At 64.1% G+C, this 40,520-nt stretch carries 42 protein-coding genes, 4 pseudogenes and 1 riboswitch; of the genes and pseudogenes, 16 read left to right on the top strand and 30 right to left on the bottom strand.

Translation table 11 applies throughout. The annotated features are described in order from the left end of the window. Positions 1–1,233: FimV/HubP family polar landmark protein (locus tag F790_RS14955; RefSeq protein ID WP_051081923.1), on the bottom strand; the 1,233-nt coding region annotated here is incomplete at its 3' end. 172 nt (positions 1,234–1,405) lie between these two features. On the opposite strand from F790_RS14955, the gene F790_RS0112835 reads away from it, so the two are divergent. Beyond that, positions 1,406–2,059: a rhodanese-like domain-containing protein gene (locus F790_RS0112835; protein ID WP_196799389.1), complete on the top strand. Its 654-nt coding sequence runs from the start codon at positions 1,406–1,408 to the stop codon at positions 2,057–2,059. A gap of 24 nt (positions 2,060–2,083) precedes the next feature. Then, positions 2,084–3,112 (top strand): annotated as a pseudogene (locus F790_RS13920) (esterase/lipase family protein); the annotation flags it as partial. Between the two features lie 433 nt (positions 3,113–3,545). On the opposite strand, the gene F790_RS0112825 reads toward F790_RS13920, so the two are convergent. Next, positions 3,546–5,711 (bottom strand): hypothetical protein, encoded by a 2,166-nt coding sequence (locus tag F790_RS0112825; protein WP_019591923.1) that lies wholly within the window; start codon positions 5,709–5,711, stop codon positions 3,546–3,548. Positions 5,712–5,840: 129 nt separating this feature from the next. Here F790_RS0112825 and F790_RS0112820 point away from each other — a divergent pair, with 129 nt between their 5' ends. Both F790_RS0112820 and F790_RS0112815 read left to right on the top strand, forming a co-directional pair. Further along, the gene (locus F790_RS0112820) at positions 5,841–6,260 is read left to right on the top strand and encodes a universal stress protein (protein WP_018871011.1); all 420 of its coding nucleotides are present in this window, start codon (positions 5,841–5,843) and stop codon (positions 6,258–6,260) included. Continuing rightward, positions 6,260–6,598 carry a DUF3634 family protein gene (locus tag F790_RS0112815; RefSeq protein ID WP_019591922.1) on the top strand — a complete coding sequence of 113 codons (339 nt, stop codon included), beginning with the start codon at positions 6,260–6,262 and terminating at the stop codon, positions 6,596–6,598. Before F790_RS0112820 ends, F790_RS0112815 begins: the two co-directional genes overlap by 1 nt. A 42-nt stretch (positions 6,599–6,640) precedes the next feature. Here F790_RS0112815 and F790_RS0112810 read toward each other — a convergent pair whose 3' ends face one another. Further along, entirely contained in the window at positions 6,641–7,144 is a 504-nt protein-coding gene (locus tag F790_RS0112810; RefSeq protein WP_026279593.1) for a heme-binding protein, read from the bottom strand. 135 nt (positions 7,145–7,279) lie between these two features. After that, positions 7,280–7,771: a hypothetical protein gene (locus tag F790_RS0112805; RefSeq protein WP_018871014.1), complete on the bottom strand. Its 492-nt coding sequence runs from the start codon at positions 7,769–7,771 to the stop codon at positions 7,280–7,282. Between the two features lie 500 nt (positions 7,772–8,271). Beyond that, positions 8,272–8,526: riboswitch (cobalamin riboswitch) on the top strand. Between the two features lie 137 nt (positions 8,527–8,663). Here F790_RS0112805 and F790_RS0112800 point away from each other — a divergent pair. Further along, on the top strand, positions 8,664–10,802 hold the full coding sequence (locus tag F790_RS0112800; RefSeq protein WP_019591919.1) for a TonB-dependent siderophore receptor: 2,139 nt from the start codon (positions 8,664–8,666) through the stop codon (positions 10,800–10,802). Positions 10,803–10,897: 95 nt separating this feature from the next. On the opposite strand, the gene F790_RS0112795 is transcribed toward F790_RS0112800, so the two are convergent. Then, positions 10,898–11,269, bottom strand: coding sequence for a rhodanese-like domain-containing protein (locus F790_RS0112795; protein ID WP_019591918.1), 372 nt, complete (start codon positions 11,267–11,269; stop codon positions 10,898–10,900). A 105-nt stretch (positions 11,270–11,374) separates the two neighbouring features. Between F790_RS0112795 and F790_RS0112790 the strand changes: the two genes are divergently transcribed. Both F790_RS0112790 and F790_RS0112785 read left to right on the top strand, forming a co-directional pair. Next, positions 11,375–12,613 (top strand): MFS transporter, encoded by a 1,239-nt coding sequence (locus tag F790_RS0112790; RefSeq protein ID WP_026332967.1) that lies wholly within the window; start codon positions 11,375–11,377, stop codon positions 12,611–12,613. A 100-nt stretch (positions 12,614–12,713) separates the two neighbouring features. Continuing rightward, on the top strand, positions 12,714–12,947 hold the full coding sequence (locus F790_RS0112785) for a hypothetical protein (protein WP_019591916.1): 234 nt from the start codon (positions 12,714–12,716) through the stop codon (positions 12,945–12,947). Positions 12,948–12,977: 30 nt separating this feature from the next. Here the strand turns inward: F790_RS0112785 and F790_RS0112780 are convergent, their stop codons facing one another. Then, on the bottom strand, positions 12,978–13,544 hold the full coding sequence (locus tag F790_RS0112780) for a DUF99 family protein (protein ID WP_019591915.1): 567 nt from the start codon (positions 13,542–13,544) through the stop codon (positions 12,978–12,980). Between the two features lie 77 nt (positions 13,545–13,621). Between F790_RS0112780 and F790_RS0112775 the strand changes: the two genes are divergently transcribed. Continuing rightward, positions 13,622–14,533: a complex I NDUFA9 subunit family protein gene (locus F790_RS0112775; protein WP_019589634.1), complete on the top strand. Its 912-nt coding sequence runs from the start codon at positions 13,622–13,624 to the stop codon at positions 14,531–14,533. Positions 14,534–14,539: 6 nt separating this feature from the next. Here F790_RS0112775 and F790_RS0112770 read toward each other — a convergent pair whose 3' ends face one another. Further along, on the bottom strand, positions 14,540–15,739 hold the full coding sequence (locus F790_RS0112770; RefSeq protein WP_019591914.1) for a methionine adenosyltransferase: 1,200 nt from the start codon (positions 15,737–15,739) through the stop codon (positions 14,540–14,542). 103 nt (positions 15,740–15,842) lie between these two features. Next, positions 15,843–16,796 carry a DMT family transporter gene (locus tag F790_RS0112765; RefSeq protein ID WP_018871023.1) on the bottom strand — a complete coding sequence of 318 codons (954 nt, stop codon included), beginning with the start codon at positions 16,794–16,796 and terminating at the stop codon, positions 15,843–15,845. Between the two features lie 485 nt (positions 16,797–17,281). Between F790_RS0112765 and F790_RS0112755 the strand changes: the two genes are divergently transcribed. The 3 genes from F790_RS0112755 to F790_RS0112745 all read left to right on the top strand — a co-directional run bounded on the left by F790_RS0112755 (position 17,282) and on the right by F790_RS0112745 (position 19,117). Further along, entirely contained in the window at positions 17,282–17,638 is a 357-nt protein-coding gene (locus F790_RS0112755) for a hypothetical protein (protein WP_018871025.1), read from the top strand. Positions 17,639–17,758: 120 nt separating this feature from the next. Beyond that, the gene (locus tag F790_RS0112750) at positions 17,759–18,157 is read left to right on the top strand and encodes a globin (RefSeq protein WP_026289069.1); all 399 of its coding nucleotides are present in this window, start codon (positions 17,759–17,761) and stop codon (positions 18,155–18,157) included. Positions 18,158–18,187: 30 nt separating this feature from the next. After that, positions 18,188–19,117: a patatin-like phospholipase family protein gene (locus tag F790_RS0112745; protein WP_019591913.1), complete on the top strand. Its 930-nt coding sequence runs from the start codon at positions 18,188–18,190 to the stop codon at positions 19,115–19,117. Between the two features lie 30 nt (positions 19,118–19,147). On the opposite strand, the gene F790_RS0112740 is transcribed toward F790_RS0112745, so the two are convergent. Further along, entirely contained in the window at positions 19,148–19,618 is a 471-nt protein-coding gene (locus F790_RS0112740; protein WP_026332966.1) for an aminoacyl-tRNA deacylase, read from the bottom strand. A 193-nt stretch (positions 19,619–19,811) separates the two neighbouring features. Between F790_RS0112740 and F790_RS0112735 the strand changes: the two genes are divergently transcribed. From F790_RS0112735 to F790_RS0112725, 3 genes are all read left to right on the top strand, one after another. Continuing rightward, the gene (locus F790_RS0112735) at positions 19,812–20,981 is read left to right on the top strand and encodes a S9 family peptidase (protein WP_019591911.1); all 1,170 of its coding nucleotides are present in this window, start codon (positions 19,812–19,814) and stop codon (positions 20,979–20,981) included. Then, positions 20,978–21,529, top strand: coding sequence for a hypothetical protein (locus F790_RS0112730; RefSeq protein WP_026332965.1), 552 nt, complete (start codon positions 20,978–20,980; stop codon positions 21,527–21,529). Before F790_RS0112735 ends, F790_RS0112730 begins: the two co-directional genes overlap by 4 nt. Before the next feature lie 95 nt (positions 21,530–21,624). Next, positions 21,625–23,130: a hypothetical protein gene (locus F790_RS0112725; RefSeq protein WP_019591909.1), complete on the top strand. Its 1,506-nt coding sequence runs from the start codon at positions 21,625–21,627 to the stop codon at positions 23,128–23,130. Between the two features lie 91 nt (positions 23,131–23,221). Here the strand turns inward: F790_RS0112725 and F790_RS0112720 are convergent, their stop codons facing one another. Then, positions 23,222–23,938 (bottom strand): nuclease-related domain-containing protein, encoded by a 717-nt coding sequence (locus F790_RS0112720; RefSeq protein ID WP_019591908.1) that lies wholly within the window; start codon positions 23,936–23,938, stop codon positions 23,222–23,224. A 121-nt stretch (positions 23,939–24,059) separates the two neighbouring features. Next, complete coding sequence (locus F790_RS0112715; protein WP_019591907.1) at positions 24,060–25,184, bottom strand: site-2 protease family protein; 1,125 nt, start codon at positions 25,182–25,184, stop codon at positions 24,060–24,062. 623 nt (positions 25,185–25,807) lie between these two features. Between F790_RS0112715 and F790_RS0112710 the strand changes: the two genes are divergently transcribed. Further along, positions 25,808–26,845, top strand: coding sequence for an HDOD domain-containing protein (locus F790_RS0112710; RefSeq protein WP_232199277.1), 1,038 nt, complete (start codon positions 25,808–25,810; stop codon positions 26,843–26,845). Here the strand turns inward: F790_RS0112710 and F790_RS0112705 are convergent. The 19 genes and pseudogenes from F790_RS0112705 to F790_RS14570 all read right to left on the bottom strand — a co-directional run bounded on the left by F790_RS0112705 (position 26,842) and on the right by F790_RS14570 (position 39,395). After that, positions 26,842–27,444, bottom strand: coding sequence for a GNAT family N-acetyltransferase (locus F790_RS0112705; protein WP_019589648.1), 603 nt, complete (start codon positions 27,442–27,444; stop codon positions 26,842–26,844). The genes F790_RS0112710 and F790_RS0112705 overlap by 4 nt on opposite strands. Before the next feature lie 50 nt (positions 27,445–27,494). Then, positions 27,495–27,692, bottom strand: a pseudogene (locus F790_RS14395) (topoisomerase DNA-binding C4 zinc finger domain-containing protein); the annotation flags it as partial. A 285-nt stretch (positions 27,693–27,977) separates the two neighbouring features. Continuing rightward, positions 27,978–29,036, bottom strand: coding sequence for a hypothetical protein (locus F790_RS0112695; RefSeq protein ID WP_019591904.1), 1,059 nt, complete (start codon positions 29,034–29,036; stop codon positions 27,978–27,980). Between the two features lie 449 nt (positions 29,037–29,485). Then, positions 29,486–30,436, bottom strand: coding sequence for a hypothetical protein (locus F790_RS14880; protein WP_232199276.1), 951 nt, complete (start codon positions 30,434–30,436; stop codon positions 29,486–29,488). A gap of 89 nt (positions 30,437–30,525) precedes the next feature. Then, positions 30,526–30,789, bottom strand: a complete 264-nt coding sequence (locus F790_RS0112685; RefSeq protein WP_026332963.1) for a type II toxin-antitoxin system RelE/ParE family toxin — start codon at positions 30,787–30,789, stop codon at positions 30,526–30,528. After that, on the bottom strand, positions 30,776–31,009 hold the full coding sequence (locus F790_RS0112680) for a glucose-6-phosphate isomerase (RefSeq protein ID WP_018871046.1): 234 nt from the start codon (positions 31,007–31,009) through the stop codon (positions 30,776–30,778). The genes F790_RS0112685 and F790_RS0112680 overlap by 14 nt, the downstream gene beginning before the upstream one ends. 68 nt (positions 31,010–31,077) lie before the next feature. Beyond that, positions 31,078–31,324, bottom strand: a pseudogene (locus F790_RS14390) (nuclease-related domain-containing protein); the annotation flags it as partial. A gap of 143 nt (positions 31,325–31,467) precedes the next feature. Further along, a pseudogene (gene rhuM / locus F790_RS14950) lies at positions 31,468–31,668 on the bottom strand (RhuM family protein); the annotation flags it as partial. Positions 31,669–31,787: 119 nt separating this feature from the next. After that, on the bottom strand, positions 31,788–32,090 hold the full coding sequence (locus tag F790_RS14380; protein ID WP_081622841.1) for a type II toxin-antitoxin system RelE/ParE family toxin: 303 nt from the start codon (positions 32,088–32,090) through the stop codon (positions 31,788–31,790). Continuing rightward, positions 32,087–32,368 carry a type II toxin-antitoxin system Phd/YefM family antitoxin gene (locus tag F790_RS14375; protein ID WP_081622842.1) on the bottom strand — a complete coding sequence of 94 codons (282 nt, stop codon included), beginning with the start codon at positions 32,366–32,368 and terminating at the stop codon, positions 32,087–32,089. The genes F790_RS14380 and F790_RS14375 overlap by 4 nt, the downstream gene beginning before the upstream one ends. 109 nt (positions 32,369–32,477) lie before the next feature. Continuing rightward, positions 32,478–33,374, bottom strand: coding sequence for a lipase family protein (locus F790_RS0112675; protein ID WP_019589653.1), 897 nt, complete (start codon positions 33,372–33,374; stop codon positions 32,478–32,480). A gap of 112 nt (positions 33,375–33,486) precedes the next feature. Next, positions 33,487–34,344, bottom strand: a complete 858-nt coding sequence (locus tag F790_RS14715) for a hypothetical protein (protein ID WP_198004668.1) — start codon at positions 34,342–34,344, stop codon at positions 33,487–33,489. A gap of 2 nt (positions 34,345–34,346) precedes the next feature. Then, positions 34,347–35,036, bottom strand: a complete 690-nt coding sequence (locus tag F790_RS14580) for a hypothetical protein (protein ID WP_156824340.1) — start codon at positions 35,034–35,036, stop codon at positions 34,347–34,349. Between the two features lie 105 nt (positions 35,037–35,141). Then, positions 35,142–35,627: a hypothetical protein gene (locus F790_RS14575; protein WP_156824339.1), complete on the bottom strand. Its 486-nt coding sequence runs from the start codon at positions 35,625–35,627 to the stop codon at positions 35,142–35,144. Positions 35,628–35,705: 78 nt separating this feature from the next. After that, entirely contained in the window at positions 35,706–36,416 is a 711-nt protein-coding gene (locus F790_RS14370) for an endonuclease NucS domain-containing protein (RefSeq protein WP_198004667.1), read from the bottom strand. A gap of 120 nt (positions 36,417–36,536) precedes the next feature. After that, positions 36,537–37,250 (bottom strand): hypothetical protein, encoded by a 714-nt coding sequence (locus tag F790_RS14365; RefSeq protein WP_083938885.1) that lies wholly within the window; start codon positions 37,248–37,250, stop codon positions 36,537–36,539. Between the two features lie 105 nt (positions 37,251–37,355). Continuing rightward, on the bottom strand, positions 37,356–37,877 hold the full coding sequence (locus tag F790_RS14360; protein ID WP_083938884.1) for an HNH endonuclease: 522 nt from the start codon (positions 37,875–37,877) through the stop codon (positions 37,356–37,358). A 113-nt stretch (positions 37,878–37,990) separates the two neighbouring features. Next, a complete protein-coding gene (locus tag F790_RS0112660) occupies positions 37,991–38,698 on the bottom strand; it encodes a DUF3800 domain-containing protein (protein ID WP_019591899.1) in 708 nt (235 codons plus the stop codon). Positions 38,699–38,816: 118 nt separating this feature from the next. Next, entirely contained in the window at positions 38,817–39,395 is a 579-nt protein-coding gene (locus F790_RS14570; RefSeq protein ID WP_156824338.1) for a hypothetical protein, read from the bottom strand. A gap of 137 nt (positions 39,396–39,532) precedes the next feature. Between F790_RS14570 and F790_RS0112655 the strand changes: the two genes are divergently transcribed. Further along, a partial coding sequence (locus F790_RS0112655) for an IS481 family transposase (RefSeq protein WP_026332961.1) occupies positions 39,533–40,520 on the top strand: 988 nt, incomplete at its 3' end.

The raw sequence follows: 40,520 nt of genomic DNA, 5'->3' as shown, positions 1-40,520 counted from the left end.
CGGCTCGGGTTCCGGCTCGGGTTCGGGTTCGGGCTCGGGCTCAGGCTCAGGCTCAGGCTCGGGCTCGGGTTCAGGCTCGGGTTCGGGTTCAGGCTCGGGTTCGGGTTCGGGTTCGGGTTCGGGTTCGGGTTCGGGTTCGGGTTCGGGTTCGGGTTCGGGTTCGGGCTCGGGTTCGGGCTCGGGTTCGGGCTCGGGTTCGGGCTCGGGTTCGGGCTCGGGTTCGGGCTCGGGCTCGGGCTCGGGCTCGGGTTCGGGTTCCGGCTCGGCGCCCGCCGACGAGCCCGCTGCAGCTGCGGCGGCTCCGGCGGCCGCGGCGCTGGCACCTTCTTCAGCCGGGGTTTGCGGTTCGGCGTCGTCCCCGCGGGCCGAACGGCCCTCGCCCGACTTCGCCTGCGCGCTTCCCTTTTTGCCGCCGGAAGCGGGCTTGCCCCCGCCCCCGGTCTGACGGCGCCCCAGCATGATGCCGGCCACCAGGAACAGGCCGAGGCCCAGCGCCATGGACCCCAGTGCAACCAGCACCGGCGGACGGGTCAGCTGTTCGGTCAGCGGCACCTCGTCCGGGCCCGGCCGGCTTTCCACCTCGACCAGGCGTTCCTCGACTTCGACCAGGCGGTCGCGCAGCTGATCACGCTCGGTGCGCAGGGTGTCCAGGTCCTGTTCCATCTGCTGGCGCAGTTCTTCGGCCGCGGCGTCGGTCCCCGCATCCAGACGCTCCGACTCCAGCAGGAACCGCAGCTCTTCCACGGCCTCGCGCAGTTCGTCGATCTCGGCATCGCGCGACGCCAGACGTTCTTCGATCGCGGCACGCGACATGCCTTCGCGGCCCTCGTCCACCGCTTCGAAGCGGTCCTCCACACGCACGGCGCCCGGGTCCCAGTTCTCAATGTGACGCAGGACCTCGGCGCGGGCACTGTCCCGGTCACGCCGGGCGAACGCCGACTCCGGCGGCCGCTCCAGTACCGTCCCGGCCCGGAGCGTATTCACGTTCTGTTCGGCGAAGGCCTCGGGATTGGCCTCGAGGAAGGCGAGCATGGCTTCGTTGACCGACACGCCCGGGGGCAGATCAAAGGTCTGCACGATGCTGTACAGGGTGTCGCCGCGCTGCACCTCGTGGGTCGGTCGGTCGGGCGATTCGGCCAGCACGGGCGTCACGCCTGCGGCGACCAGACCGAGCGCCAGGGTCAGGCCGCGCACGGTGCCCGCCAGTCCGGAGCCATCGCGGCTGTGTTCCACCCGTCGATCCAAACCTGAACCCTCTGTTGAAATCCGCTGGCCACGAAGCGTGGCCTTGAGGAGGGTAACGGCCCGTGCAAGCCGTGCTGAAGCCCCCCGGCCGGCAGGATGCAAGCCGACACCGTTTGACTCACAATCCCGGCTTGCGAACAAAAACATGCTGGAGGAGAAGATGCAGAAACGTTTTGCCCCCGGACTGGCCCTGGCCGGCCTGTTCACCCTGGGCCTGGCCGGGCCTGCTTCGGCGCTGGAAGTCGGCATCACCCCGGATCTGCAGTCGCTGGAGGTCCCGCACGGTGACGAGACCGTCACCATCCAGCGCATCCAGGACACCGAGAACCGGCTGGACAACGAATTCGCGAAGACCTCGCGCCCCTGCCCGCCGTTCTGCGTCCAGCCCATGGACCTGGGCCGTGGCGTGGAAACCCTCGGCGAGGCGGAGTTCCTCGAGTATCTCGGCCAGCTCGGCGAGCGCGACGACCTGCTGATCATCGATTCGCGCGGCCCCGACTCCTACGCCCGCGGCACCATCCCCGGGGCCATCAACATCCCGTGGCAGGAGCTGAACATCGACGGCGACGCCGAGCCCGCGGACGTACGCGACATCATGCTCGACAAGTTCAGCGTGATGGATCACTGGGATCTGCTGGACTTCTCCAACGCGAAGACCCTGGTGCTGTTCTGCAACGGCCCGTGGTGCGGCCAGTCGCCCACCAACATCCGCACGCTGACCAACCTCGGGTACCCGGGCCACAAGATCAAGTGGTACCGCGGCGGCATGCAGATGTGGCACACCCTGGGCCTGACCACCGTCGAAGGGCAGTAAGCGTCCCGTCCGGAGGAGGCACCCATGCAACGCCGTCTCCGGCGAACCCTTCTGATCCTCATCGCCCTGCCCCTGTTCGCTCTGGGGGTCTGGGCGCTCTGGGGCGAATTTCAGCCCGAGCAGGAGCGGGAACTGCGCGTGGAGGTTCACGACCGCCTGGAGCAGTGGTTCCCCGAGGCCATGGAACTGCCCGACGAACTGCTCGGTTGGGTCCCGCGCTCGCAACGCTACCCGGACTCCGCGGCTCCGGATGCCATCCTGCTGCACGGACTGGACGAGCCCGGCAACATCTGGGACGAACTGGCGGTGGCGCTGGACGGGGCAGCCTTCAACCCCTGGGAGTTCCGCTACCCCAACGACCAGGCGATCGACCGCAGCACCGACCTGCTGGCCGAACACTGGGAAGACCTGGACGCCGATCGTCCGGTGACCCTGATCGGCCATTCCATGGGTGGTCTGGTGATCCGCGATTTCATTACCCGCTGGCGGCACCCGGACGACGGCGAGCCGCGCATCGGGGGCCCGCCGGTGGACGGCGTGATCCTGATCGCCACGCCCAATCACGGCTCGGAATGGGCGCGGCTGCGCATGTGGCTGGAGCTGCGTGAATGGTTCGCCGATATCCGCGAGGAGCGGTTCTCGCTGTTCGCCGGGCTGCGCGACGGCACCGGCGCGGCCAAGATCGACCTGCGCCCGGACAGCCGGTTCCTGACCGAGCTCAACGCCCGCCCGTGGCCCGACGACATTCCGGTACGCATCATCGGCGGCGTGCTGGCCGAACCCACGCCCGAAATGGAACGCGGCCTGCAGCAGATGGGGGAACAGCTGGACGCCCCCGAGCTGCCCCGGCGCATCGCCGACTGGCTGGACCAGACCGGCGAAGGCCTGGGCGACGGCGTGGTCCCGGCCGACTCCCTGGCCCTGGAGGGGCACCCGGAACCGCTGGTCGTGGAAGGCTCGCACCGCGGCCTGCTGGTACCCACCCCGCTGACGGACACCCCGCCGGCGATCGACCCCGTGCTGGAGATCCTGGAGCAGTGGCGCGGAGAACCGGATGATGCCCGCGCGCTGGCGGGCCTGGACGAGGCCCGCATGGTCTGGGACATCACCAACGAGCGCCCGGAGCACCTGATCGCGCGCATCAGCATTATCGAGAAAACCCTGGAGTCCGTGCGTGCGCAGGACGTGCGCGCGGACATGATCCTGAGCTTTCGCGATGCGGCCACCGCCCTGCTGGTCACGCGCGACGACCACCTCCCGCTGGAAGACGCCACCGCGGCCGGCCACGTGCGCGACCGCCTGGCGCGGCTGGCCGCGCAGGACGGCGTACGGCTGAAGGCCGATGCCGCGAGCCTGCGCCGCCTGGACCTGGCCCCGGAGGACCTGCCGGACTTCATACGGCCGGTGGAACAGGCCCCGATCGCCATGCTGCGCTGGCGCGCCGAGGGCTACACCATCCTCGACGCCACCTATTGAGAGATCGCATCTAGCCCGGCAGGTCCGCCTGGTTGTGGCGCAGGAGGGAACGCCAGTAGCGGTTGGCGTCGGACAGGATGTGCGTCGCCGCGCCCACCAGCTCGCGCAGTTCCTCGGTGCGCATCCAGCGGGTCTGCTCCACGGCGTAGTCCTCCTGCACCTGCTTGTGCAGGGCGAAGGCCTCCTCGAGGGTACGGAGCTGGCGCCAGACCTGGCCGGACATCGCCGACATGCGCACGACCTCGTTCTGCGCGAGGATGCCGTGGATCGCCGCACCCCAGGCGGGGAAGAACGCGGTAAAGAACAGGCTCCACGGAAAGTGGAAAAAGAAGTGCAGCGTGACCACCAGGAAGGTCGCGAAGAACAGCGTGAACGCAAGCCGGTGCAGGTACTTGTGGTTCATCTCCAGGTTGTGGGCCGAACGGCGGTAATACTCGCGGTGCTCGTCCAGCACGTCGTGGATGTAATCCAGTGCCGCCTCGTTGTGCTCGCTCATCCGGTAGGGCACGCGGCCACGGCGGTCCTGCGGCATGCCCTCGGCCACCAGCAGGCGCTGCAGCACCCACAGTTCGGCGCTCTCCAGCTCCGAATGCAGTTCCATGGGGCGACCTTCGGGGCGGCGGTTCTCCGGCCGCCAGTACGGTGCGGAAAACGTCCTCGGGAGCACCAGTAACGGATACCCCAGACGCAGATAACGCAGCTGCTCGGCGAGGAAGCGAAAGCGGATCCAGTGTCCGTGGTGATCGCGGTAGCGGGCCTTCAGCACGCGCCGCACGATGAAATGCAGCAGCACGAACTCCACCGCGATCCAGAAATAAGACACCTCGCCGGGCGTCGCCGGCCACACCTGCAGAGCCCCGGCCACCGCGGCGAACACCGCCATCGCCGCCGCGTAGTAGATCATCCAGGTGTCGTCCTGGTGGCGCGTGGCAAAGATGCCCGCCTGCTCGTCGGACCAGTTGAAGAAGTGCTCGAACGCCGGTTCGCGGATCGGGTGCTCGGCCTCGCGCTCGGGACTCGGACGCACCGCGTTGTAGCGGTTGCCGCGGGACGGCGCCGGGCGCAGGGCGCGCAGTGCCCCGCGCAGGTCGAGCATGGCCAGCGCGGAGGATGCCGCATGCAGACGGTTCACCACCCAGTGGCGGCGCACTTCGTCACGGGCATCGGTCTGCAGCAGTTCCACCACACGCGAGGGCTGGCTGCGCGCCGGGGGCTCCAGCATCGCGTGCAGCCACATCCAGCTGCCGGTCACCCAGTTCCATAACCCCGGCGGACGCCGGCGACGTCGGGCCAGCCCCACCAGGCCCAGCAGCCACAGCCCCCACCAGACCACGTAGTGCCCCACCCCCACCTGGTCATCGATCCGCCGGATCAGGCGATTCTCGGTGGTGGTCTCGTCGAGGGCCGGGGTGAACGGACACAGGATGCGTTCCAGCCACTCGTCGATCCGGCGGGAGTCGAGCTCCACCGGGTCGAACAGCGACAGCAGCGCCGCCGGGGTCACTTCCATCACGTCCAGGCGGGTCAGCGCCGCGTCGGTCACCCGCGCCGCCGTCAGCATCATCAGCTGCGGGGTGTCCTGCTCCGGGTCCAGATACAGCAGCAGGACGCCCTGTCGGCGCATCACCGCGTCACGGATCATCTGCCCCGCGCCGCTGGTGACCTCGTGGGGTTCCTGCCCGTCCCACACGGCCACCAGCATGTCCGAAAACGTCAGCGCCAGGTCATCCCGCAGGCGGTGCACCGACTCGGGCGGGTCCTCCGCACCATGAACGGGCTCGGCCCCCAGCACCACGCCACGGCGGGCATGCGCTCCCGGCTCGCCGGCCGTCTCGGGGCTGGTGGACATCAGATGCAGGTCCACATCCAGACGCGCGGCCGCGGATCGCGCCAGCTCGTTGGTCCCGGTGGCACGCCCGGTGATCAGCCGCATCACCGGCGATACGTCCGCGTACACCGCATCGGTACTGGCGAAACGTTCCGCGGCCGCGCCGTACAGCCGCCGCAGCACCCGCTCCAGGGTGGCCTGCAGACTGGCCCGGCGGGCTTCGGTATCTCCGTGCGACAGCCAGTTGCGCTCCAGCCGCTGCCCGCGGTGCCCCCCCACCAGTACGGAGAACGCCGGGGTCAGCCGGACCTTGTACGGGTCTTCCCCGCCCCCTGTTTCCGCTGCCAACGCATATCCTCCGGGACGAAAACTGTGAAACCATATCACCGTGGCCGTCAGCCGACTGCCCCGCCCCGCCGGAATCTGCTATACGGCTGAAAGGTCGGGCGGGCCGACCGAACCGTTAAGGGAGCAACCATGTTTGAACGAATCATGATCCCGGTGGATCTCGAACACACCGACAAGCTGCAGAACAGCCTCGAAATCGCGGCCAGGATGGCACGGGAGTACGACGCCACGGTGTACTACGTGACGGTTTCGGGGAGCCTGGCCAACCGAGCCGCCCGGACCCCGGAGGAAATGGAAAGGCATCTGGCGGACTTCGCCCGCGAACAGGGCGAGAAATACGGCATTCGCACCGATTCGAAGCTGATGCACAGCAACGACGTGGCGGTGGAGCTGGATGACAAGCTGGCTCAGGCGCAGAAGGAACTGGATGCCAACCTGGTGGTGATGGCCTCGCACATCCCGGGCGTGGCCGACCGATTGCATCTGATCAGTTCGAATGCGGGTGAGCTCGCCCGGCGCCTCCCGGTTTCGGTCTTCGTGCTGCGCTGATGATGTTCATCGCCTTTGTGCTGATGATCGGCTTTCTGATCATCGCCGCCATTCTGCTGGTATGGCAGGTGAGCATCCTGTTCAGCGTGGTGATCGAAGAAGACGGCAGCGTGCACACCACCCGCGGGGATCCGCCGCGCAATTTCCTGCACGCGGTGCGCGAGGTGGTCAGCCGCCACGGGCTGCAGGGCGGCAGGATCACCGCGGTGCGTGGCCGCGACGGCGTTCGCGTGCGCTGTTCGCACCGGGTGCCGGAAGAGGCCCGTGCGCATCTGCAGGCGGCGGCGGAGCGGGTCAAGGTCGGCCGCCGCCGGCGCGGGCGCAAGAAGCGCCGCTGAAACCGGCCCTCCCCGGTACGGGCAGGGCCGGATAATGCACCGTCAGAGCAGATCGTCCTGGATGGCGTCGATCGCATCCATGGCGCACTGGTGGTCGACCTCGCCGCTGGGACTGCCCGACACCCCGATGCCCGCGACGATGCGCCCGTCGGAGGTGACCTGAGCGCCGCCGCCGAGGATGGTGACGTTGGGCAGGTGCTGGATGCCGTAGCTGACCTCGCCCGGGAAGGCATCATCGCGCAGCTCCAGCGTATCGGTACGGAAGCTGACCGCCGTCCAGGCCTTGCTCTGTGCAGTGCCGACGGTGTGCGGACCGGCGAACCGATCCCGCTTGAGAGCCTGAGTGGTCCCGAAGCGGTCGACCACCGCTGCGGTTACCTGTGCGTTGCGATCACGACAGGCATCCACCGCGGCCTCGACGGCCTTGGTCGCGATTTCGGGTGTCAGGCTGGGGGTGTTGAACGTGGCCGAATCGGCATGAACGGGCGCGGCGGCCAGAGTCATCAGGCCGCCGGCCAACAGTGCTGAACGCATGGATGGGGACATATCAACCTCCAGGGTTGTGTGGACTCCACCCATTCTTGTAGGCCCCGTACGGGGATTTGGCAAGCTCCGTTTCGGGACGCCCGCCACGTTCCGGTCCGGCTCAACGGTTTCCGCAACCGGCGCGGCCGACCGCCATCAGGCCACCCGGCCGACCCGCTCGGACACCGCATCATCGGCCATCACCGGCGGGTACTGGCGAGCGAGCTCGCGCGCCGCCAGCACGAAGGTGTTCACCTGCGTGGCGTGCTCGCGCAGCTTGTGCGCCAGACCCGGGTCCTCGCTGACCTCGTCCACCACCACGCCGTCCGGGCGCTCTTCCACGTGCACTTCGATGCGCCCGCGCTGCTCGAAAAGGGTGCGATACAGCGGATCACGGTCACGCAAGTGTGCGCTCTCGCGCAGCCGCCGATGCAGTTCCGGCACGTGCACCCGCAGCAGCGCGGCGAGTTCCGGATCCGTTGCCGTCGTCACCGTCCGGGTACCACCCTCGATGAACTCCAGCTCCCTCCGGATTGCGTCGTGGGACTCCAGCAGGCGCTGAAAGACCACCTGCTCACGCTCGTGCTGCTTGCGGGCTTCGGCGTCCAGGTGACCGCCGCAATCGATCATTCTCAGGTGCATCGTCATGGTCTGTCGGCCTCTTGCTGATGATCCTGCCCGGAAGAAGCAATCTCCCTGCCAACTCGTATTTCCCGCCATGACGCGGCCACATGCCGATACCGCCGATCAGCTGACCACTCAAACTGCGAATATTGGCAGTCACTAATAAATGAAAATGCCACCTGTGACACCCGAACGCTCGCAAGTCACTGTCAAAAGGGGAAAATTATCTCCAAAAAATTTTCGAATATGGATTGATTCCAATTTGCGGCCGTGTATAATTCCCATTGTCGAGTCGACGGCAGCTCAGCGTCGGTTCGCCATGCAGGGGCCCCCTGGCCCCTTCTCTCCTCCATCTCTTCTGGATTTTGCCGTCGGCTCTCGGTGCCCCCCCGCACCGACCCGGCGGCCCTTTTTTAATCCACCCGAATGGATCCCTTTGCAAACCACATGCCAGGCACTGACCGCGGCCACGACCGTGGGTCACCCGGACACTGTTGGTTTGACACCACACATTAGCCATCACTAATATTCCGTCTCCCCCGGGTGCTTCGTCGCCATCCCGACGACGAGTGAAACGGGAAGTCCGGTGCGTGCCCGGCCTCGACCTGCGCACAAGTCCGGCGCTGCCCCCGCAACGGTAGGCGGGTCACGGCAGACCCTCGCGAACCACTGCGAAGAACGCGTCCGTTCAGGGCGTACTTCGCGGGAAGGTGGTCTGCCCCGGAGCCAACGGCTCCAGCCCGCAAGCCCGGAGACCGGCCCGGAGGACAACGGAGAACCGCGGGGAGCGGTATCACCGGGCGAATCGGCATCGCTGCGCATCGGTTCACGACGCGCCGACGATGGCGCACGCCCGCACCCCCGCGGTCGACACCCACGACCACGGCGCACGGGCGGTGCGCAAAGAGAGTTCGCAATGTTCCCGAAGAAGATGTTTCCCGCGGCCCTGCTAGGCGGTGCCGCGGCCGTGCCCTTGTTGCTGGCGGCACCGCCGGCCACCGGCGAAGAAGACCCCGACGATTCCGCACAGGTGCTGCCCGAGATCAGCGTAACGGCGGCGACCCGCACCGAGCGCCTGGTGGAGAACACGCCCGCCTCCACCGAAGTGATCACCGGCAAGAACATCCGTCGCAGCGGGGCGACCATGCTGGACGAGGCCCTGCAGGCCGAGTCCAGCCTCTTTACCGGTGCCGACGGCAACCGGTTCTCGATCCGCGGCGGCGGCCGCGCGGACATCATCTACATGCTGGATGGCCGTCGGGTCAGCGGCACGTCCGGCCGCGGCTTCGAGCTCAACCGCATCCCGGTCAGCCACGTGGAGCGCATCGAGATCGTGAAGGGCCCCGGGAGCGTGGTGTACGGCTCGGATGCGGTGGCCGGCGTGATCAACGTGATCACCCGCCGGCCGGATGCGGGTTTCGAAGGCAGCGTGGAGCTGCAGGGCGGCATGCCCGCCAGCGCCGATGGCGGGGAGCGCATCAACGGTTCACTGTTTCTGGGCGGCGGCACCCGCGACACCCGGTTCCGGCTGCTGGCGGATGTGCTGGACCGCGAAGCGTATTCCGAAGGCGCCATTGCCGACGTGCGCATCGCCGAGCAGAGCGAGCAGGTCCGGCCGTCGGAGTCCGGCGCGCTGGATGATGACCACGCGATCCAGGACCGCTACGCCTTCGACGAGGACCGCCGCGAGAGCGCGCGGGTCTACAACCTGCGCGCCGGCGTCAGCCACTGGTTCACCGACGACTTCAACGTGGAGCTGGAGGCCGGCCTGCTGCGCGAAGAGCGCGAGCGGCGCTTCCTGCACGAGCGTCCGCCGGTGGCCACCGGCTACACGAACAACAATGGCGATCCGGTGCGCGCCCTGCAGTTCCCGGCACAGCGCAGCGAGGACAGCGAGCGGCGCGATCTGGCCGTGGCCGCCGAATGGTTCGTGACCGACACCCTGGAGCTGAATTACCAGGCCTACGAAAGCAAGTTCGAGATGGACCGCTCCAACACCTTCCTCGAGGCCGCGGACTTCGGCTTCGATGCCACCGGGGACAGCGAATTCGGCCCGCGCGAGGTCACCTTCACCGACCGCGTCCACGACTTCGCCGCCACCTGGCGGCCCGACGCCCGCCACACGGTACTGACCGGCTTCGAACACAAGCATCAGACCTACCGCGACCGCGAACCGGCGCACGAGCCGGAAGACGACCAGTGGGTCGGCGGGGTGTTCCTGCAGCACGAATGGGCGATCAGCGAGCGCCTGGATCTGGTCTACGGCGCCCGCCACGACGAGACCTCCACCGAGGTCGACAACACCTCGCTGCAGGCCGGCGCGGTCTATCGCCTGGCCCCCGAGGCCCGGCTGCGCGTGCAGTATGCCGAGGGCTTCAAGCTGCCAGAACTGCGTTCGTTCCACGTGGACACCCTGAACCCGCGCGGACAGCGGGTGCTGGGCGCCCATGTCGTCGATCCGGCTGTCGGCAAGACGCGCCATGAACTCGACCCCGAGACCAGCCGCAATGCCGAGCTCGGCATCGCCGGCGACCTGCGCCTGAGCGACACCACCACGGGGCATTACGACGTGGGCCTGTTCTATACCGAGTTCGATGACCGGATCGCGCAGACTCAGGGCGATGGCGACTACCGCACGTTCCGCAACGTGAGCAACGCCCGCGCCCGCGGCGTGGAGACCCGCCTGGGCGCGGACTTCAACTCGCAGGTGGAGCTGCGCCTGGGGGGCACCTGGATGGATGCGATCGATCGGGACAGCGGCGAGACCCTGACCGACACGCCGGAACTCACCATGGTGGCGAGCGCGCTGTGGACGCCCACGGAAGAATTGCGCCTGCAGCTGCGCAGCCGCTACGTGGATGAGGTACGCGTGGCCGGGGACGAATGGGATCGCTCGTTCACCCTGACCAGTCTGAACGTGGAGTACGCGCCGGCGGCCTGGGAGGACGTCACCCTGCGCGGCGGGATCGACAACCTGTTCGATGCCGACAATGAAAGTTCGCTGGCAGCGGATCCCGGCCGCTTCCTCCACGCCGGGGTCCGGTACGACTTCTAGAACATCTGGTCCGGGGACCGGGAGGGCTGCCTTGATGGGCAGTTCTTCCCCCGGTTTTCATGTCGTTTCTGTCACCACATTGCTCATACGGAGGACTACCCCGGGTGCGGACTGGAACCGGACTCCGCGCAGTATTCCTGCCAGGCTGCCGATCCGCCGCGCAGCACGCGGGCGTCGATGTCCATCGCGCGCAGGCTCTCGGCCACCAGATGGGAGCGCCCGCGCCCGCCACAGAACACCACCACGGGCTGCGCCGGATCCTCCAGATGGGACTCGATGCTGGCCTCCAGCCTGGGCCGGGGGATGTTCACGGCCCCCTCGATGGACCCGGCCTCCACCTCCTCCGGCTGGCGCACGTCCACCAGCAGCAGCGGTTCACCGGACTCCCGCCAGCGCGCCAGCTCCGCCGGCTCCACGTGCGGCAGGGTCTGTTCCAGACGGGTGATGCGTTCTTCGAAACGGCTCATGACGATTCCTCGGGTATGGTGGAGAGGTAATTCGAGCTTGCCGGCAGGCCGCCGGAGACCGCAACCTGAGCGGTACTCGTGCGCGATACCTCCGGTGGTGCCAACATGACCGACACTTCCGACGTCCGCCGGCCGGGCTTCGTCGCCCACATGGCGACGGTCTTCATCAACGCCCTCAACGACAACTTCTTCCGCCTGGTCGTCATCTTCATCGCCCTGCGCGAGTTCGTTGCCGAGGGCGAAGGCACGTTCTATTACAGCCTGGTCGGGTTCGTGTTCCTGCTGCCGTTCGTGCTGTTCTCGCCGTGGGCCGGCTACATCGCCGACCGCTACAGCAAGAAGGCGGTGATCGTCGCCACCCGCGCGGCCGAGGTCGTGGTGCTGCTGACCGCCGCGGCCATGCTGATCATCGATTACTTCCCCGGTCTGCTGGTGACGGTGTTCCTGATGGGTCTGCAGAGCACGTTCTTCAGCCCGGTGAAGTTCGGCATCCTGCCGGAGATCGTGCGCTACGCGCAGCTGTCGCGCGCGAACGGGCATATCCAGCTGTGGACCTTCCTGGCGATCATCCTCGGCACCGCGCTGGCCGGCTTCGTGATGGAGTTCGCCGGCGAGGCGCTGTGGATCCCGGCGGCGGTGATCGTGGCGCTGTCGCTCACCGGCCTGGTCACCAGCTTCTTCGTCACCCCCACCCGTGCGATCAACAACCCGGCGCCGTTCCGGCTGAACCCGTTCGCCACCGTCGTGCAGTCGATCGCCGAGATCCGGCCGCAGCGGGTGCTGTTCCTGGTGGTCCTCGGCATCGCGTGGTTCTGGGCCCTGGGCACGTTGTACCAGCTCAACGTCCCGCTGTTCGCCGAGCTGCACCTGGGCCTGGGCGAGCTGGCCACCGGCATCATCCTGACGACCCTGGCCCTGGGCATTGGCACCGGCAGCATCCTCGCCGGCTATCTGTCGCGCGGCGGCATCGCCATGCACCATGCCCCGGCCGGCATGATCGCGGCCGCCCTGATCAGCGCGTTGCTGTATTTCACCGTCGACAGCTACCCGGCCACCCTGGTGCTGATGGCCCTGCTCGGCGTTGCCTCCGGGTTCTTCATCGTGCCGATCACCGCCTACCTGCAGGGCCACAGCCCGGAGGAACGGCGCGGGCGTTTCATCGCCGCGAGCAACTTCCTGTCGTTCGGGGCGATGCTGCTGGCACCGGTGCTGTTCTGGGGGCTCACCGGCCCGGCCGGGGTCAGTCCCGCGCACGTATTCATCATCGGCGGAGCCGCCTCGCTGCTGGTCGGGCTCGCGGCCCTGCGCCTGTACCGCCGCCACCGCGCGGAGGCGGATGCCTGACCCCCGAAGGCCCCGGCCGCGCGACCGAACCCCAGCATCCGGTGCGAACGTCTATCTTCGAAGGAAGAACTTGCCAGAGGGGCGAACCCGGGAGGCCATCATGAGCAACAACATGGCCGATGTAACCATTCACATCGACGAGACCATCAACGCCGAGGCCCGCGAACGCATCCAGGACGAGCTGCGCGGGATGAGCGGCGTGATGGCGGCATCCAGCCACGAGGAGAAGCCGCACCTGGTCGTGGTCGAATACGACCCGGAGCGGATCAACAGCCATCGCCTGCTCGACACGGTCACCGCCAGCGGCGTGCACGCCCAGCTGATCGGCCTGTAGTCGGCGGCAAGCCTTTAAGGCTCAAGAGGCTCACGGACGGTGGCGGCTCGCCCCGTCGGTCACCCCGCCGGCGATCATGTGCGCGACGCGCAGCGCCTCCGGCAGGTGGCTGTGGACGCGCTGGTCCTCCAGCAGCTGCCGCGCCGCTTCGGGTTCGATCCCGCAGCGCTGGACATGGACCCCCGCCAGCGGTTCCATCGCGCCGGCGGCCTCGATCAGCCGCCACTTGCGGGCCCCTCCGGGGACATGGTCGAGCAACGCCCGTCGAACGGCCTCCATGTCGGGTTGCCGGCGTGCCACGACCATCACGGGCAGGCCGGTCCGTTCGTGCAGGGCCTGCAGGTCCACCACGTTGAAGCCGGCAAAGGCGACCCCCTGCAGCAGGATCGCGTGCAGCTGCGGGGCGAACGGGCTGTCCAGCACGCATGCGGCCAGACGTTTGGTTGCATTGGCGCCGTCGCGCCGCACCCGGGTCGACACTACGCCGTCCAGCCGCGTGCCGGCGAACACCGCGCCCACCACCAGCACGTCGCCACGATACGTCCGCGCGAACGGCGCATCATCAAAACCCGCCACGTGCGATAGATGTCCCGGCATGCGTATCCCCGTTTGCCCGCGCCGTCGTACAGCTCCACGTTCTCACACAGACGAAGCCCAGCAGAAGGAGGCTCCCCATGGACCCGGATCAGGTCACGGTATTCGGCGGCACCGGCTTTCTCGGCCGCATGATCGTGTACCAGCTGCTCGACGCCGGACACGCCGTGCGCATTGCCTCCCGCCGCCCGGCGTTACCGGCCGACCTGCAACGGCACGAGCGGGTGGAACACTGCAGCGCCGACATCCGCAACGATGACGACGTGGCCAGGGCCGTGGCGGGTTCGCGTGGTGCGGTGAATGCCGTCAGCCTGTACGTGGAGCAGCGCGACCTGCGCTTCACCACCATCCACGTGGAGGGGGCCGCCCGGCTCGCCCGGGCGGCGAGCGAGGCCGGCCTGGAACACCTGGTGCACATCTCCGGCATCGGCGCCGATCCCGCCTCGCGTTCGGCATACATCCGAGCGCGGGGCGAAGGCGAGGCCGCGGTGACCACCGAGTTCCGCGACGCCCTGATGGTGCGGCCCAGCGTGCTGTTCGGCCCGGGCGATGCGTTCCTGCGCAACCTCGCGACCCTCGCGCGGCTGCCGATGGTGCCGCTGTTCGGCCGCGGCGACACCCGCCTGCAACCGGTGCACGTGGCGGATGTCGCGCAGGCCGTGGCCACCCTGTTCAACGAACCGCCGGCCGGACACCGGGTGTTCGAGCTCGGCGGTCCGGACATCCTGACTTACCGCCAGATCGTGAACCAGGTGCTGGAGCACCTGGGACAGCCGCGGGTGTTCGTGCCGGTACCGTTTTTCCTCTGGCACCTCGCCGCCGGGCTGACCTCATGGCTGCCCCGCGCACCCCTGACCCGGGACCAGATCTACCTCATGCAGCAGGACACGGTTACCGACAGCACCTGCGCGACCTTCGCCGACCTCGGCATCACGCCGCGTTCACTGGAGGCCTCCCTGCCCGAGTGCCTGCCGACGAACCAGACGAACTAGCCGCAGCTACAGGCTGTGGGTGGCGAGGTTCTGCGAGAGCAGGCGTTCCCACAGGGAACCGACCCGTGCGAGATGGTGGCGCGCGATGGCCTCGGCGCGGGGCGCCAGGGCCGCGGCCTGTTCCGCGGATTCCGCGCGCAGGCGGATATCGGCGATCTGCGGCTGGTCCACCGGCATGCCGATCTGGCTGACCAGCACCACCTGCGCGTCCGACACTTCGTCGATCTCCGCCACGATCGCCTCGGCGATATGGGTGGCCGTCACGTTGTACAGCTTGCCGACGTGGGTAATCGGGTTCTTGCCGGCGAAGGATTCGATGGTCATCGGACGCGACGGGGTGATCAGCCCGTTGGCCCGATTGCCGCGCCCGGTCTGGCCGTCGTCACCGGCCTCGGCCGAGGTGCCGGTGACCGTCAGATACACGCTGTCCGCGTCGGGATCGTCGGCGGTATTCACCGACACGTCCGGCTCGCGGCCCAGGGCCTCGGTGGCCACGCGCCGCACCTGCCGGCTCGCATCGGAACGCGCGGCCAGATAGGCGTCCGCGTCCGCCAGGGGCGCCCCGATGAAGGCGCAGGCCACCGTCAGGGACACGTCCTCGCCGCTGCGCACCCCCATCACCTTGACGTCCTGACCACGCGCCGGCGACGCCTCCGACCACAGGCTCATGTCCGCCGCGAACACCGCCCGCTCCAGCGGGCTCAGGGGCGCATAACCTACCCCCAGCGAGGTATCGTTCGCCAGCTGCGGCACGCCATCCCGACGCTGGCGCTCGAACAGCTCCACCAGATCCTGCGATCCGGGACGGATCAGCGAGTGCACCCGCACGTGGCGCTCGACATCCAGCGCCGGCATGTGGACGGCCAGCCATGCACGGCAGGCCTCCACCGCCAGCTCGTCCACCGCCACGGTCACGCCGCGATACTCGCGGGTGGCCCGCCCGGCGATGTACAGCTCGATCGGCTCGTCCACCTCGCCCCCGCCGAAGGCCGGGCGGGCGGCGCCGCCGCGCAGCAGCACCTTGTCCACGTTGTGGTGCAGCACGAAGCCGAAGCGCTCGCGGTATTCGCGCGACAGCGCCAGACTCACCTCCTCCGCCAGCGCATCACACAGCGTGTCCGGATGCCCCAGTCCCTTGCGCTCCACCACCTCGACAGGCTGCAGGCCCACGGGCCGGCCCTCGAGTTCACTGACCATGATCTTCACGCTTGCCCCCTCCGGCGACGGTCGTGACGGCGATCTTCTCACTGATGGCCGGCCGTCACCACATGCGGGCCGCAGCCAAGCTGCCCCGCGGTCCTGCGCGGTTTCAGTCGCTGCGCGGCTGTGGCGGAACGGCTTTTGCCTGCAGACTCGAATGGAGGCTCAGCCCCGTCACGGTCAGCAGGATCAGCGCCATCCCGAAGAGCTGGACCGCCGCCAGGGATTCATCCAGGAACACCACACCGAACAGCGACGCGGTCACCGGCTCGACCATGGCCACGATGGAGGCCACCGCCGGCGCCGTGTAGTTCAGACCGACGATGTAGAAGATGAACGACAGGCCGGCGCCCAGCACGCCGAGGATCAGGAACAACGGCCAGCTCGAGGTGCTCAGCACGTCCACCATCTGCCCCGGATCACCCAGCGAGAAAAGGATGAGGACCAGGACCGCGAACGCGATCACCAGGATCGCCTGCGGGCTGCCATGGGGCGCGGCAAACTTGAAACCGAAGATGAACACCGCATAGGAAAGACCGGAGGCCAGACCGGCACCCGCGGCGATCAGGGTCACGTCCCCGGCGCCGATGTCGTAGATCCCGGTCAGCAGCACCACGCCCAGCAGGACCATGACGATCGCCACCCACTTGAACAGCGTGGGCCGCTCAAGCCCCAGCGCGAACGAAACCAGGTACACGAACACCGGCGCGCAGTACATCAGCGTCGCGGCCACGGCCACGCTGCCTTCCGCGATACTCAGGAAATAGAAGGTGAAGTTGCCGGCCACGCCCAGGCCGGCCACCGCCGACCAGAGCCACATGCGACCGCTCGCCAGTCCGCTGCCCTGCGGACGCAACGCCAGCCAGGCGAGCACGAACAGCAGCCCGATCGCCCCGCGATAGAACGACACCACCACGGGATCCCAGCCCTGCCCCGTAAGAATGCCGCCGATCCCGCCGGATAACCCCCATGAAAACGCCGCCAGCACGACGAGCAGGGTACTCAGCCCGGCCAGTTTTTCGTTCGTAAGGGATTTCAGCGGGTTCGGTGAGGCATTGGGCATTCACTATCCTTTCATCGGTCGATGATGCGAGAAAACAAGGGACGTAAGTGTAACAGCCCCTCGCAAACTGCCCCGGCGCATCCACTCGATGTGGGAGAACACCCGGGCGCTGCCCCTGCCCTTGCTCGCCACGGACGACCTCGATCAGCGTGTTGAGGGCATCGCTGGCGGTGACGGGATCGGAGTTCTCCGTGCCCCCCTCACATTCCTTGCCGCCGACCGCGCAGGACGCACGGGTGTGTGACCTGCGTCGATTGCCGCACCCGAGGGGAAGGCCTAACGTCACAGGTGAGCACCCATCCCCCTGTGTGCTCGGCGCCCCGTCCTCTCCCGGAGGTCGGGGCGTTTTCGGTTGCGAGCGTCCGGACCGTGAAGAGGCCGCACTTGCGGGCGGCACACGGCGAACTCAGACATTCGGCTGATGGAAAGGCCCCACCGCTTCGCTATCTTCCGAAGTACACGCATGCACATTCGGGAGATCCGCCATGAACACCACCACCGAACAGAAGATCATCGCCGCAACCTCGGCGGTGGCCCGGCTCACCGCCCTGCACCACTGGCTGGGCGATCCCGCCGATGCACCCGGGCATATTTTGCCGGCGCCGGTGGTCCATGCCTGGGCCAAACGCGGCGAGCCGGGGAGCCAGCACGAAGCCCTGGCCGGGGCGATCGGACGCGGCTGGATCCGGGTCACCCCCGATGGCTATTGCCTCACGAGGGACGGTCTCGCCGCGCTGCAGACCTTCGTGCCGCATTTTCGCCGCCTGGCCCGCCAGGACGCCGAAGACCGCCGCCCCGGGCACCGCACCCACCCGCTTCTGAGCGGCGACGCAACGGCGTGAGCGCAACCTTGAACATGAAGCAATGCGAATCGCGTCAAATTTTCCTCCGCAGGCGGTTTTTCGAAGACGCGCCTTACCGTAGGTTACTGCGCTTTTTCCAACACGGAGGCAGTGAACACGGTGAGCTATTCGGACGTTCAACAGAGTTACGGGCGTTGTCGCCGCGAAGGGGATTTCGCCGAGCGTTTCTACGAACGGTTCCTTCAGGCCGACCCCCGGGTGGCCGAAGTCTTTGCCAACACGGACTGGACCCGGCAGAAGCGGGCGCTGGGGCAAGCCATCTCCGCTGCTCTGAGTTATGCTGAGGGGGAGACATTCATGCGCTCGACCCTCGAGCGCATGGCCCAGGTGCACAGTCGCCGCGGGTCCGTCCCGATCGAGCCGGCGCTGTACGGTCTGTGGCTGAACTGCATGGTCCGGACCGCCAGCGAGACCGATCCCAAATGGACGGATGAACTCGCCTCGCGCTGGCACGGGGCGCTGAGCCCCGCCATCGATCTGTTCATCGAGCACTACTGAGCGGAGCTGCCCGAACCACCGGAGCCGCCAATGACGAGCCGCCTGTTTATCGCCGCCCTGACGATTGCCACGCTGCTCGCCGCACCGACCCTGCAGGGCGCGGAGAAGCAGCCCGAGCGGCCGAGCATCGGTCTCGCACTCGGCTCCGGTGGCGCCGGGGGGCTGGCCCACATCGCCATCCTGCAGGTCTTCGACGACCTCGGGATCGAACCCGACCACATCAGCGGCACCAGTATTGGTGCGGTGATTGGCGGGCTGTACGCGGCCGGCCTCAGCGCCGAGGAGATCCTGGACGTCTTCGACGACTTCGGTGGCTCGCGCATCGATGCCCTTTCCGGGCTGGTCGAGGCCGATGTGCAACTCACCGAGCTGATCCCGCTGCGCCTCGGGCGCAACGCCGTGCTCGACTCAAGCGAATTCCTCGAATTCCTCGCCAAACACACCGATGCCCGGACTTTTGACGATCTGCGCATCCCCCTGTCGGTGGTAGCTACCGACTACTGGAGCGGCGAACCGGTGGTCCTCCACGAGGGCGAACTGTTCACCGCGATCGAGGCGAGCATGGCCGTCCCCGGCCTGTTCGAACCGGTGCCGCAGGGCGACGACCGGCTGCTGATCGACGGCGGCACGTCCAACCCGCTCCCCTGGAATCTGCTGCAGGAAGAGCACGACTTCGTGATCGCCGTCGACGTCTCCGCCAGCCGCAAACAGACCCCCAACGATCCACCGGGCCTGACCGATCTGCTGTTCACCACCTTCAGCATCATGCAGCGCTCGCAGATCCGCCACATGCGCGAACACGACCCGCCCGATCTCTTCCTCGAGGCCGGCAGCGCGGGCATCCGCCTGCTCGACTTCAACCGGGTCGAGGAGATCGTGGAAAAGGCGCAGCCCAGTGCCGAAAGACTGCGCGAGGCACTCGAGACCCGGCTCGATCCACCCGCGCAGACAAGCCCGTAGGCGGCCTGCCCGACTGCAGCGCGGCCGGGCTCAGATATGCCGGGAGAAATCCCCGTGGCGGCAATGACCAAGCAGGTTGCGAAACGCCGGGCCGTCCAGCCGAATCAGCGAGACGTGGTCACCCCCCTCCACATAGATCCTGTCCTGCGCCGCGAGCGATTCATCCAGGAGGACCTCCAGCCCCCATGCGGTACCCAGCGCCGGCACTGCCCCGTGTTCGCAGTCCGGGAACACCGACCGCACCTCCTCTTCGGTCGCCAGCCCCACATGCTCCCCGAGCATGTAGTGCAGCTTGCCGAACTGCAGCCGGCGCGTGGCCGGCAGGACCGCCAGCATGTAATGGCCGGCATCCTCCACCAGCACACCCTTGGTCAGTTCATCGCCGGGTACGTGAGCGGCTTCGGCCGTCCGGCTGGCGGAATCCGCACGCGGATGGCCCACAACGTCATAATTCACGTCCCGCTCGTCGAGAAATTCCTGCAATGTAGTGCTGATCGTCATCGTTCTGCCCCTCTCGCCGCGGCCGGGTCACGCAAACGCGGATCCATGCCTTCAACCCGAGGATAGACAGGCAGAAGGCCACGAGCTCGCCACTTTCCACCACCGGGGCTCGCTGGGGCCCTTCGACGGGCGGCCGCCCGTTGATTGCCCCATACTCCCGCGGCGGCAAGTCCGGAACGACGGGGGAGGAGGCATGCTTCGCATCGCGGCTGTGCTGTTGCTGGGCCTGGTGATCTTCGCCGGCTGGATCGCCGCGCAGGGCTGGGAGGCCATGCGCGTACTCCAGGACATCGAGGCCGGCGCGGGGCCGAGCGCGCTGAAGGAGCGCACCCCCGAGCCCGCGCGCGAAACGCTGGCGCTCACGACGGACGAAGGTGACATCGCCGCCGACCTGTACCATCCCGGGCAGGAGGTGGGCGCGCGCATCGTCCTCGTGCCGGGCTTCACGCCGCAGGGCAAGGACGACCCGCGGCTGGTGCAGCTCGCCCATACGCTGGCGCGGGCGCGGTTTCTGGTGCTGGTGCCCGACCTGCAGGGCTCACGGGTGCTCAGCGTGCGCAGCGAGGATGCCGCGGCCATCGGTGACGCCGCCGCCCTGCTCGCCCGCCTGGCGCCGGAAAACGCTCCCGACGATCAGAACGTGGGAGTCGCCGCCATCTCCTACGCCGTGGGCCTGGCCGTGCTGGCTACACTGAAACCGGAGGGGAAGGAAGCCATCGACTTCCTGGTCGGGATCGGCGGCTACTACGACACCGAAAACGTCGTCACCTTCGCCACCACCGGGGCCTACCGGGAACCCGGCTCCAGCCGGTGGCAGACACGCACCCCCGACCCGCTGGCGAAGTGGCTCTTCCTGTGGGGCAACCTGCATGTGCTCGATGACCGCGCGGACCGCGCGCTACTCGACGAAATCGCCCGCCGGCGCGCCGCCGACCCCGAGGCCCCCATCGACGACCTGAGCGACCCGCTCGGCGCGGAGGGCCAAAGCCTGCTGGCGCTGATCCTGAACGATGACCGCGAGCGCGTACCGCAGCTGCTGGACAAACTGCCGGCCAGCGCGCGGGACGCCATCGAGGCTCACTCCCTCGCCGAACGTGACCTCTCGCATCTTTCCGGCCGCGCCCTCCTCATCCACGGCCGGGACGACACGATGATCCCGCATACCGAAAGCACGCGCCTCGCCCGTGCCATCGGCGACACCGACCTGCACCGCATCGACGGCTTCTCCCACATCGACCCGCACGGCGTCGGACTCATCGGCCAGTGGCGGCTCGTGCGGGCAATGACGGACCTGCTGGCATGGCGCGACGATGGCGCCGTACACTCCGAACCCCGAACCCCGCGAACCGAGGACTTGCCATGAAGGGCTTCACGAAACCATTGCTGATGCTCGCGCTGTTCCTGCCGCTGCTGGCCGCGCCCGCGCACGCGCTGGACGGCGACACGATCGACCGCTGGCTGGCGGCGACCGAGGAACTCAACGAGTGGAGCGCGCAGCAGCCCGACGTGCAGCAGCCGGAGATGGACGCGCAGGATGACGAGGTTTCGATGGCGGAGGTCCGTCAGGCCATCGAAGAGGTGGCGCGCATGGAGCAGGAGGTGGAGGAGATCGCCGCGCGTCACGGCTTCGACAGCAGCCACGAGCTGACCGAGATTGGCTCGCAGATCTTCAACGCCCGGCATGCGCTGGAGATGGAACGCCGGCTCCCGGAGATGGAGCGTGAGCTGGACGAGAGCCTGCAGCGCATCGAGGACGATCCGGACATGCCGGCGGAACAGAAGGCGACCATGCGCGACGCCCTGGAGCAGCAGCGCGAGATGCTGCACAACCTCGCGCCCGACGTGCCCGAGCAGGACATGGAGGCGGTGCGCAGCCGCGAGGACGAGCTGGAGGCCCTCTTCAGCAACTGATACCCCCTCGTTTGGAGGGGGCACATCTCCGCGGACGGTGCCATATTGAGCCTGTTGAGCATGCAACAGGACCGTCCCGAGCCAGGAGATGTTCGATGCCCGCGAAGACCCGTTTCCGGAGCCGTTCGCTGGTGCTGGCCCTCGGCCTGCCCGCACTGGCGATCACCGCGTTCACCGCTTCGGCGGATGAGTCGCCGATCCAGCTCGAACCCCTCGCCCTCGATGGCGGGGGCGATCACTACCGCTACGGCGTCCTGACCGACATCCAGGGCGACGAGATCCGCTGGACGGTGACCCAGGGCCCGGAGATCACCCGCATCCATCCCGACGAGGACTACCGTTCCGGCCTCGGCGGGCGCGAGGACCTGTTCACCGGACCGGCCCTGGATGGCGAGTTGTATCGCAAGGAGCAGGAGCTGGGGGTTCTGCTGCCGGTGTTCCAGAGCGAACAAGTGGAGCCGCCGCACACGTTCCAGGACATGTTCGACAACCAGCGGCGAGTGGAAGAATATCGCGTACACGTGGCCGAAACCGGCGAGACGCGCGAGATCGCCGGGGAGACGGCACAGGGCTACCGCCTGGCTGCGGTCACCGAGATGACCAACCTCGACAGCGACGATGAAGAGGCCCTGTTCTCCGTAAACCACGGAACGGTGTGGGTGTACGAGGACAAGCCCTTCTCGTCGGCGTTGCTGCAGCTGAGCCCCGGGATGTTCCGCATGGCCATCGGGCCCAACGTCCCGGACGGCCTCGAGGCCCATTACCTCCACACCCTCGGCGAGGCCCTGGAACCGCTCGGCATGCCCGTCGGCCTGCAGCTTCAGGGCTTCCACACCTCCGCCGACACCCTGGAAACCATGGAGGCCCAGGACTGGGCGCTTGAAGAAGACCAGTCACCCGGCCAGGCCTCGGGCATCGCCTACCGGATCGAGGTCACCGAGTTCAGCGACGACGCCGACGCGCCGGACTACACCACCCTCCAGGAGTACCCGCGCGCCAGCGCGGCCGCCTTCGAATACCTCCGCACCCCGCCCGTGCTGGCCGACATGCTGGATGCCTGCATCCCTCTGCCCGCGGACATGCCCCGCGACGAGCTGGCGGCGATGCTGGAAGAACAGGCGACCTTCGACGGGGCCCTGGAAGGAGCCCACTCGGGTGCACTGCTCGGACAGGCGGCCTGGGGCGGCCAGGAAGATCCGCAGCGAGGCGACGGCTTCGCCCTGGTGGTGGAGGCCTTCCTGCCGGAGCTCGAGACCGCCGCCTGCATGATCTTCACCCGGGTGGGCGCGGGCGTTCCCGATGACACCGGCACCCTCGAGATCGCCGCTCCGCGCAGCACCGAGGCCGAAGGCCGGCTGGCCGCGCACCTGCTGGTGGGGGATGTCAGCGAACCCGGCGACATCAGCTTCCTGACCGTCGGCCAGGGCCTGAGCGGAGAGGTCCGGCTGGATACCGCCGACCCGGACGGCACGTTCCACGGCCACCTGGACGTGGAAGGCATCGCCACCCCGCTGGACGACATGGGTGCCAGCGACGGATTCCGGCTCGACGGCGAGTTCTCGGCCATGCAGTACTGGGACCGCGTACCCGTCGCCCGCTGAGGCCCCGGACGTCCACATGCAAGAACCGGCCGGCGAATAACCGCCGGCGCGGGACCGGCCGGCCCTGTCCGGACCCCGGTTCCACCCGGGTTCAGCCCTTCAGCGCTGCGATGGCCCGGACCGTGTTCTCCTTCACCGGGCGCGGGCGCTCCGGGCGGAAGCGGCGGATGTAGTCCACCAGCTCCGGCCCCGTCAGCACCGGGACCGACAGGTCGTCCGAACGCCCCAGCGACACCTCCGGGTGCGTGAACAGCACGATCGGCTGGATCCAGCGCCTGGCCTTGCGGCCCTTGAGGTACTCGCTCAGCAGCCACACCTGCTTCTTCACCTGCCGCACCGGGTTGCGCATCTGCTTGGTGTAACGGCTGCCGCGCCGCCCGGTCTTGCTCACCGTCCACTGCGAGGCCTGCTCGTCGCAGTCGATGGCCCCGCTGTTGTGCTTCACCTCGATCACGAACAGCGCCTCCGGCCCCGCCACCACCAGATCCGCCTCCGCCACACCCGTGCGCGAACGCTCGTCCGGCAGGTCCACCTGATTGAAGATCGTAAATGAGTCCGGCAGCTCCGCCAGATACTCCAGCGCCGCATCCTCCCCTCGCGCCCCCGCCTCGATCACCGCGCTGCCGCCCACCAGGCCCACCAGCACGACCACCCCCGCCAGCGTCACCAGCCCCACCAGCGGATGCACGAAGAACGCCCCCAGCGCCACCGGCAACCCCAGAAACAGCGCCAGGGTGCGCCCGCGCCTCTGGATCGCCTGCGACTCTTCAGTCAGCCGGTTTGCAGTGACGTAGCGAGTGTCTGCCATGGATGCCCCAGCCTGCCAACGTCCGGGATCAACCGCGCACTTTAACCCGTCGGCCCTGTAACAGGGCGTGGCGTACCCCTTTGCAGTCGCCCCCTATGGCCACTCCGTGACGCGCGGGTTGCTAGCGCTTGACCTCCATGTGGATTTCGATGGTGCGCAGGAGCTTCTGGCGGTCGATCCATCCGATGGCCCGGCCGGATTCCTCCAGCACCGGGATCTGGTTGAGGTTGTGCTCACTCATGAGCCGCAGGATGTCCTCGGCCTGCGTATCCGGCCCGACATGGCTCAGCGAATCCGCGGGGGTCATGATATAGGCGATCCGGGTGGTCACCCACTGCTCCCGCGGCACCTTGCGGCTGTCACTCAGGGTCACCAGCCCCTGCACCCGCTCCGGCTCGCCGACCAGGAACGAACGGCACCCGCCCGGTAGAACGCCCTGGTCGATCCACTCCTGGATGGATGCATCCGGACTGACGAAAGGCGGCTCCGGATCGGCCAGATCCCGCGCCTGCACATCCACCAGCCGCTCGCGCATCTCGTACATCCGCCCCTGCCCTTCGGCCATGGTCAGCAGGAACCAGGCGATCAGCATGATCCAGACGCCGCCGATCAGGTTGCCGATCACCAGGAGGTTCCAGAAGCCGGAGCCGAACAGGAGATACGCCACCATCCGACCGCCCCAGACGGCGGCATCCACCGCCCTGCGCGGGTCGCCGGTGAACTTCCACACCAGCGCGCGGAACACCCGCCCCCCGTCCAGCGGAAAACCGGGGATGAGATTGAATATCGCCACCACCAGATTGATGAACGCCAGCCAGCCCATGACCACCGACACCGGTTCGTACCAGCCAGCGGTGACCAGCGCGAGCCCCCCGAAGATCAACGCCAGGGCCACACTGACCGCCGGCCCGGCGATGGCGATCCAGAACTCGTCTTCCGCGCGCTCGGCATCCCCGCCCATCTGGGCCAGCCCGCCGAAGATGAACAAGGTGATGGACTCCACCGGAACGCCCCGCCGGATGGCCACCACGCTGTGGCCCAGCTCATGAGCCAGGATGGACACGAAGAACAGCAGGGCCGTCACCGCCGCGGTGCCCACCACCATCGGCAGGGTCCACTCCGGAAACTGGTAGTGGAAGCCGGTGCTCATGGTCGTCAGCAGCAACAGCAGGATGAACACCCAGCTCACGTGGATCTGGATGCGGATGCCGCTGATGTGGCCGAGGACCAGGACCCTCTTGAACATACTTCCACTCCTTGCAGTGGGCGCGGCCCCGTGTCGAACTGCCGGAACCACCTGACGCCCATTATGTGGCCCCGCAGCACCTCCCGGACAGGGGAACTCGACGCAGGCCCGGGGCGGAGCAAGACAACCGACTGCATCCGCCGGCATTACCCCGTGCCAGTCCTCCGCACTCGCAGCCGGTGGAATCCCGACTTTGACGGGGACCCTGCCACATCGGGGACTATCGGGTTGATTATGCCGGCCATGCCGCTGGTGCAGACGCTGGGGGTGGGAGGACCCTCATGGCGGTTGCTAAGTGACACCTGCCCGGTTTCGCGGTCCGCCTGTCTTGTCCGGGGGTGAACGGCAAAGTGATCGATACACATCGTGCGCCCGGGGATTGCCTCAGTTCGGCAACCCGGATGCGCTGCTTCTCTTGCACGCGGTGGGCATCGGCCGATGATCCGACACCTTCGGCAGGTGTCCTCGCCGGCCACACGTTCCGCCCTCCGTTTACTTCACCTTTTCCGCAGGTTACCTTTCACCCCCGTCATAGCCGAACAGCGGTCACCCGACGGCAGCCGCGGGCCCACCCCTGGCCCGGTCGTCGCAAGCCATACACCGCATACAAGGACGCCCCACCCATGATGCTCTCCCGGCTTCGGCGATGGTTCGCTCGCGCGAGAGACAACAGCCAGCCGGCCCCCGGCCGCGCACCGAAGTCGGACGCCCGCGAAGGCACTGCCAGCAGCGACGCAGTGCGAGGAGGCGACGGCACGGAACCGCTCCTCTCGGAACGGGAACTCTCCTCACGGTACTGCGCCGGACTGTTCGCCACCCGACACCAGTCCGAAGGCTCGCCCGGCCCCGAGGAGCGCGCCTGGCTGCGCGAGCATCGAGAGCGGCTCATGGAGGATCCCACCGCATTCACCGCCAGGGTGCCGCGGCTTCCCCGGATCGTGCCCCGACTCATGGCCACCCTGCGCGATCCCGAGCAATACGGATCGAAAGAGATCGCGAAGATGGTCGAAAGCGATCCCGTTCTGGCCGGCAACATGCTCAAGGTCGTCAACAGTCCGTCCGTACGACCGAACCGCAAGGAGATTGTGAGCATCGAGCAGGCCGTGACGATTCTGGGCAACCGGGGCATGCGCGAAGTGGTAGCCGCCGCCATCATCAGTCCCATCGCTCAATTCGGGCAGGATCGTCGCCTGGACTCGGAAGGCCTGCGGCAGATCTGGCCGGAGACGCTGCAAACCGCCATGAATGTGAAGGTCGGCGCCCAGCACATCGGCGGCGGGGTCGAAGGGTTCGCGCTCCATCTCTCGGCCCTGACTCACAGCAGCGGACTCATGGTTCTGCTGCGCAACCTGGACACCCTCGAGGTTCCCACCGTGTCATCCGGGTTCATCGACGAGCTGGAAAGCCTCGCACGAAACGCCTCCGTCGCCATCGCGCGGCACTGGGATTTCGACGAAGACAGCGTCCGCATGCTGCAGGGCTGGGCCGATTCCGATCGCTCGACCCTCGAAACCGCGCTGCTGATCGATGCCATCGGTTTTACCCGGATCAACAACCTCTGCAGGCGCGGCGAGCTGGGATCCAGCTCCTGCCAGGTCTACCTCGACGCCCTGCCGCGCTTCGCGAACGAGTGGAAAACCTCCCCCTCGCAGCCCGGCTAGACAGGCCCGGCACTTCCCGGGACTGGCTTCGTCATCAGGACCCAGTGGCCGGAATGCCGACAACCGGGCCAGGGGAACAGCGGCCTGCGCGCCACGTCGGCATAACCGAGCCGTTCGTAAAGCCGCCGTGCACCCCGGTTTTCTTCCGCCACGATCAGGCTGAGCACCTCCGCACCGGTCGCGGCCGCCACGTCCTCCGCGCGCTGCATCAGTGCGCTTCCCACGCCGCGGCCGCGCCAGGCCGGATCGGCCGCCACGGCGTTCACGTACCAGGACCCCGGGGCCAGCGCCTCCAGCTCCAGCAACGGACGCACCACGACCGGGGCCTCGCTCAACGGCTCGACGTCGTGCGGATCGGGCAGACGGTACCCGAGCAGCATCCCGACGACCTCGTCCCCGATCTCGGCCACATGGGCATTCACGTAACTGAAGCCGCCGTCTGTCCCGCTTACGGTGCGCGCCCCGAACTCCAGGGGATCCCCCTCCGGACCGGCGGACTCCCGCCACAGATAAATCGGAATCCCCTCGCCTGCGAAGTCCATGAGCTCCGCCAGTCGCCGCGCATCCCCGATCTCTGCCGCACGTATCTTCAGATCCATCTCGCATCCCCACATGCCCCGGATCAACCGCGCGCTTTAACCCGTCGGCCCTATTGCAGAGCCCTGGTCCCCCGGCACGCGGGATATTGCGAACAGCCCCAGAACTGCTGGCCGGCGCTGACACCCTTGCGCGCCTTTCGTTTCACCATCGCACTGCCGCATTTCGGACAAACGGGTGCCGCGGGCGCCGAGTGGCGCTCCCGCAGACCCTCCACGTGCGCCCGGCGGGTTTGGCGCGAACGCTCGAGGCATCAGGCCCCGCCAGCGTCACCAGCCCCACCAGCGGATGCACGAAGAACGCACCGAGCGCCACCGGCAACCCCAGGAGCAGCACCAGGTTGCGCCCGCGCCTCTGGATCGCCTGCGACTCTTCCGTCAGACGGTTGGCGGTGATGTAGCGGGTATCAGCCATGGGTACGGAAGCAATTCCTATTGCCTGGGCGGGTCAGCTGCACTTGCAGACATGCTAAGGCCCAACGGTGTTCTGGCGCCAAGGCAGCACAGCATCAAGCACGTTGCTGATTCACCCCCCTTCAAGGCGTCCGAATGCTTTCGAACACGCGCAGTTCGACATCCGGCGCATCGGGGTCCAGCGGCGCCACCACGCGAAGTTCCAGCTCCGAGCTTGCGCCCGGAGCCAGCGCGGGCACGATGGGGCGTAGCCCGTCCGGCCCGGGAAAGATCTCCGCCACCGAGACCCGCCAGTCGGAACCGAAGACGGACCGTACCTCCGGGTGCCTGACTCGTCCTGCCCCCACCAGTACGGGCTCGGCCTCAGCGGAGAAACCGATGACCAGATGGAGGGGGCCGACCAGCGCCATGTCGGAGTGGTTGGTCATCCGGACGGTCTGACGAAGCGCAAAGCCACCGGACGGTCCCGGTTCGCGAGTGTCCCCGACTTCAAAGGTCACCTGATCGGTCACATCGACAGGCGTGGAATCCGCCTCGTCTTCATCCGAAACACGAACGCCGATCCACTGCGTGGCCGCGCCCGCACGGATCTCCACGGCACTGGCGCCGGGCGCGCGAGACCTCAGCGCCCAGCGATCCCCCTCGGGCGCTCGCACGACCTCCACGACCGAGGCGTCCGTGACACGCACGCGGCTCCCCTGGCCCGGTCGCGACAGGTTCGAACGAGTGCCCGGGAACGTCCGCCCGTGCAACTCCAGCGTTCGTATCTCGTCGGGGCCCAGATAAAGCCCGTTGGGGCGCACTTCGAGAGATCGGGGCTGACCGAGAACACCCAACGCCGCGAGCCCCGCCCGGGTGGCAAGGGGCTCCTCGAGTGCCCGACGAACCTCGCCAGTCCCGGCGTTCGAACTCGACCGCACCGCGTCCGCCACCGGGAAATGCGCGCCCCAGCCGAGAGTACCCGCGACCAGCGCCACGCCGAGCAGAGCAGGACCACCGGAGCCCCGGGGACGCAACATGAGCCCCACAAGCCCCGCCAGCAGCAGGGCCGGCCATGGCCATCCTCCGAAAAGCGTCCCCATTTTCAGGCCCAGGTCGCCCAGCCACCCCGCGGGGATCCCCAGCGCGGCCCGGACCCAGAAAAGCCCCGTGAGCAGAAAACCGGCCAGCCCGACGGCCACCAGCAGCCGCGCTCGCGGAGCGTTCGTCAGAGCGGGGGCCAATCGCCGGCCCTGCCAGGCATTCGCCAGAGCAAGCCCCCAGGCGCAGGCGACCAGAACAACGACACCCCATCCCCACCGACCCCAGATTTCGGCCGGAGGCAGCGCCACGAGGAGCAGGATTGCCCCGCTCGCTACCGCAAACGCACTCCATCCGGGCGCACCCGCGCGCCCCCGGGCTGGCCCCGTCGTCACCTCTGCGCGACCCACCAGACACCCCCCCACAAGAAAAGAATCAATGCCGAAATCACGGGTATCATCCTTCTCCACGGTCGGACACAGGCCAGCGCCCAGATGTCTTGCGGCCAGGGCCGTACAAGTGAGACCGCAGTAGCCGGTTCCTTACCATGAGGATACTGGCTTTTACCTTGGGGGTACTCGAATCACATGGGAGCCAACAGCGTCCGGAGCTAGTCGAAGGGAGATTGCCAGGCGAAGACCGCCGACTCTGCTTTCCCGGGTCGCCTCAGACACAGATGCAGTTCCTGGTCATTGCGCCATTGCATGGCGTAGACGGCGCCGCTGAGCAGTTGCACGGGCTCGGCGTCGACAGCCGTCAGCCAGGCATGCGACAGCCCACCCCAGCTTCCGCGCAACTCGCGAACCACGTAGGCAAGCTGCGTCTGCTCGGGTGACCAGGCGTGATCGGATACCATCAGCGAGCGCGTACTCCAGCGAACGGGTCGGTGTTCACCCAGCACGCGGCCACCCGATAGTTCCAGCCTGATCAGGCGCGGATCCACCTTCTTGACTTGCACCTTGCCCAGTTGGGTCCAGTCATCCCAATACGAATACGGCGCCTGAAATCGCCAGTGACCGATGTCTTCGGCACCACATGCAGCGGTATCGACACGTTCCATTCGATCGGGCCGGTCAAGGTCGATTGCGTGAACCACAGCCGGTCGTTGCTGGCCGCGCGGTGTCACTCTCGTCGATGCGGATGACTGCTGTACGGGCGTCGCCTCGTTGGCGTCGGGAGGCAACACACCGGTCAGCAGGCGTTGTCCATCACGACTCCAGCAAAGCCTGTCGATTCGCGGTGCGGCGGTTGCCGCGTCGCCGCTGCTGTCGCGCCCATCGGGTTCCGGCAGATGGCGGATGCCAGTGTCCAGATCGAGCAAGGCCAGCCGATGCTCGGGAGGGGCATTTTCACCGCGATTGGTCCACAGCCAGAACGCCAACCATTGCCCATCGGGCGAATAACTCAGCGGCAGATGGTCGCCGCAATCGATGCCCTCGGTGCCGGCTACCCTCTCACCGCCGGTACTGGCAGGTTCGGTGTTCGGGTGACATCCTGCCAGGCTAACAACCAGCAAACCGACCAGTGCCAGCCCCGCCAACGCCCGTTCGAAACACTGCATAGCCCCCCCCAGAGCCCCCGACCGCAAAGCCGCCCTGAACGGCATGCCAGACTCTCAATAACAGCTGGCTCAGTTATTTCCAGGGCGGCTCAGCTGCGTTTGTAGACCTGCTTTCGATGACCGACCTTCACAACCGTCACGACCAGGAGGTCATCCACCACTTCGTAAATAATTCGGTACACGCCTTGCCGGATGCGGTAGCGCTCCTGTCCCGAGAGCTTTTCACTGCCGACCGGACGGGGATCATCCTGCAGCGCCTCCATGCGCTGAAGAATGCGAGCCACATCTTTGTTCGGGATTGAACGAAGGTCTTTGGCAACGGACTTCTTGAATACAAGCCTATATTTTTCCATGAGCCTTCAAATCATCGAGCAAGGCCTCATAGCTCATGGTTGGCTCGGAGACGCGCTCCTCGAACGCCGCCAGATCTTCCTGATCCTCGGCCAATGCTGCACGAACCGCCTCGTTGACGATATCCGACAAGGAACGATTTGTATGCGCAGCCTTCAGCCGCAGCGCCGCATGCAACTGAGGATCGAAATAAACCGTCGACCGTTTCGGTGTCTCGCTCATGGAGCTCCTCCACACAACCACACCAAGAGGTTTTAGCGTCAAGACATCAAAACGTCAAGACATCAAGCGCTGCCACATTGCGGACAACCGGGTGCCACCAGCGCCGCGTGACGCTCCCGCAAACCCTCCACGTACGCCCGTCGGGTCTGGCGCAACGGGTTCTGAAGCCGGAACGACCGCCGGTAGATCTTCCGGGTCCACTGGGCCTGAAGCTCACCGCCGAAGATCCAGCCCCCGCATGTTCTTCGTCTCGATGACGAAGATGCCGAACCGCGACACCAGCACATGAGCGATCTGCGTGGTGCCGACCGCGGTCTACAAGGCCCATGGCCCCCAGCCGCATGGCAGAGGAGGCAGCATTCATGGCTTGCCCTCCTTCCTGATCCGCTCCTCCAGCGCCTCCAGCTCCTGCAAGTCCTCGGCATCGGCCTCCGGTGCCTCGTCTCTGCGCCGCCGGGATCCTTCAGGCGCTGGTCGTCCATGACGAAGCCCTTGACCAGGTACTCCTCCATATGGGCAGTGGCCCACTGGCGAAACTGGGTGCCCCGGGGGGAACGCACCCGGTAGCCGACGGCCAGGATCATCGGCAGGCTGTAGACACTCACCTTGCGCCGCACCTGGCGCGCCCCTTCCTGACGAACTATTAAGTTTTCCTTAATAGTTGCCTCGGCGGACAGCTCGCCGCTCTCCAGGCTGTTCCTGACGTGGGTGTTGATCGGGTCACGCGCCGGATTGGAGCCAAGAAGCGGCGGACAATCGGTCGCTGTGTAGCCGGTGGTTATGTTTCGTCATCATCAAGGTCGGACATACGCAATATCTGACTACTGCGACGCACAGTCAGAATATCAAATTGATCCTTGATGCTATAAATCACCCGGTACGCCCCAAATATCAGCTCCCTTATACGAGGTGATCCCACCTCGGGAACCATGCGTCCACTTTTGGGGAAATCAGATAACCGCTCTACTGCGGCAAATAAATCATCAACCCACCGTACCGCAGCATCCGGACTATCTTCTGAAGTATACCGCGCTATGTCCTCGACACGCTCCAGCGCAAGCGGGGACCAGACGATCTTCATTGGGTCAGCCCATTCAAAACCCGCCGCTTCGCATCTTCATGCTCCGTACCATCCCCGGAAGCTATTTGTTCTTCCGCCTTGTACACTTCTTCTAGCATTTCCAGACGTTCTTGCATCTTCTCGTACTCGTGAACATCCACCAGTACTGCAACGCCACGACCTCTTTGTGTCAGCACCATAGGACGACGGGTTTCATGGAGCTGCTTTATGAATGTGGCCACCCCTGCACGAAATTCAGACAGAGGACGGATATCTTCATCGACTCGAACCCTTGACATGGAAACGCTTTGTACATTTTAATGTACATTAAAGAGTACAACCTCGCCTGAAGGCAAACAAGGTATCCGACGGAAGGAACAGCCGGGCTCAAGAGTCCCCGCAGTAGAACTACCCGATCACCCGCCCCTCCCGCACCCCACGCGCATACGCCTCCATGAAATGGTCGCTGACGAGGCGCCAGCGGGCGCGGGTCTTGCCGGGGAACAGGCGCAGCGGCTTCGGCAGCAGTTGCGCCGCGGCGATGGCGAGCACGGCCATGACGATGCCCTTCGCGTACCATGGCAGGGTCACCATGCCGAGCGCCTCCAGTCCGGTGAGGCCGCCCCATACCAGCAGCAGCGTGAGGCCGACCAGGACCGCCTGACGCCAGCCGACATCCTTGAAGACGCGCCACCAGGACGGGGCCTTGCGGATATCGCCGTTGCGCTCGATGTAGACGTTGCAGCCGGTGTGTCGGAACCCGATCACCACCGGCGGCACCCGGGGCACCAGGTCGGCGCCGTTGACGATCCGGAAATGGGGGTAAGGCGATGCGCGCTCCAGGTGCCTGGCCTGCTCGGCGCCGAACACTCTGGGAGAGCCGAAGGTGTAGACGGCCGCGAGCTGGCCGCCGTCGCCGAACAGGTCGCGGTGGAGGTAGAAGGCAGCGAGCTGGGCCAGTGCGCCGCCGAGGCTGTGTCCGGTGACCACGAGTCGGTCCTGTTCGCCGACTTCCCTGGCGATGATGTCCTGATAGTCGGCCTCGGTGCCCCGCCACGCCAGCACCCAGCGTCGGCCGCCCTCCCCCGGCGTTGAACCGCAGCGCTCCAGATAGGCGTTGGTGCCGCCGTCGCGGAAGATGACGACCCGGTCGTAGCCAGCGGCGGTGAGCGTTGTAACGATCTCGCGGTGGCCCTTGTAGACCAGGGTGGAGTGGTCGGCCAGGCAGGAGGCCAGTTCGGCGTCGTACCGCCTGAGACCGGTGGCCTCGGGAAATGACAGACGGGTGGTGTCCATGTAGTTCATACCTCCTGTAAATCCGCGGGATATGACGCACAGCAGGGTCTATGCGAGATAACGCTTTGCTCACCGGTAAATTAGGAGCGCAGCGAGTAATTTATCCGCGTGCAGCAATTTGTTATGCCCCGTTGCTTGAAAGCACTCCATAAACCTGAAGCGCAGCCAAGAGCACCAAGACAAATGTAAGCCAGTTTAGTGCGCGCTTTTGCTTTACGTTGTCACGATGCTTTCGCTCCTGCTCCTCATACTGCGCCAATGTTTCCAACGCCTTTGGCGATACACTGTAACAACTCCCGTCAGACTTTAGGTCGCCACTTTGGGCCAAGGAATCGAGTGCAAGCTTATAGTATTCCAGTACGCCGCTCTTTGAGGGATGATGCACCCAACGGTTTGTATAGATTTCACTCATCACACCGATATGGCTTATCTTGAACTGTGGGTTTTTAATCGTATGCTCCACAAGATCTCGTAATAGAGTTATTCGCTCCTTCCGAACAAGCCTTTTACGGTTAAACAGAGCCTGCTGTATATCATCAAAAGCAACCACGAAAACTGGAAAATGAAGGAGGTCCCGCACAATGAATCGTAATGCAGATGAATAGTTGAAATTCCATAACCCGTAATAATGCTGTATCTCGGGTACGAAATGCCTAAGATTGTATGTGGGAATAGAAGTCTGAAGCTCAAAAGTACCTTCATGAAGACCTCTACCCTGTACAACACGGCCATCAAACTCGTCTACCAGCACGTGCAAATCTCCATGTTCCGCCCGCAGATAGACTACGTAGCCATCAACGGCAGCCCCAGCCTCGCCACTTCTAGGTATGGGATTCGGGGCAGGTTTACGTAGTGCTCGTTTCAGTGCGTACTCAAGGAATCTCATGGATAAATATTCATCCGGCATAACGCCGCCAACACGCGCGACTTTGTAGTGAAGGCGAAGCCGCAACGAAGAAGGCGTCGCCGTGCTTGGCATTGTTATCCATTCTTGAACATGAGCGTAGCCCGAGAGCCTTCGTATATTCTCAGATACATTATCATATCGACTGAATCATTCCCTTCTGCCAGTTGATAGCAAAATACTTCAGGGTTATCTCCGAACCGCTCACACTGTTCCATCAGCAACTCCGTACATTGCTGCATCCTTTCATTGGGTGCATTCAAATCCCGTGCATCAGGTTCCGTGAGATGTATGAGAAAGTGGGGATAAGCTTGGACGGTACCGGACCAAGGCTTTCCAAAATGGTGGTAGTACAATGCATAACCAATAGACTGGAGAGACGAATGAAGTCTTTTCTCATCTATTTTAACAGCAATCGTCCGATGCACCTCTCCAGTGACATTATCGACAGCTGTAACTGGCATATTCATTTTTGTGATGCCTTCGATTAAAGACGAGTTTCGCTCAATTCCCCTTAGCGCTTTCTTAAAGAAATGGTTTTCAGCTGTTTGATTGTTAGGAATATTGAGAAGAAGTGTATACAGAAGATACTCGTCGTCTTTTGATTTCTGGCTGTTGTGAAGATCACATGAGGGAACAGTGATAAGTTGTTTCCGAAGGTTTACTCCTTTAGGCAAATCTTTTGTCTGCGGAAACAAGCACCGCGGCGGAACATGCTCCACCGAAGTTTTTGGCTGACCACACATATAGCAAGTTCGTTTTATCACGCTAATCTGTCCATTCTGGCTAACGCTGAGGCAACCGGCGCCGGAGCGCCAGCCGAGGGAACCAAAAGCACCAAGCTTTTGGCCCCGGTTGACCGCCTGGTTATCTCATTCTGACAAATCTGGCTTCAGGTGTTCTGAGTCGAGAGTCTCTAGAGGTAGGCTCCAAGACGCCGTAAGCATGTCACGACATGCTTGACCCACGTTCATTGATAGAGCATTGAAGAGAGGTTGAATACATTTACTCTCTTCGAGGTTACCCGCATTGCATTGAACCGCTTGAGAGCCAATGTCTCCAACGGCGTCGATAGTTTCATTATCAAGGTAAAGTTGTCCAGTACCGTAGAATATGGAGAAAAGATTATCCAGAAGCTGATCAGGAATCTCCTTGACGCCAGCAGCCATCGCTATCTTCGCGGCGGCCTCCGTTGCCTCTGAGCAAGTCTCCATTTGGCTCTGCCAAAATGGATTTTTGTAGGATTTCTCAATATTCCCAGAATATTTAACAAACCCAACGGCGAGCGTAACAACGACACCAATTGCTCCAAGAGACGAGATTAAAACCGAGCAAAGCCGGTACTTCTCTTCAGTCACAACTACCGCCTCCTTTTAGATAACGTTAGCCATCAGCCGCGCGAGGAACGAGCGTCGGCTGGATGACTTTGTTGGGTGTCATGCCTTCAAACCAGAAATTGGCCTAATCGACACCTCTAGTTCGTACTCGGCTAGGGCTACGTCCGGCAACCCGGCGCAGGCCAACCGCAGATCTTCGCTGATGTTTTTTGCGACGATCACGCCTCTGACTTTCTGGCCTTCGTCGGCTTGGTTCATTTTAATCCAGTTAATGTATCTGAGAATCTGACCAACCACTCGATCATATCCCTTCGAAACTTTTAGCTCGATGACGACGTAATCTCCAGATGCATCAACCGCGAGTAGATCGATGAATCGACCTCCCACAGGAAACTCAACGCCGGTTATACCCTCATCGGTGTACAACGTAAGGCCCGGCTCGAGAAGGTGAAGATTCCTCGCCAAGAAATCTCGAAGGTCATGTTCGTAAGCGAACTCACCCGTTCCTTCAGATGGCGATTCAACTGGTTCCTCATGAACCGGGGTAGACTCGGAAATCGGCGTGGGATCACGTCCTGGTTCGTAGAGGCGAAACGTACTGCTATCGATCTTGAAGAAGTGATCATCGGAACCGTCAGCACGCACACTGTATTGCAACCTCGTGGGGACATTGGTGGAAAGCCGCACCAGATGGGCAGCAACTGTTCCTTGCTTGATCTTCGGATAATTTTCGGCAAACCACTGAACTACTTGTTCCCGCGTGAAGGTGTCGCCAGGAGATATCCCCAACGCAGGAATCAATTCCTGCATCAGGATTCACACTGGCTTGTCATACATTGCTGGCACTATGTGCCCTCCTGTGATACCCAACGCCGTGCTCTGCGGCAAATTTGGAGCGCAGCGGAAAATTTGTCCGACAGCAGCGCTTGGTTATGTGCCATAAGTTCGATTATTTCTCGCAGCCTCAATCTTGTCTTCCATTATCTTTATAGTGTTTTGTATTACTCTCTTCGTACCTTCTTTAGATGTGTACTTTAGAGTTTCTGGATACTGACCGCTATCAATCAACCGCTTGAAATACCCATCCCTTTCAGACTCAGGAATGTTTGCTTTATCACACAGCTCATCAAACGGGCTAGATGCGCCAGTGAGAGCGACAATTTCGCTCCCTTTAAGTGGGGCATTTAATATTACTTCCCCTTGAGACGCCTTGAAGTGGAAAATAGCATCTGCATTGTCTCCGCCATTCTCTTGGTACTTTTTAGCCGCACTTAAAAAGGACTCGGATTCCCAAAGTGCACATATATTCAGAATCACTTCGTCAGGCTTTGGTGCATGCTCGAAAATTGCCGCAGATACGGCATCTGGCTTATGAAGGCCCTTGAAGTTCTCCGCATATTTCTCAAAAACTGTCCAGCTAGTCAGACCTTCGCCTTTTTCATCAACCATGATGATTTCAAAAAGCTCACCATAGTGAAGAAACCTTTTCCGATAGCAAGGCTCATTTACTTGTTTAAATTCATCAGGCAGACATTCGACGCTTCTCATAAGCTTTTCGGCAAGCTTTAAGCGAGTTTCCTGGTCTTCATTCCACCCTCTTTGCCATGCTCCCAAGATGCTCAGAAACTCGTCATCAAAATCCATAATCATTCACCCCGAGTGTCCGGATACGTACAGCACATAACGCCATGCTCACCTGATCCGGGGGCCGCTAGGCCCATCGGGTCAGGTGGAGCTTTTGGTTAGTGTTTACTCAATATTCTGGCCCCTGGAATATCTTTTAATAAATTCAAGACCGGAATCCGTAACCCAATAAAAAAAACTCATTGGGAAGGATTTCTTGTAACCATCATTTCCGGTTATATTCCAATGATGGTCTGATGCGAGTTTTTCTTCAAAGAGTCCATCTTTTATTGCATTTGCAATTAACAAGTCACCTCCAGGACCAACAACAAAACCCCTTTCCCCAGTTTTTGCTAATTCTGCAAAAATTCGCCTTTCAAATTCACCATAACGATTATTGATAATTCCAAGATTATGTTTGTACATCTTCATGCTTAATCTATCTATTTCTTTTTTTTGGTCATATCTTGTATGACAATTTGGACAGAGTGCGATTAAATTTTCGAATGAATGATCCTGCGTTTCAGCCCAAGGCACGATATGAGCAATTTCGGTAGTGGTAGCTCGACATGTAGGTATTGCACATCGATGCCCAGCCTCCACAAGTACTGCCCGCTTTACGTTAGCTGGAATTGCATTTCGATCCATTATTACCTCGCAATTATACTGCCTAAGTCCCGAAACACTAACGCCTTGAATAAGCCGCCGTTTGGAGCGCCAGCGTAAAACGGTCGGCTTGATTCACTTGTTGGGCCTCCATATCACTTTGGCCACTCTTTATACTTCGATGGATAAATAGTGATTGCGTCCCTCGCCCAAATATCAAAAATGGCCTGATGTCGAAAATTATCGGAGCCACGATTTCGGTTACGGAACTGAAGAAGCCATGTGTAGATATCTGCGATTTGCAAGAACCGGCTTAGGTGCGAGTGGGTGAAATGAACCGAATCCACCAAGTTTTGAATGTCCCGCCCAAACGCGAAGTCCGTACCACCAGCCCGATAGCCCGACAAACTACCGGCATAACGCTCTGCTACTCGATCGCTCTCGCGGTCGCCTATCAACATGCCCAAACACCGCTGAGCCTTGCAGAGGTCATTGGCTCTCTCACAAAAGAACATGAACGCGACTTCGTCGGGCACTTGGTTTTGCCAGAGCTTATCCACGTTAACCTGAACATCGATTAGCTCGAGCTCGGGCATCGAAAGGATCTGCATGAGTTTTTCGATCAACGCTATTCGCTGTTCAAAATCAGACCAATCTTTGAAATTTTTCTTGCGGTGGTAAATCTCGGCCGCATGAAGCTCATTGCCGCTTTCGAGGCGGGAGTTTCCAAAAGCCTCCTCTACTACTTCATTAATGCGAGCCTCAACTTCAGCTAAGTGCTCCTCATCGATACCAACACCACCGATGTGGTAGTGCGGATAGCCATCATCATTCTTTGCTTCATCAAAAAAGATCAGTTTCATCTGGACAATCGCCTTGCGGCCCAACGCAAAGCTGAGCGGCGGATTTGTGGCGGAGCGAAAAACCCGTCCGGCGGAGGCCCGATCAGGGCCGAAGCGAACTCAAGCGACTTGTTAAGCGTCATTTGATGCCTAGTTCCTTTCTCATCTGCCGGACAATATCTTCGAACAACTCGTGGGATCGCTCGCCTTGTTGCCTCATTTCACCAGAAAACATTGCACTTGGGTCATTCGGGTCTACCTGCTCCAATCGACTAAGAACGGCACAAGACTCATTGAGAAGCGATCGCTGAATATCCACAAATTCATTGACCATGGAAAGAAGCTCGTCTGAGCAGACCAAGCGCAGACCGTTAAGCTCTTGGGTTGCCCGGGAGAATGACTCTCGCACGCGCGCCGTCAACTCGTTTATTTCGTCATTGAGCCGAAGCAGCGGCTCATTGGATCGTCCTTCGGCTTCCAGGATACCCTTTAAGCAATCCGCATAAGTCTCGCGCATGAACCTTTCGAAATCGCTCTGACTCGCTGATGCAATGTCTTCGAGAGCTTTTAGGTAGTGCTTGTACTCTGAATAGCGAATCTCAAAGTTCCTGCGATTCTTCTCATCCCAACGCTTCAGGAAGAAGAATATCAACGGCCCAACAATTGCCGAGACCACTGCTGCAACTACAGCTGGCTGCCATATAACCTCTAGGTCCAAACTGCGCTCCTATGATGCTTAACAGTAGATTAGATGTCAGGTCTCGTCTGATTGCATACCGCGAGAGAAGGCACCCCTGTTTCATGCCCGGGAGTGGATGAGTATTGTGCCCGATGAGCGAACGGGAGGCTGACCGCATGGCGAGTACGATCCATTCCAACGCCCGCACCACACCCCGGATCCGGCAGGAACTGCAGGAGGCGCCGGCCGGCGTCAGCGACCCGGAACTGGCCCGGCGCTACGGCATCAGTCGCATGACGGTGCGCAAGTGGCGCCGCCGGCGCACCGAGGTGGAAGACCGTACCCATCGTCCGAAGACGATGCACACGACGCTCACGGCGGAACAGGAGGCGATCGTGGTCCAGGTCCGGGAGGTCGCCCTGCTGTCGCTGGACGACCTGCTGATCGTGGCACGCGAGTTCCTCAACCCGGACCTCAGCCGGGCGGCGCTGGACCGCTGCCTGCGCCGCCACGGTGTCAGTGACCTGCAGGCGCTCAAGCACGAGCAGGCCGGCGAGCCCGTCGAGCCGGGCCACAAGCCGTTCAAGGACTACGTGCCGGGCTTTGTGCACGTGGACGTGAAGTACCTGCCCCAGATGGCCGACGAGCCCTCGCGCGGTTACCTGTTCGTGGCCATCGATCGGGCCTCGCGCTGGGTCTACCTGGAGGTGCGGCGCTCGAAGACGGCCGAAGCCGCGCGCGGCTTTCTGAAGAAGCTGATCGAGCGGGCGCCGTTCCATGTCACGCACGTGGTCACGGACAACGGCAAGGAGTTCACGGACCGCTTTGCGGCCACCGGGGAGCGCGAGCCCACCGGACGCCACCCGTTCGACCGGCTGTGCGCCGACCACGGGATCGAGCATCGTCTGATCCGGCCGAAACGGCCGCAGACCAACGGAATGGTGGAGCGCTTCAACGGCCGCATCGCCGACTTGCTGCGGACCCGGCGCTTCGGCTCGGGAGAGCATCTGAAGGACACCCTCCAGGACTACCAGCGCCTGTACAACCATCAGATCGGGCAGAAGGCGCTGGGGCACCGAACGCCGGTTGAGACACTCAAGGCCTGGCAACAGGAACGCCCCGATTTATTTCGTAAACGTGTATACAATCAGCCGGGACCCGACA

It is taken from the genome of Thioalkalivibrio sp. ALE20 (genome assembly GCF_000381405.1).
Lineage (GTDB): Bacteria > Pseudomonadota > Gammaproteobacteria > Ectothiorhodospirales > Ectothiorhodospiraceae > Thioalkalivibrio.
Note: the sequence above shows the minus strand (reverse complement) of the source record. Positions and strands in the feature narration are given on the sequence as shown.

Bases quoted from the DNA above. Each gene is read 5' to 3' on its own strand.
- F790_RS0112660 (WP_019591899.1), bottom strand. From the start codon at position 38,698: ATGAAACTGATCTTTTTTGATGAAGCAAAGAATGATGATGGCTATCCG.
- F790_RS0112780 (WP_019591915.1), bottom strand. From the start codon at position 13,544: ATGCCGGGACATCTATCGCACGTGGCGGGTTTTGATGATGCGCCGTTC.
- F790_RS0112720 (WP_019591908.1), bottom strand. From the start codon at position 23,938: ATGGCAGACACTCGCTACGTCACTGCAAACCGGCTGACTGAAGAGTCG.
- F790_RS14380 (WP_081622841.1), bottom strand. From the start codon at position 32,090: ATGAAGATCGTCTGGTCCCCGCTTGCGCTGGAGCGTGTCGAGGACATA.
- F790_RS0112710 (WP_232199277.1), top strand. From the start codon at position 25,808: ATGATGCTCTCCCGGCTTCGGCGATGGTTCGCTCGCGCGAGAGACAAC.
- F790_RS14370 (WP_198004667.1), bottom strand. From the start codon at position 36,416: ATGCAGGAATTGATTCCTGCGTTGGGGATATCTCCTGGCGACACCTTC.
- F790_RS0112800 (WP_019591919.1), top strand. From the start codon at position 8,664: ATGTTCCCGAAGAAGATGTTTCCCGCGGCCCTGCTAGGCGGTGCCGCG.
- F790_RS0112815 (WP_019591922.1), top strand. From the start codon at position 6,260: ATGATGTTCATCGCCTTTGTGCTGATGATCGGCTTTCTGATCATCGCC.
- F790_RS0112740 (WP_026332966.1), bottom strand. From the start codon at position 19,618: ATGACGATCAGCACTACATTGCAGGAATTTCTCGACGAGCGGGACGTG.
- F790_RS0112745 (WP_019591913.1), top strand. From the start codon at position 18,188: ATGACGAGCCGCCTGTTTATCGCCGCCCTGACGATTGCCACGCTGCTC.
- F790_RS0112795 (WP_019591918.1), bottom strand. From the start codon at position 11,269: ATGAGCCGTTTCGAAGAACGCATCACCCGTCTGGAACAGACCCTGCCG.
- F790_RS14360 (WP_083938884.1), bottom strand. From the start codon at position 37,877: ATGGATCGAAATGCAATTCCAGCTAACGTAAAGCGGGCAGTACTTGTG.
- F790_RS0112735 (WP_019591911.1), top strand. From the start codon at position 19,812: ATGCTTCGCATCGCGGCTGTGCTGTTGCTGGGCCTGGTGATCTTCGCC.
- F790_RS0112810 (WP_026279593.1), bottom strand. From the start codon at position 7,144: ATGTCCCCATCCATGCGTTCAGCACTGTTGGCCGGCGGCCTGATGACT.
- F790_RS14880 (WP_232199276.1), bottom strand. From the start codon at position 30,436: ATGCAGTGTTTCGAACGGGCGTTGGCGGGGCTGGCACTGGTCGGTTTG.
- F790_RS0112765 (WP_018871023.1), bottom strand. From the start codon at position 16,796: ATGCCCAATGCCTCACCGAACCCGCTGAAATCCCTTACGAACGAAAAA.
- F790_RS14715 (WP_198004668.1), bottom strand. From the start codon at position 34,344: ATGCCAAGCACGGCGACGCCTTCTTCGTTGCGGCTTCGCCTTCACTAC.
- F790_RS14365 (WP_083938885.1), bottom strand. From the start codon at position 37,250: ATGGATTTTGATGACGAGTTTCTGAGCATCTTGGGAGCATGGCAAAGA.
- F790_RS0112785 (WP_019591916.1), top strand. From the start codon at position 12,714: ATGAGCAACAACATGGCCGATGTAACCATTCACATCGACGAGACCATC.
- F790_RS0112820 (WP_018871011.1), top strand. From the start codon at position 5,841: ATGTTTGAACGAATCATGATCCCGGTGGATCTCGAACACACCGACAAG.
- F790_RS0112715 (WP_019591907.1), bottom strand. From the start codon at position 25,184: ATGTTCAAGAGGGTCCTGGTCCTCGGCCACATCAGCGGCATCCGCATC.
- F790_RS14375 (WP_081622842.1), bottom strand. From the start codon at position 32,368: ATGTCAAGGGTTCGAGTCGATGAAGATATCCGTCCTCTGTCTGAATTT.
- F790_RS0112725 (WP_019591909.1), top strand. From the start codon at position 21,625: ATGCCCGCGAAGACCCGTTTCCGGAGCCGTTCGCTGGTGCTGGCCCTC.
- F790_RS0112675 (WP_019589653.1), bottom strand. From the start codon at position 33,374: ATGAACTACATGGACACCACCCGTCTGTCATTTCCCGAGGCCACCGGT.
- F790_RS0112755 (WP_018871025.1), top strand. From the start codon at position 17,282: ATGAACACCACCACCGAACAGAAGATCATCGCCGCAACCTCGGCGGTG.
- F790_RS0112790 (WP_026332967.1), top strand. From the start codon at position 11,375: ATGACCGACACTTCCGACGTCCGCCGGCCGGGCTTCGTCGCCCACATG.
- F790_RS0112835 (WP_196799389.1), top strand. From the start codon at position 1,406: ATGCAGAAACGTTTTGCCCCCGGACTGGCCCTGGCCGGCCTGTTCACC.
- F790_RS0112730 (WP_026332965.1), top strand. From the start codon at position 20,978: ATGAAGGGCTTCACGAAACCATTGCTGATGCTCGCGCTGTTCCTGCCG.
- F790_RS0112705 (WP_019589648.1), bottom strand. From the start codon at position 27,444: ATGGATCTGAAGATACGTGCGGCAGAGATCGGGGATGCGCGGCGACTG.
- F790_RS0112685 (WP_026332963.1), bottom strand. From the start codon at position 30,789: ATGGAAAAATATAGGCTTGTATTCAAGAAGTCCGTTGCCAAAGACCTT.
- F790_RS0112775 (WP_019589634.1), top strand. From the start codon at position 13,622: ATGGACCCGGATCAGGTCACGGTATTCGGCGGCACCGGCTTTCTCGGC.
- F790_RS0112805 (WP_018871014.1), bottom strand. From the start codon at position 7,771: ATGACGATGCACCTGAGAATGATCGATTGCGGCGGTCACCTGGACGCC.
- F790_RS0112680 (WP_018871046.1), bottom strand. From the start codon at position 31,009: ATGAGCGAGACACCGAAACGGTCGACGGTTTATTTCGATCCTCAGTTG.